Origin of the sequence: Fodinibius halophilus, from assembly GCF_011059105.1 — a bacterium.
Lineage (GTDB): Bacteria > Bacteroidota > Rhodothermia > Balneolales > Balneolaceae > Fodinibius > Fodinibius halophilus.
The window spans coordinates 288,357-346,027 of the sequence record NZ_JAALLS010000001.1 but is presented as its reverse complement, the minus strand read 5'-3'; the positions used below and the strand labels follow the sequence as shown (position 1 = coordinate 346,027).

The following is a 57,671-nucleotide window of genomic DNA, read 5'->3' as shown; positions in this document are numbered from 1 at the left end:
TACATCTCTTTAGCTCTGTCCGGTTTACTGCTTTTTTCAAAAGCTATGCCCGATGTAAACCAGACTTCTGCCTTCAAATTCTCATTCAGATGCTTTAAGACCCTATCCTGTCGCAGAAACTCAAGGTCGGCAATGGCATACATAAGCCGATTGAAGAAGCCCGGCAACTCCACATTATTAAATGCGCGAATCATACGCACCTTGATATTTTGAGGCTGCAGATCGACCGCTTTATCCATTAGTGCACAGCCCTCCTTTACAAGATCCATTTTATCCCACCGTTTTCGAGCATATTTACCCTTTAGGGTGATTAAACTACCCAAATAGGCCATTGTCAGTGCATGGGTCTTATTTTGTGATAGTATTTTCCGAAAGTGCTCTTCTGCTTTTCGCATATACTGCTCTTTACCACTGGAAACTGCTGATGAATAATACATTTTTCCCAAGGTGAACCTTGCTTTCGTATCACTCGGCTTATTTTTTAACACCTCTTTTAACGAATCTTTAGTCGTATTGAACTGCTGTTTATCAAAAGTGGTAGATTGTGCTGTTGCAATACTTCCCAAAAAGAAGAAAAGTACAGGAACTAAAATCGTTGGTCGGAATATTCGTCGAATCATCATAACCTTTTAAATTATTCGAATTAAGATTAAGCAGGAACGTGAAAAAGAAACGCCGGTGCTGGTCGTGCGGCTTATGCATTCTATTCAATAAGCCTGCAGCAGCGGCTGGGTTCTGTGACCAACTTATCTATTCTCGCTCCCTCTATCGACTGCTCTGTGACGAATATCAAGGGTTTGTGATCAATAACAAGCTAAAAGGCAAAGCTGTTATTAATGCTGCCCCATTTAGAACTGTTGATCTATGGCATCGCGAATTGTTTCGATATAAGTGCGTGAGACCGGAACATATTCGTTGCAATCATATAGCTGCAATTGCAATCCCTGGGCATTGCCATCGGCGTGGCTAATATGAATTACATTAACAATATAAGATCGGTGACATCGAATAAGATATTTCTCACTTTTTAGCTGCTGCTCGATATTTTTTAATGTACTTCTGAGCAGTTCATTTTCAAGGGTGCCCCGCTTATAGTATACTACTCGAACATAATTCCCCTCTGAACAGATATAACGGAGAGCCTCACCTTTTACAGTAAGCACTTCTCCCTTGTTTTGTCCCTGGAATGAAATCGTTACAGATTGAGGTTCCTGTGAAGCCTCCTGTACATTCGTTTTACTATCGATATCGGTTGCTGAACGCAAATGGCTTTTCAACAGCTGGTTATACCTCCACAAGGTGATAAATCCCACAGGTATTACAGCTATGGCAAGAGTATATAGTTCAAAAAAGAGCCAATCCCGCAACTGAAGGCTATAATCCCCAACTAATATGGCTGTATACAGCAGATTAAAGATACCGATAAAAGCAATAAGAACCAGTTCCCAGACGATATGTTTCCAAACTTTCCAACGATCATCAGTAAAATAAGATGAGAAAAAAGGTATATTGGGGATGACCTTAAGAAAAAAGGTCAGGGTAAGGAATGTTGCTGCCCCATAACCCAATACCATAACATATCCCAGATCTTTGATAATATATTGTAATCCGAACGGCTTGAATACTGCGAGAAAAAGGATAATTCCCCCACTGATACTGATAATCAAAGGCCACAAATATTGACGATCGATGGAAGGATACGGCTGAGAAAGAATATCAGATAACTTGTCTCGCATTTTTTATTATGAGTTCAAATATTACAACGGTCAGCCGAATACTAATAGATGTATAATGTAACCACAAGCAGTAATCACAAATGGTATGCTTGAAAAAGCAACTCTATAGATAATACCTTAAACTTATCCATTCAGATAACAGCTGTACTAGCAATAACCCTTAGATGTAATGACTCTATTTGAACAAGATTTTATAATGAGACAGGTACAGTACCTGACCCAATTACTACAGGAGATCATATTCAAGAAAAGTAAAAACAAAAAACAGGAGGCCATACAAGAAATTAATAATGCACTTGAACGGCTTACCAAAGAACATCCGAAGCAGTTTCATGAGCTCGAGTTGGAAGAAACAGCGAACCTTTTTATTCAAAATGATGCCTATCAGGCCGAACTGGCATTGGCCGTGGCTGATCTGCTTGTTGAAGAAGCTGAAATGTTAAAGGATCAACAGTTCAGTAAATCGAAAAAAGCGTACCAACAGGCTTATATGCTCTATAAAAAGGCTCAACTCGACAAAAATGCCGCTGTCCCGTTGGATATCCATCAAAAAACTACTCAAATAAAACAGGAATTATCGCACAAAAATGCACTTGCAGAGATCGAAAAGCTACTCAATTGAAAACCTTTATTATCTATTTAATACCTATTGATAGTACCTCCTTAATCTTAAAAAATTTAAATTGTAATATCTGCGAAAAGATGGAATATTAAGCACTGCAATTCCATAATAAATCGATGGCACCGTGTCTGACTATAACCAACGTTTAGAAGATCTTCTCGACCATCACCTTATTGATAATGAGGAACTGGAAAAGAAGAAAAAACTTGGCGGAGTAGGATATTTAATCAACGGCAATATGTGCCTTGGTATTTATGAAGATCTGCTGGTAGCCCGCATTGGAGAATCGTTGGCAAAAACCATCACCAGCAAACCCGGCATTGAACCATACCTACCTGATAATGATGATTTCAACGATTTTGTATCGGTAGACAAAAAGATCTATAGCCACTCCAAAGCGTTGACAAAATTTATTGAAGAAAGTATTTCATACACCGGTAAGCTTCCGCCCAAGGAACACGACAGGCCGGATATGGAAATTTAAATCATTGCTTTCCCTATTACTAATACAATCAATTACTCTTCGTGCAGTTCCAAAATACCGTTGTACATGGTAGACAGCTGGTCTCTGGTGGTACAGTATGGGGGCATCAGGTACACAACATTACCCAGGGGACGTATCAGCAACCCTTTATCCACGCACTTCTTCTTAATTCTATTGGCAGCAGGATTGAGATAACCATCAGCATCCTCATTATCAATCTCCATAGCGGCAATAGTACCGGTAACACGATGTTTTTTTAGCTTGGGATGGTCACGAAATTTGTCGAGTTCCTCTCGGTGCCATTGTTCCATTTCGCTGAATACAGGCTCATTTTCATGCATGAGCTCCATCGAGGCCAAACCTGCTGCACAGCCAATAGGATTTGCGGTATAGCTGTGTCCGTGCCAAAACGTTTTAATGGGATCCGAACTGTTGAAAGCCTCAAAAATAGCATCAGAAGCGATTGTCAAAGACAAGGGCAAAAATCCGCCGGTTAATCCCTTGGCAACAGCTATTAAGTCAGGCTCTACCTGTGCCCTTCTGCAGGCAAACCAATCGCCGGTGCGACCAAAACCGGTCATCACTTCATCAAAAATAAGCAGCGTATCAAATTGGCGATTTACCCAGTGCAGTTTCTGCAAAAAGTCTTCGCGACACATGCGCATACCGCCGGCACCCTGGATAAGGGGCTCAATCATAATTCCGGCGTAGGTTTCCAGATTCTCATCCAACATCTCTTCGAGCTGACGAATAATCTTATCTTCACGCTCCGCCACGGTGTCATCGCCCATCCAGGTATCGGGATAGGGTAAAAACTCTACATCGAAGAGCAAATCTTCAAAAACTTCGGTAAATACGGAACGCTCCCCGGCCGACATCGCTCCAAACGTATCTCCGTGATAGGCCCCTTCGAAGCAGATAAACTTTTTCCGCTCTTCGCCCTTGTTTCGCCAGTACTGATAGGCCATTTTCATAGCCACTTCTACAGCCGTTGAACCGTCATCTGAAAAGAACACCCTGTTTAACGTTCCCGGTAATTGCTCAGTTACCTGTTCAGCGAGCTTCTCAGCAGGATCATGAGTAAAATTGGCAAATATTACCTGCTCCAGCTTTTTCGCCTGATCGGCAATAGCTTTTGCCATTTTCGGATGAGCATGCCCATGAATATTAACCCACCAGCTGGAGATACAATCCATAATACGGCGGCCATCTTCGAGCTCAAGCCAAAGCCCATCCCCGCTTTCAATTTTGACGGGAGTTGGAGCTTCTTTTAAAATCGTAAATGGATACCAAATATTAGGATGAAAATCAGGCACAGTGCTGTCAGATTTTGTCTTTAATTTTAAAAAGGAAATGCGTTATAAACAAAATTGCTCGTCAAAGGTTTTCTTTAAAGTGTCGGCATTTAGGGATTCCAGAGTATCAATTTCTGCAATAATATTAATATCACCGTAGTGCTGAATCGCTTCCCGGTTACTCTGATGCTGCGGGCCGTTCAACACCACCCCCAATATGGGGATATCGCGACTGCGAAGAGCTTCGAGCGACAGGAACGTATGATTTAACGTGCCAAGCGTACTTCTAGCTGTCAACAGTACCGGTATGCCCAATCTTTCAATAAGATCGATAATCATCTTATCATCATTAAAGGGTACCAATAATCCCCCGGCTCCTTCTACGATCAAGTGATCGGTCTCATACTCCGGCATCTCAAAATCAGACATCTCAATATATACATCATCAATTTCTGCAGCTCCGTGCGGCGACATCGGGGTCTCTAACCGATATCGTTCGGGGATGATATACTCGTCAGAAAAGTCCGTAGTTCGTTGTACAAATTGGGTATCGGTTTCTTCTTCAAGACCGGCTTGTATCGGTTTCCAGTAACTAGCCTCGAGGCCTTTCGTCAAGATGGCCGAAACCACCGTTTTGCCAATTTCAGTATCAGTGCCCGACACAAATATTTCTGACGGCCATTCGTTTTTATACATATTTAATCTCAACCTACAATTATTCTAGATATATCTTATAACTATTTATAAAACAGACAAAAGCAACCTAACAATTAAGAATCATAATCTCTTTTAACAGCCAAGAATACCAAGTGATAACTAACGGTAATATCTCCATCGGCAGACTCATTCCAGTGGTCAATAAGTAACGATAGCTCTTTGGGAGTCAACGCCCGGCCCTTCTTTTGTGTGGACGCCCCGATATATTTGAACTCCCGAAAAAACTGCTCTGCACTTTCGAACGTCTGGGTAACCGTGTCCTCATAGTAATCGATCTGTGCAGGGCCCAGCGACATCTTCACAACCAGTTCTTCTATATCGGGCAGTTCGTTGCCGGTATAAGGCAGACCTAACTCCTCACACTTCTGCTTCCACTCGGGAAAACTTTCATTGCCGGGGAAAGAGGTTAAAAGCAATCCGCCGGGCTTGATAGCCTCTAACCACTTGCCTAATGTCTGAGCGGGATCCTTAAACCACTGTGCGGTAAACCCGCTGATCGTTAAGGCATACTCCGGCTCTCCTTCGGGGACATTCTCCGCATCCCGAACAGCAAATGTAAGATTATCAAAATCGCTGAGCTGCTCTTGGCAATATTCCACCATCCGTGGTGAAAGATCAGTAGCCACTATTTCTCTGTTGGGATATAACGTCGCCAACCCCTTAGTCACAAAACCTGTACCACATCCCAATTCAATAATGGGTCCTTTCGGCAGAATATCTCTCCAAGGCTTAAGTGAGGCGATAAGCCGTTCAGCGGCCTCTTTTTGAAGCGTAGCCTGCTTATGGTATTCGGGGGCTGCAGATCCAAAATTTACAGCAATCTTCTCTTTTAAATCTTTATCGTTTACTGCTTGTTGATTCATCGGAATTGTAAAACTATACCTTTTCCTTTATAACCTGTTGAATTTCGGGGGTAACAAACTCCAGACACTGCCGGTGATGGGTCTTTGGCAATGCATGCCCGGCATTTTTAAGTTCAAAATACTGGGCATACTGCTGAAGCTGGTTGTATATTTGCCTGCCTTTTTTATACGGTACTATTTGATCTTGCGACCCATGGAGGATACAAACTTTCCCTACCTTTTTCAGTATCTCCGCATCGAGCCTGGAATCCTGCAGGCGCTGTAGATCCTCAAGTAACAATTGCAGGTTTAGCTCCTCATAAGCTATTTCTTCGGCCTCTAAAGGTGAGAAACAGTTATCATAAAATCGCTGCAGTACTTTTTCGGGATTTATTTCGAGCTCATTAACCATTTCCTGCACAATAAGTCGAGACCGACGCTTGTATTGGGCAGCATAGGGATGAAAATACAGAAATCCTCCGGTAATAATTAATAAATCGGCCGCTTCCAGAAGGTTCTTGGTGATCCAGTGCAAACCGAAAGAGTGAGAGATCAAAACGACCGGTCCTCCACTGTTATCAACTTTTATTTCTTGGGGATTATCAAAATACCCCCGGTCGTAGGTCTGGAAGTTACCATATTTGGAAAGTTCTGTTTCCCAGTGGTCCCAAATATGACGATCAAAACCCCATCCATGAAGTGCAATAAATTGGCAATCAGCCATTAGTCCATCGATTTAATGCTGTTAAAAAAAGTTCTATGTGTTCTTCTTTATGTTGCGAAGAGAGCGTAATTCTTATTCGCGCACTTCCGGCTGGTACCGTAGGCGGACGAATGGCCGTTGCTAAAAATCCATTGCTCTTAAGGTATTTTGCTAAAGCTAACGCTTGCTCCTCTGCCCCTACCATTATGGGTATAATTTGCGAGTCTGCAGTACCGGTACTAAAGCCGGCCTCCGTTATACCTGCTTTCATTTTTTCTATGTGTCGGCGTAGTCTTGTGCGTTCTGACTCCATATCGGGAATCAGTCCTAATGCAGCATCAATAGCTCCAACAACCGCCGGTGGCAGCGCCGTAGTATAAATAAAACCGGGACAAAAATTCAGTAGATAATCCCTCATTTCTTTAGTGCACAAAACAAAAGCCCCAAAAGCACCAAAGGCTTTACCACAGGTAGCAAGCACCATATCAATACCATCGATATTATGTGTTAATCCCAGTCCCTGCTCACCCCACACGCCAACAGCATGGGCATCATCTACGAAAAGAAGTGCCCCGTACTCTTTACACAGCTCTGCTGTTTTTTCCAGGTCAGCGCTATCGCCGTCCATACTAAACAGCGATTCGGTGATAACAATAATTCGAGAAAAATCTTCTTTAGCAGCCTCCTTAAGCTGGTCAGCCAAATCAGAAACAGAGTTATGCTTAAAACGACGAAAAGAAGCTCTGCTTGCAAGTGCCCCCTGCAGCAAACTCCGGTGACTCAACTTATCCGCCAGGATAAGAGAATGTCGGTTTGTTAAGGTGCTGATAATTGTGCTATTCGCCTGGAATCCACTGTTAAACAACAATGAAGATTCCCAGCCAAACGTATGCCCAAGCTTTTTTTCGAGCTTCGCATGAATATCATACGTCCCATTTATGAGGCGAGAAGCAGTAGCCCCCGCTCCATATTCATCAGCATATTTTTTTGCTCGTTCTATTACTTCGGGATGCTTGGAAAGCCCCAAATAATCATTACCGCTGAAATTAATGAATTCTTGCTCCCCATCAGATATAGTCACTGCATCTGATGGGGCAAAACTTGTTAACTCACGAAACTGGTGCTGCTTTTTTCGTTTAGCAAGGGCTTTGTGAATAAAATTATACTTGTCAGTTGAAGACACCTGTTAATTCGTTGCCATCGATTTTTGGGAATTAGCCTGCCAAGTTGAATCGCTTTCAAATGTACGCAGCATTGCTCGAAATTGTCGTACAAACTTGCGCTTATCGTATTTGGGAGCAAACTGGGCAAACTCCAGCATAAAAAGGCGACTCGTTTCTTTGTCATAGACCGTAAAATTCACAAAAGGACCGGCCATAGCATCTTCGGTCATCCTCCAAACACCCCGTGTTTCATACACAAAGTTGCCGTTCATACGAAAGGTTTCTGTTTCGTGGGGACGCTTATATGCCGTTGTCACATATGAGTCTCTTCTGTTACTAGAGCCCTCAAACCATTTCTTATTCAAAGAATCTCGTTTTGTATTTATCCAGCTATCATCTACGTGATTGATATTATCCACTTTTTTCCACCACGCCCAGAACCAGCGATCGTTATTGGGCAACGGCCGCCTCATCGTTAAGAAATTAGCTTGATCTCCATTATCCGTATAGGTGGTATCAATGCTCTTTATCCAATCATGCTGTACACGAATCTTCCATCCGTGATTCTGCCACAGACTGTCTTCCAGCGCGAACTGCTCCCCCCGTTCATAGATCTCCGCAGTCCACCGATTGAGCTCTTTATCTATAAGATTATCGACGAGCGTCTTCTGGGAATTTTTAATCTGTGTAGCCAGAGCCGTATCGCTGGGGGCCGAAAGAAGCAACAGCCATTGGTCTCGGTACCACTGATCTTTTAACGGAAAAGCAAAGGCTTCGCCATCTCGCACTTTTCGTTCAACATCATCACTTAGCAAAGCTCGCATAAATTCTGATACATTGGTACTGTCATCAATGGGAGCAGCTATAATGATATTGCGAAACTTCTTTAATCGGTCCAATTGCTCATTACTATCAAAATCACGAAACGACAAATCAAAACGGGGTGGTTTGCCGGGAATCGTCTGGGTCCACCCGCCAAATGTTTGACGCAGGGCTTCTGCTGTATTGCTTTCAAAATCAGCTGAATCCATAACCACAATAACCTGTCCAAAGCTGCCGCTTGCCTTTTGCCGGTAGTCGCCTTCGCACCCAATCCAAATAACCGTTAACAATAATATTGATGCTACTTTGCCTATCTCCTTCATAGATAATTTCATTTATTTAATAATTACTCCGTACCATACTTTAAGCTTCTAACAAATGCAAATACCTGCTCTTTCCATCCTTCTTCCGGGTAATGTTCTCTGATGGTATCGATAAGTGCACTTCCAACAATAAAGCCATCCATATCTGCGGCAATGCGCTGTGCATCTTCATGGGATTTAATACCGAAGCCCACCATCTTGGGATTATTCGTGATATTCGCTTTTACCCGATCAATAAAGCGCTGTACCGATTGTGCTACCTCATCACCCTCCCGGGCCCCGGTAACGCCCGTAACAGAAACACAGTACACAAACCCCTGCGATTGCTGATCAATCTTTTGCATGCGTTCATCAGAAGTATTGGGAGCTACCAGATAAATAATCGGCAACTGATATCTCTGGGCTTCCTCTGTTAAAATTCCCGATTCTTCTATGGGGATATCGGGGATGATCAACCCATCCACGCCTGCCTCAGCTGCATCACGACAAAAATCTTCGGCTCCATATCGCAGTACCGGGTTAATATACCCCATTAAGATGATGGGAATTTCCGATTGTTTGCGAACCTGCTCAACAATATCCAGGATTTTCTTCATGGTAATTCCCTGCTCAATAGCCACATTGCTGGAATATTGGATGGTAGGTCCATCAGCAAGGGGATCACTAAAGGGCATCCCCAGCTCTACCATGTCAACTCCGTTTTCATCAAATCCGAGGATGAGATCCACGCAAGCCTGTAGATCCGGATAGCCGGCCGTGAGAAAGAGACTCATAATTTTAGATGAATCATCATGCTGTTCAAATAGTTGCGTAACTCTGTTTTCAGTAGTAATCATTTTATCTGAAATACTTTTTAGTTTGGCTGAGATTTCAACATTATCTCAGCTCCGAAAAAATCTGATGTTAAAGATTATTGGAAATAGTGGTCATATCTTTATCGCCGCGCCCGGAACAGTTCAGTACCACAATCTCATCTTTTTCCGTATTTGGCATAAGCTCATCCAGGTACGCTATGGCGTGGGCGGTCTCCAGTGCGGGGATAATGCCTTCCGTTTCTGATAGTAACTTTACCCCTTCCATAGCCTGTTCATCCGTTATTGAATGATATTGCACCCGCTTCGTTTCGTGCAGATATGAATGTTCAGGACCGATGCCCGGGTAATCAAGACCGGCACTGATGGAATGCGCCAACTGTATCTGTCCGTCAGCATCATGCAGCAAGTAACTCATAGAACCGTGCAAGACCCCCGGCGTACCGATTGTGAGCGTAGCAGCAGTCTCATCGGTATCGGCGCCCAACCCTGCCGCTTCAAGACCATACATCTTAACCTCCTCATCTTCAATAAAAGGATAAAAGGCCCCTATTGCGTTAGATCCACCGCCTACACAGGCCAATAGGTGATCCGGAACTTCGCGCCCTTCGGCTTCTTTCAGCTGATCTCGAATCTCATCCCCGATCACTTTATGAAAATTACGCACCATCTTGGGATAAGGATGCGGACCAACTACAGACCCAATAATGTAAAATGTATCTTCTACATTGGTCACCCAGTCACGAATTGCCTCATTGGTCGCATCTTTTAAGGTTTGCGAGCCGCTGGTAACAGATCGTACCTCCGTGCCCAACAGGCGCATGCGTTCCACATTCAGTTTCTGGCGTTCCATATCCTCAGCTCCCATGTAGACAATACAATCGACCCCAAACTTTGCACAAGCGGTAGCCGTAGCCACACCATGCTGCCCTGCCCCGGTCTCGGCAATAATACGATCCTTGCCCATTCGTCGGGCTAATAAGATCTGGCCAATGGCATTATTAATTTTGTGTGCCCCGGTATGGCAGAGATCCTCACGCTTCAGGTAGATCTTTGCCTTCCCGTAATGGTCAGTAAGCCGATTGGTATAAGTCAACTTTGTAGGACGCCCTACATATTCGTTCAACAAATGACGGTACTCTGCCTGGAACTCATCATCTTGCCAAGCTTCGTTATACGCCTCCTCCAGCTCTTCGAGAACCGGTATCAGGATTTCAGGGACAAACTTCCCGCCAAAATTGCCAAAATAACCTTCTTTTGTTGGTAAATCGTACGTCATAGCTATTTGTTAAGTGTTAATACAAATTCAAAACTCATATCTAAAAGTCTCACAATCTCACTACCCAGATCTCATAATCTCAAATCTCAATACTCACAGTCTCACATCTCAATACTCAGAATCTCATAATCTCACTACTCAACATCACAACTCCCCCATCTCCTGCTTATCCCAGATATCACGCATCTCTTCCATAAAGGCCTCTACCTTATCAAAATCCTTCACTCCCGGCTCGGCCTCCAACCCACTGGACACATCTACCGCATACGGTTGAACCTGCCTGCAGGCCTCTCGAATGTTTTCTGTATTTAAACCGCCCGCCAAAAAGTACGGCACGCCCTTCGAAACCTCATCCAGTACCGACCAATCAAACGCCTGACCCGTACCGCCCCACTTTCCATCAATTTTAGTATCAAAAAGAAGATGCTCCACGTAGTCTAAATATGGACTAATTCGTTCATTAAGATCTGCTGCCGTATCATTTTCCTCAACATGAATTGCCTTAATCACCGACTTATCAACCATAGAACAATATTCCGGATTTTCGTTACCGTGCAACTGAACATAATCGATTCCAGTTTGTCGACCGATCATATTCACATCATCCAGCGGCTGGTTTACAAAAACGCCCACACACTTTGGGCCGTGCAGCCAGTTTATCATTGCTCCTGCTTCGGCCGGGCTAATACTGCGTGGACTTTCTTCATAAAAGATAAAGCCCATGTAGTGTGCCAATGCCCCGGATACAAAACGGGCATCTTCTAATGACGTAATTCCACAAATTTTAACTTTGGTTCGTTCTTCGGGATCTGCAAACATCTATTTCGTTTCTGTAGTTATTAGATTCTGTAATTCTGATTTCATTGCCGAAACGGCCTCCCCGGGATTCTCCTGACGCATAAAATATTCGCCTATAAGAGCAGCGTCAATATTGCGCTCCAATAGAAACTGTAAATCGGTAGCGCTGCTTAATCCACTTTCTGATACCAACACTGTGTCTTCAGGAGCTTTATGCAACAGCTCTACGCCGCGATGAAGGTCAACATCAAAAGTGCGTAAATCACGGTTGTTGACACCCAGAATATCGACATGCTCAAAGTTAACATATTCAAAATCCTCTTCCGAATAACATTCTACCAATGCTTGCAATTCAAACTCCTTGGCAGCATGTAACAACTCCTGCAGCTGATGTCCGTCAGTGATTGTAGCGATAAGTAATACTGCATCAGCGCCAAAGGCTTTCGCCTCTTTTACTTGGTATGGTTCTACTATAAAATCCTTGCGTAACAAAGGAATAGAGACTTCTTTCGAAGCAGTTTCTAAATATTTGAGACTCCCCTTAAAAGCGGGTTCATCAGTCAAAACAGATATTGCAGACGCCCCGCCTTCCTGGTACTGCGCCGCTATACGCTGGGGATCAAAGTCCTCCCGGATCAACCCTTTCGAGGGAGATGCTTTTTTAATTTCAGCAATTACTGCCACATCATTCTCCAGCTGTAAGGCCTCACCGAAATCACGGGATTCCCTTTCAAAAAGCTCAAGGTCACCCAGGTCACTAAAGCTGCGCTCCTGTTTACGCTTTCTGAGATCAATAACCGTTTGTTCAACAATTTCTTCCAGAATATTAGGCATAGTTACGATTGGTTTGCGACTTCCGTTGTTACTTCTACAAAATTATTCAGTGCCTTCAGCGCCTTCCCTGATCGCAGGCTCTCCTCAGCCAGGGCTTTTGCTTCTGACAGATGATCTGCCTTCCCCGAGGCATGTATGCCGAAGGTGGCATTGAGCAGTATCACATCCTCTTGTGCTTTAGTTGCCTCATTCTTCATAATAGAGCGAATGATATTGGCATTATACTCTGCATCCCCTCCCTGTAGCTCTGAGAGATCGGTCCATTCAAAATCCAGTGACCGCGGATCAAAGGTAGTTGCATCGTTGACCATATTGCCGGTAAGTTCAAATATTTCTGATTGTGCACTCAAACTCACCTCATCAAGTCCGTCATGGGCATTAACAGTATATGCAAAGTCTGTTTGCAGGTTTGCCAATATATGAGCTATCTGCCGAGCCACACCTTTGCTATAGGCCCCTATCATCTGTCGGCTGACACCGGCAGGATTTAAAAGCGGCCCCAGGATATTGAAAAAAGTTCGTATTCCCATCGCCCGTCGTGCCGGCATAACATGCTTCATCGCCGGATGGAAAAAAGGAGCAAACATGAAAACCAGGCCGGTCTCTTCAAAAACCTGCTCCACCTGTTCCTTTTTAAGCATCACAACGCCGCCCAATGCCTCCAACACATCCGCACTTCCACTCTTGCTGGAAACACTTCTGTTCCCATGCTTTAAAACCGGGACTCCTGCTCCAGCTACAACAAACATAGAAGCCGTAGAAATATTGAATGTTCCGGAATTGTCACCGCCGGTGCCGCATAAGTCTACAGCACCTTCTGTTTTGACATCGGGCTTGATAGCCTCCTCGCGCATTACTTTAACAAAAGAAGTAAGTTCCTGGGTTGTTTCACCCTTGGCTCGCATAGCCGTCAAAAAAGCGGCGATCTGCTCATCTGCGATCTCACCATTCACTATTTGACGTAACGCTTGCTGAGCTTCACTCCCACTAAGATCTTGGCCGTGAACAATCTCATCTAACAATGAACTAAATTCTTTAACTTTTTGCATCGCTTGTATTTATAGTTTTTATCTAAAATTAACATCCAGGAACTATTTGCTATGTACTGTTCGTAATTCCAGCCAATTTCTGATGATATTCGGGCCTTCTGTAGTCAATATACTTTCGGGATGGAACTGTATCCCCTCAATCGGATATTCTTTATGGCGAAGCCCCATAATTACCTCGTCATCACTGCGGGCTGTAACCTCGAGCACATCGGGGATCTGTTCCGGATCAAGCACCAAAGAGTGATATCGTGTTGCGGTAAAATGATTCGGAATATCCTCGAAGATCGAATCCCCGTCATGATGTATAGGTGACGTCTTGCCATGCATCAGTTCCGGGGCATGGATAACTTTACCGCCAAACACCTCCCCTATTGCCTGGTGTCCCAGGCAGACACCCAAAATAGGCGTATCTGCGCCCAGCTCCTCAATCACCGGCTTGGTTACTCCCGCATCGGCCGGACGCCCCGGACCGGGTGATATAAGCACCTTATCGGGATCCAGCTCCTTAATCTCCTCCATGCTAAGGGCATCATTACGGATCACTTTGTAATCCTCAGTATGCTGGGCCACAATATGCACCAAGTTATAAGTAAAAGAATCGTAGTTATCTATAATTAAGATCATAGTAAAATTGTCAATCGATTAACTGCGGTAGTCATAGGTTTTAAACAGCCCCGTTGCCTCACGTACCGGTTCCATCACCTTCTCAGCCCGTGTACGAGCTTTTTTACCTCCTTCTTTGAGGATATCCCGAACGGTATCAAGATCTTCAGCCAGCTCCTTACGCCTGGCACGCGCTTCGGCAAAGTACTCTTCAATCATTCCCAAAAGCTCATTTTTAGCATGTCCGTAACCATAGCCGCCTGCACGATACTTTTCGGCAATCTCGTTCTGTTTCTCCTCATCGGCAAAGAGCTTGATCAGTGCAAACACATTACAGCTTTCCGGATCTTTAGGCTCATCCAACGGTGTTGAGTCTGTTTCTATAGACATCACCTTCTTTTTAAGCTCCTTTCCTTCATCAAAAATTCCGATGGTATTTCCATATGACTTACTCATCTTTTGTCCGTCGAGCCCAGGCACTACGGCTACGGATTCCAGGATATGGGGCTCAGGAAGCTTTAAATATTCCTCGCCATAATTATGGTTGAACTTTCCGGCCAGATCACGGCAGATCTCAATATTCTGCTTCTGATCTTTGCCTACCGGAACCAGATCTGCGTTGTACATCAGTATATCCGCGGCCTGCAAAATCGGGTAGGTGAACAAGCCGATATTGGGATTCAGACCCTGGGCTACCTTATCTTTGTACGCAACCCCCTTTTCCATCAGACTAACCGGGCAGAACGTACCCAGAATCCAGGCCAATTCAGCATGTTGGGGCACGTCACTCTGGGCAAAAAAAGTTGCCTTATCAGGATCCAAACCCAGTGCCAGGTAATCAAGAGCTACATCAATCGTATTTTTGTAGATCTCTTCTCCGTCATTAATAGAAGTCAAGGAGTGGTAATTTGCAATAAAATAAAAGGCATCCCCTTCTTCCTGCATCTGAATATGCTGGCGCAAGGCACCAAAATAATTGCCAAGATGCAGTTTCCCCGAGGATTGTATACCAGATAATATTGTTTTCATTAGTACGTACTTTTATTTGTTAATCTTTATAAACTTTCTTGTCATCCTGAACTTGTTTCAGGATCTATTTTAATTACTTTTGTTTGAAGCAGAAGGTGATGGCTAACACAAGTTCAAGCACTCCTTCCGCATTGTATATTTTAATTGGTTATCGATAAAGCCACGCTTAATGCTTCTACCAAAGCGCCGGCCTTATTTTTCGTTTCTACATATTCTTTTTCGGGATCACTGTCAGCTACGATTCCGGCCCCGGCCTGTATATATACCTTTGAATCGGTAACCATCATCGTGCGAATAACAATACAGGTATCCATATTGCCCGAAAAATCAAAATAACCTACCGCCCCCGCATACGGTCCTCTTTTAGTCGGCTCCAGTTCATCAATAATTTCCATAGCACGAATTTTGGGAGCACCGCTAACCGTGCCCGCCGGAAAACATCGCATCAATGCATCCACCGAGGTCTGGTCATCTGCCAACTCGCCTTTCACATCTGAGACGATATGCATTACGTGCGAATAACGCTCTATTACCTGCTCACGGACCGGCTTTACCGTAGCCGGTTTACATACCCGCGACAGATCATTACGTCCCAGGTCTACCAACATCACATGCTCGGCAATCTCTTTGGGATCATTCTTTAAATCTTCTTCCAGCGCTAAATCTTCTTCCGGAGTTTTCCCGCGGGGCCGCGTACCCGCAATAGGAAGCAACTGGGCCGTATCATCCTGCACCCGCACCAACACTTCCGGTGAAGATCCCACCAGTGCAAAATCATCAAAATCTAAAAAGAACAAATAGGGAGAAGGATTTACCATCCGCAGGGCGCGATATAACATAAAGCGATCTCCGGCAAAATCAGTTTCAAACCGCTGCGACAGCACTACCTGGAAAATATCCCCTTCATAGATATACTCCTTAGCCTTTTTGACCATCTGCTCAAATTCGGGCTGACTAACATTGCTTCGCAACTCATCCGGATTTATAGAAAATGAATCGGTTGTCTGCCCCGGTTGGTAGACTAACTCCTCCAGTTCATCAAGTCGTTGTTGGGCCTGTCGGTACTTCTCTGCTGTATCCTGTTCATCTTCCACAAAAACTGTTTTAATAATGATGACTTGCTGCTTAACGTGGTCAAAGGCAAACACCTCATCATAAAAAGCCCATATAGCTTCCGGTACATCGGTATCGTCTTGGGGATGATCTGGCAGCTGCTCGATCTCGCGCACCGTATCATAAGAAGAAAAACCTACGGCCCCACCCGACAAACGAGGCAGTTCGGGCATATCGGGTTCACTGTGGCAGGTAGTAAGTTCCTTCAGAGCCTCAAAGTACGGCTGCTCCAAACGGTTCGTAGTATCATCTTTCTCAAGCACCACCTGCTGTCCGTCATACTTCAGCACCTGGTACGGATCTCGACCTAAAAATGAGTACCGTGCTACCTGCTCTCCCCCCTCTACCGATTCCAGTAAAAAAGGATACTCCCCATTTTCGCGAAGCGAAAGAAACAGAGAAACCGGTGTTAATACATCGGCCATTAGCCGACGGTAAACCGGTATGGCCGTATAGTCTTCTGCTAAATCTTTAAACTCTTCAATATTCATATCTGACAACTCTGCTAATTATATCCAAAATAGTTTCGGATTGAGATCAATAAATAGTTCAAAAATAAAAAAACCCACTCCAGTTTCCTGCAGTGGGTTCGCTAAAAAATGCTTATGTGAATCTAGCTCATAAAAATGCCACTGCCCGTGTATGTTGTTTCACGAGCCACCACCAATTAATATTTTTATGAGCTGATTTTTTCATAACGCTCTGAATATAATAGCCGCCTGCACTAAAATCAACAACTTTATTTACGCTAAATAAAAGCTATATTAGGATCCAAAAATAAACCTGTTTTTCATGCTGCAGTCATCACGTTTTTTTCTCTGCTTCCTAATTCTGCTTGTTGGTATTTCAATATCCGGCTACACTCAAATTGTAGGCCCGGTCTCTTCCCCGGTTAAATCCATAGAAAGTAATTCGGTATCAAACATGGAAGCATTTGGGGATACCTTGTGGATAGGTCCGGGATTAAACCGGAATATTGCCAACAATGCCCAATGGTATTATCCCCAAAATGCGGATTCTGTAGTAGCTGGTCGGGGTAGTGTTTATTCCCTGGCGTTAGCACAAGATACTATTTGGGCCGGATTGGGCTATACTGCTGCTACTGCCGACGGTGATGTACAGGCAGGACTTGGATACCACTATTCCACTGATGGCGGAGATCAATGGCAATTTATTGATAACCCCAATGATGAAAAAGATGACAGCACTTTCGTCTATGGTGGTACTACGTATTCCAAATTACCGGTTACTGCCCAACAGCAGTCTCCCCCTTTTGAGATTGCATTGAGGAAAGAAACCATTTTTTCTGCCAACTGGGCCTTGGGGCTGGTCCGTAGTCAAAATTTCGGGAAGACCTGGAACCGCATCATTTTACCACCACAACAGACCGACACCCTAAAGCCCACAAGTGAATATACCTTTAATGGCAATGGAGCCAACCGGTACGATCCGCGATTTGATCAAAATCTATTGGGCTTTGCAGTACTTATTGATAAGGCGGGCACGGTTTGGTGCGGTACGGCCGGTGGAATCAATATCTCAAATAACGCTTTAACTGCGCCCGCAGACAGTATTCGGTGGCATCATCTACAGGTTGACGAATCTGATGACGGCTTGCTGGGCAACTGGATCATCACCATAAAACAGCACCCCACCACCGGGGATATATGGATGACCAACTGGCCCGGCGGACTCAGTGACAAGGAGACTTATGGCATTGTGCGAACCAGTGATACCGGCCAAACCTTTGATCATTACCTGGAGGGAGAACGCATTAACGATATCGGATTTTTTAACGGCACAATTTATGCAGCAGGTGACAACGGCTTGTTCAGAAGCAGTGACAATGGCGCCAACTGGCAAAAAGTGCCGCAGATACAATCGCCCAATACCTTTATTAAAAAATCAGCTGTATATTACAGCCTCGCCACAACAACCAAACGACTATGGGTCGGAACCAGCGACGGCATTGCCTCCACCCCGAACGATGGTACGAGCTGGCAAATAACGCGGGTAAACTTTCCGCTTAGTGGCAAAAACAGGTACCGCCAAGAGGCTCCTTCCGTTGATGCTTACGCTTATCCGAATCCCTTTTCTCCACGCCGGCATCAGCTGGTGCGAATCAAATATAAAGTAAAGAAAGCCGGGAAAGTTACGATTCGTCTATTTGATTTTGGAATGAACCTCATTAAAAAGCTGGATTCAGGAACCTATTCTCCCGGAACCTACGAGGCCGTTTGGGATGGTACTTCAACAACGGATAAGCAAGTAGCAAACGGGGCTGTTTTCTATCAAATTGATACTCCGGGAAATACCATCAGGGGAAAGATCTTATTGATTGACTAAGTTATGATGATGAAATACATATCAACAAAAACAGTACTCACTTTTTTTATTATAACACTGGGAGCCTTTGCCCTGCAGGCACAACATGCCGGCCGTGCCGGGGCTTTTAGCCGGTTAGGATTTGGCCCCCGGGGTATGGCCATGGGAAATGCCCTTACCGCTGTAACCCAGGAAGGCATCTACGGCTATTATAACCCTGCCTTGGTAGCTCACGCCAAACAGGGCAACCAGGTAGACCTGTCGACAGCGGCTATGAGTTTTGATCGAAGTCTCCATACCCTAAGCAGTACCTTCCAACTCCCCCCAAGCGCTGGAGCCTCCATCTCTGTAATAAATGCAAATGTAAACAATATTGATGGGCGAACTTCAGATGGATATCACACCAATATGCTCTCAACCCATGAATACCAGTTTGCAGCGGCCGCCGGTATCTCTATTAGCAAAAAAATATCGGTGGGCATCGGTGTTAAATACTATCTTTCTGATCTACATAATGAGCTGGATAATGCTACCACTGTAGGGCTTGATCTGGGCTTTCTTTATATCCTATCGGATCAGCTGCAATTGGGAGGCACCGTCAAAGACCTGCTGGCTTCTTACAACTGGGATTCAACACCGCTTTGGGGAGATAACGGTTCATCCCATTCCGATCCATTTCCAACTCAGCTTCGTGTTGGAGTTTCCTATCAGCCCATTACCAAGCTACTCGTCAGTTTCGATAGCGGACAAGAATTCTACGAAAAGGAGTCCACAACTTTTCTACGCCTTGGCAGCACTTATCACTTGCACCAGTATATTACCATACGGGGCGGCTGGCAAATTGAGAATTTATCCTCGTTAAAAACATCAAACCATGGGAGTGCAGGTTTTTCAATATATCTGCCTTTTGATTTTATGACTCCCACTATCGATTATGCTTTTTTACAAGAATCCAATAATATTTCTTATATGCATACCTTTGGTATACAATTGAATTTATAAGGAGTAGTTTTCTGAATTACGGAATTTCAAAAATGAATAGATCATCAACTTATAGTGCCCTTCTAAACAACACCCGGGGTATGTTATTAACTGCAATAACAGGAATCCTAATATTGCTGTCTCCTATCCATTCATCTGCCCAAAATACAGGGCTTGACCTGTTGACTATCGGGCCAAGTGCACGGGCATTATCATTAAATGGAGCTGTTACTGCCGAGCAGCTTGGGGCTTCAAATCTGTATACCAATCCGGCGAATCTCGCCCTGGAAAACAGTTCTTCTCTTAACGCAGCCTATACACTGTGGATTGGAGATCTAAATCACACCCATGCTGCCATAAATTTTAAAAAAGGAAACCGGGGGTTTGCTTTCGGCTTTATCGGGGCACAAGATGATGACATTGTATTGCGAACTAAAGCGGGTCCACCGGAAGGATCTTTTGCCATAAGCCTGCTTTCGCTAAGTGCCGGCTATGCCTATCAGCTGGGGCCTATTGCCATTGGAGGATCTCTACAGTATCTGCGTGAGGAGTATTACATTCATAATGCCTCCGGTTATACAACAAACTTTGGAGCGGCAACACAACTTTGGGATAAGCGCCTTCAGCTTGGAATGAGCCTGCTTAACCTGGGAAAGATGGACGAACTTATCAACCAATCGACCTCTCTGCCCACTAACCTTCAAGCAGGTTTTAATGCCGAACTGTTAACCTTCACTGCCCCGGAAAACAAAAACCTGCCAATTACTGTCAGTTTGAAAAATAACTGGGTTGTTCCTGTTAAAACGACGAACACCTCCTCACAGGGCGAGGCAGAGCGAGAGCCCTACACCAATATTGCAGTAGAGTTCGATATAGCAGAAACTATTTTGTTGCATTCAGGATATAAAACCGGTGATACCGTACGCCACTGGACGGCCGGGGCCGGTGTAAAAGTTGGCTCTATCGTTGCTAATTATGCTCTTATCCCGTTTGAAACAGGTTTCGGAACAGTGCATTCATTAGGAGTCAGTTATCAGTTTTAGACCCTATGGCCTATTCTCTGCCCCCTTTTCTTCCGGAGCGGAGCACCGGAAGGAGTATGTCGAAAGGAATGGCCAAGTTCTGTTTCCGTCGCTCTGCTGCGGAAACAGAACGGGCAACTACTCTCTAATTTTTGTAATAGAGATCAAGCCTTCTGACAATACATAATTCTGTGCTGAAGAATATCGCCAATATTCCGGTTTTGTAACATATCCTCTTTTGACCGGATTATAGTGTATATACTCCATTTTCTGCTGCATCATAGCATCATCCATAATTTGCTTAGGATGATATCCCTCCTGCCAAAATTGGTACTCACAGTCTCTGTGATGGGAAAGCTTATTTTCTTTCAACTTCGATAGATAAAAACCGTGCCCTTCCTTTTTCAGAAAATCGATAATTCGTCGGGCGGTATATGATTTAAAAGTTCGAATATTCTTTTGCAACTGATCTGACTGTGCTATCAGATGCATATGATTTTCCATAATAACATATGCATATAGCGTTAACCCTCTTTTGTTTTGGTGAAAGGCTAAGCTTTCCAAAATTATTTCCGCAGCATCAGTAATAGAAAAGACAGGCAACCAATCAACGATACTGATTGTTATAAAGTATGGGTATTGGGTTTCATAAACCTTATAAGAAGTCCGTGCCATTTTTTATGAGTAAGACCATTCAAAGGGATAAACCTTACAATTTTCTTCCGGAGCAGAGCACCGAAAGGAGGAGGTTGCGAGTAACGACCAAGTACTGTTTCCGTCGCTCTGCTGCGGAAACAGTACGCCCCTGCCCGACTTGCAGTTGCCTGCTCACATCTTTAGCTTGCTGAATTATTGACTTATTCATCTTATTTAATCAACAACCTATGCATCGAATTTTATTATGGACACTTGTTACAGGCCTATTGTGGGGTACGCTGTCAACCTGCAAGAGCCCCAACGGGCCGGATGATGACGATACTGAAATGATAGAAAAAACGATAACCCCAACTGATGGCAGCAGTACCCTGGATAATGCCACCCTGTACAACGCTGATACCGACGAAAAGCTTGGTGTCGGTGAGAAGTCACTCAAACGAGAGAAAGGCACGAAGCTTTCGGTTCGCGCTGAGCAGGACGGCTACCACTCCGAAACGAAGCCGGTCTCCTTTTTAACCAACGGCAGTGTAGAGATTGTGCTGACGGAGGAGAATCCGGATGAGGTAACACTAAACTACCGGATTGCTGATAAGAAGGACGTGTTGATCTCTTCGGCTGAGCTTTTTATTGCGGATACCTTAGCGAAAAGTCAACCGGAAGGAAGTATTACGCTTCCCTACCAAGAAGCTGAGGTAGATATCTGCGGGCGAGCCGAGTACTACGAGGAGTCGTGTAAGACGGTTACTCTTGATGAGAGTCGGGAGTTGAGTCTCCAAAGTGCTCGCAAGACCGTGACGTATACAATTACACCTGAGATCTATGATGCTGACGGTAAGATTGTATCTCAGGAAGAGCGTGAGCAGATCGGCTTTCATTTAGAGGTTGGTGACTCAACTGTCACTGACAGTCTTATCTACTCTGAAGAAATACCTGATTACAGGCTGAATTACCCAATGTCTAATAAAACAGTCATTGTCAGCGGTGATGGTATTTATAATCTTCGCGAAGACCTAAGTACAAAAATGCTATCTCGCGGTAACGCAGAAGTAAGTGCTGCAAACAATCAAGACATAACTCTCAAACTTAAACACGTACCCGCCTGCTCAGACGGAATCGATAATGATGGCGATAGTGACATCGACCGAGAAGACAGCGGCTGTGTAGACAGCGGCGGAAACTACGATCCAGAGGATGACGTGGAGCTAGTAGAGGGCTTAAGAAGAACAGGCTACGCCACCCCTTCTAGCAAAGGGTATGTCTCAAGTAAGGAGGGTAATCGTGAGGTATTTATTGGTGCTCCGGATTACCCTAATTCAATCAAAAAGGCACTTTCTGTTGAGATTTATGTTGAGCATAAATTAGAGGCAGATCAAAGCAATGAAGCCTTTGCATTTAAGTTTGCCTGCGGCCCGGATGAAAACAATCGTGACAACATCAATATGACGAACATCATTTCTGATGACCCTGATGTTGACGGCTGGCATAATCCAGCCATTACCGGTATCACCAAAGACTTCTTCGCCACTGGAACTAACTGCAGCATACGCGCAGTGCATGCCAGCAAGGTCCGTGGCGAAGCTCCTGGTGACGGAGGAGATGACGTTGTGTTCTATCTACCAGATGAAACACGCGAGCTAACCACTGTTTGGTTCTATGAACCAGAGGAAGTCGAGTCGTCAAATTAATACATAAAAAGCCGGATTAGAAAGGGTTAGTGCTACTAAAGGGTGGTGGACTCATAATCTCAAACAAAAAAACCCGAAGGCCTACCATAGGCTTTCGGGTTTCTTTTTTTATATACTAAACTCTTTTAGAACTCCTCAATCGTACGCGGAGAGAAGGCGTCGGTGTTGAGCTGGAAGGTCTCCTCTTGGTTCTTAGGGCCGGTGTCAACACTGCCGGATGGAGCCTCGGAGCGTACGGTAATGGTTGGCGAAAGGCTTTCATCAATCGGTTGCAGCACCTCCATGATTAGGTCGGTGCTTTCATCACCACTGATCGGGTTATCAGCAAAACGGAAGGAGATCTTGCTGTTGCCCTCATCATCCTTTAGGCTATTTGGAATATTCTTTACATAGAGATCCACATCACCGTTGAAGCCGTTCTGGCCGTCGATATTGACCTTCTGGGTAGCGGTTGATCCGGGTACGCCATCGATGGTTAGGCTTGGGTAGGTAAGATCTAGGTCGTACTTGGCTTGATGTGCCCTAACTCCTTCCGGAGCAGAGCACCGGAAGGAGTGGATTGCTGTCCAAGTACTGTTTCCGTCGCTCTGCTGCGGAAACAGTTCTTGTATTGATCGTGCTTACCCTTCGATTCGATCTTCATCCCCAAAAGCCTCTTTCCAGAAGAAATAACCTCCCAAGACAATTCCTTTGCCAATAAAAGCAGAAAAGACGATCATCAATCCAACTTCCTGAAACAACAAAATAAGCACTCCATAGAAAATAAACAGCGAGAGCTTCACCTTGTGTTTTTTTATCGATTTTTTATCGAAGCTTGGGATTTTGTCAAATGGAATGGTGCTGACCATCAAAAAGGAAAGCAACACAATTAATGGTACCACTACGGTATTTAAGCCGTACTCCAATCCCTCAAATATTTCAATTTGATTATAAAAGGTAAGGTAAAAGGCAGCAATCATAATCGCCTGTCCGGGTATGGGTAATCCCTTGAAGAAATCATCACGCCCCTTCTTTTCATCAAGAGAATCGTGCACATCTACATTGTAACGTGCCAGGCGAACAGCCCCACAGAGTGGTGGCAGAGCACTCAAAATAATACCCACAAACGGCATCTCAGCCAAGCCAAAAGCGTAGAGTAAGAAGCCGGGAGCTACCCCAAAAGAGACCACATCGCTGATGGAATCGAGTTCGATACCAAATTGGGAGGTAGCATTTGAAAGACGGGCCATAAAGCCATCCAGCGCATCAAAGAGGCCGGCAAACACAATGAGCCAAGCCCCAAAGAAAAGTCTGCCTTCAGCAATACTAATTATTGCTAAAAATCCACAAAAAAGGTTCATTAGGGTAAAAAAACTGGGGATAACAGTGCGCGGTATCTGTTTCTTGGGGCGTTGTCCCCCATTTTTTTTACGCTTTCTACGACGGCGAAAACGCTTCCACTTCTGTATAGGATATTTCATCTTATGCGTTAATGGTAGCTAAAATTGTTTGACCGGCTACGGCTTTTTCTCCTTCCGATACATTTACTTCAACCTCAGCCGGAACAAGTATATCCATTCTGGAGCCAAACTTCATCATTCCAAAACGTTCTCCGGCTTCCAGATCATCCCCTTCCTGGATATGATAGACGATTCGTCGTGCTAGAAAGCCGGTAATTTGCCTGAAAAATACTTTTGTGCCGGAAGCATGTTTTACCCCAAAATCTGCTCGCTCGTTCAGTTCCGAAGCCCGATGGTCATAAGCTACTAAGAAAATTCCCGGTTCATATTCCAGGTATTCAAGTTTACCTTTAACCGGCACCCTGTTAACATGAACATCAAGCGGAGAAAGAAAAATACTAATCTGTCTGGCAGCTCCTTCAATATATCTGTCTTCCTGAACCTCCTTAATTTGCACGACATTCCCATCCGCCGGTGAAATCACCAGGTTGTCCCCTTTGGTAATCTCCCTGTCCGGATCCCGGAAGAAAAATAGAATAAAAGCCACGAGCAGTGCCATGGCAGTATAGAGAATGTAGGCTGTCCAATGGGGCTCCATGTAGCGAGCAATACCGCTCACGATAACTGCAAATATAATAGTTACGAATATAGTCGTGTATCCGTCGCGTGCAAACATAAATATGTTAGGTTAGCCGAATTGTCTGAGAATATCATTGAAAGTCACAAAAATAAAGAGTGCTATAATAAGCAAAAAGCCAATCTGTTGCAGGGCCATCCGAACTTTGGGTGACGGCTCGCGGCGCGTGATGCCTTCATAAATCAAAAACATCAAATGCCCACCGTCGAGGACAGGGATAGGTAAGATATTCATAATGGCGAGTGTTACGCTCAAGAAAGCCGTAATATTCCAAAAGCCAACAGCGCCTCCGGCATCTGTAGCTTGCTTGGTTACATTGGCAATAGCTACCGGACCACCAAGATTATCTCGTACAGAGATATCTCCGGAAAACATTTTACTGAAACCACCAAAAATTCCTGAAACTGTCTCATTCGTTTTAGTGATACCTACATTTAAAGCTTGTAATGGACCATAACTAAATCGTTCTACATGAAATGCTTCTTTAGTAGGAGCATAAATACCTAGTTTATTATTTTCATTAGGCATCACCGTTACTGAAGTAGTCTCACCTGAGGATCGTTTCACCATTAGGTTTAGAGAATCTTCAGAAGTTGAAATTTTCTCGACAAGTTGTAGCCAGTGCGTAATTTTATCACCATTAACAGCTGTAATAAAATCCCCCTCTTTTAATCCGACCTTATCGGCCGGACTCCCATCTAACACCGATCGAATCTTGCTGGGAAGTGCATTCGGCAAGCCAATAAATCCCCGTTTACCAATGTCATTAAGTAAGCTATCAGGTACCGCAACGGTAACTGTCTCATTGCCTCTTTTAACCGTATAGTTTAACGAAGAAGCCATCATCTTATTCGGTGTAAACAGATCGGAAAAATAGGGTACTTCTTCCCCATTAACCCCAATAAGCTTATCTCCCGTTTGGAATCCAACTTGGGCTGCCAAAGAATTTTGGGCCACGTAAATACTATCTACGCTGTCTAGTTCTACCTTTTCTTCACCGGTACTAAATGCTAACCCACCAAAAATTAATACAGCCAAAATCATATTGAAGATCACCCCGGCAGTGATCACAATAATACGCTGCCAAACAGGCTTACTCCGGTACTCCCAGGGCTTAGGCTCTTCATCCAGGTAATCATCGTCCATAGTCTCATCAATCATACCGGATATTTTCACATAACCGCCAAGTGGTGTTGCTCCAATACAGTAGTCGGTTTCTCCTTTTTTAAAACCAAATATGCGAGGAGGAAAGCCCAAGGAGAAGCGTTCTACACGCATCCCAAAAAGTTTCGCAGCTAAAAAGTGCCCTAACTCATGAAAGAAAACCAGGATAAGTAGAGCAGCAGCAAATATTCCGAGTGTTGATAGTAAACTTAAAATCCATTCCATGTAGCGAGGTAGTACTAATTAAAAAGTTAATGCCAGATCCCTGGCCTGTTGATCAATATTTTTCAGTGATTCTAACGTAATAGTTCCAGAATTATTTAGTGACTCCAGGCAATGATCTATCACTTTGGGTATATCAATATAGGTAATTTCTTCGTTCAAAAATCGTTGTACAGCGACTTCATTTGCCGCATTTAAAATAGCTGGAGCCAAACCGCCCTCCTTAACTGCATCAATTGCTAATTTTAAACAGGGGAAACGATCATAATCTACAGGTTCAAATGTTAAGTCAAAAGCTTTACCCCAGTCCAACTTCGGGGCTTCAAGTTCGAGTCTGTCAGGATAGGTGAAAGCATATAAAATAGGTACCTTCATCGTCGGTGGTCCTAATTGGGCCTTGCTTGAGCCATCAGTAAAGGTCACTACCGAGTGAATAACACTTTGCGGATGAACCACAGCCTCAATCTTCGAAAGCGGCATATCAAACATCCAGTGTGCTTCTATAATTTCCAACCCTTTGTTCATCATGGTTGCAGAATCAATGGTAATTTTAGATCCCATCGACCAATTGGGATGATCCAAAGCATCGCTAACCGTTATGTTCTGCATCTGTTTTTTGGTCCATGTGCGAAATGGCCCACCACTTGCCGTTATAATAAGCTTCTCGATCTTCTCAAGTGGCTCCCCTACTAAACACTGTAACATGGCACTGTGTTCAGAATCAACCGGAATAAGACGGTCTCTATTCTCAGCAATAAGTTCATTGATAAGCCCTCCACCTACCACAAGGGACTCTTTATTGGCAAGCGCCACTTTTTTTCCAGCCTTTAGTGCTTTAACAGTAGGTTCAAAACCGGCGTATCCCACTAGACTATTAAGGATAATATCGGCTTCATTGAGTTGGGATAAGTGCAGAAGATCTTCTTTTCCAACTAAGATCTCAATATCGTCATCATTCAATTGCTCTTTCAGCAAATCGATATACTGCTCATCACCAAGCAGCACATAATCAGGCTTATATTTATTAGCCTGCTCTGCTAGCTTTTTCCAACTGCTATTGCAGCTCAGTGCCAATACATTAAATTGGAAAGGGTGTTCACTAATCACTTCTAAGGCTTGTTCGCCTATTGACCCCGTGGAACCCAGTATGACAATATTTTTAGGTTTCAAACGATTTACTTATTTCTTTTCAAAAGAGCTATGAAGATAGAGAAAAACAGGTAGAAGTCAGAATATGATTACATCTTAAAAAAAGCTCCTCGATTCTCTATTCAAAATCGCTATGGAGCCAGTTCTAAAGCCGTTTCATACATCAATGCATGGGCTTGTACGGTTTCTTGCAAAGTTGGGGCGTACCCACCGGATAATAATAACACCAGCGGAACATCTTCTGCTCTTACTTTTTTTATGACAATACGATCCCGATTTCCCAACCCATTTAACGTTAGGGAAAGCCGCCCGAAATGGTCGGACTCCAGTGGATCTATGCCTCCCAGATAGTACACCAAATCCGGAGAAAACTGGTCAAATATGTCATCCAAAGCATCTCCTAAAGTAGACAAGTATACATCATCCTTCGTTTCATCCGGTAACCCAATATCTAAGGTAGAGGGCGGTTTTTTAAACGGGTAGTTCTTAGCCCCATGCAGCGAAAACGTAAACACCTCTTCATTATCTTTAAATATTTCGGCGGTCCCATTGCCCTGGTGTACGTCACAATCAATGACCAATATTTTCTTTGCCCACATCGATTGGCGCAACACTTTAATAGCTACGGCCACATCATTAAAAACACAAAAGCCTTCGCCATAATCAGGCATCGCATGATGAGTGCCCCCGGCCAGGTTACCGGCAATTCCATCTTGCAGTGCCATCAAAGAAGCATTAATGGTTCCTTGCACCGCCAGTCGTGATCGATGAGCCAGTCTCTTTGACCATGGTAATCCCAATTTTCGCAACTCTTTTTTCTCCAACCCGCCATTCATAATACCGCTGGAGTAGCGATGAGAATGTACCGTTGTAAGATTCGCCATATCAACCAGTGAAGGTTCAATAATATCACTACTGTCTATTAGGTTTTGCTCTAATACATAGCGATACAAACCGGTAAACTTTTTCATGGGGAAAATATGCTCATCAGGAATGGGAGCATAGTATCCCGGGGAATAGGAAACTCGCAATAGCTTAAAAACTGTTTGGGATTCTTATTATTCAGCTATTTGGATAAGAGCCATCATCCGTCCACTCTTCTGCCCTTCTCTTCGGTAAGAGTAAAAACGATCTTCATTCTCAACAGTACACTCTTCTGGCACTTCAATATGATTTCCGGGAATTCCACTTTCTTCCAGCTGATACCGCAAAAATGCCGGCAAATTAACATGGGGTTTCTCAAAGCGCTCATAATCTACAAACTTATCCGGAAACCGTTCGGCCACTTCTATGCCAACTTCAAAATTTTCAAGGCAGATACAGGGACTTACAAAAGCTTTAATATTTTGGGGATCCGCTCCCTGATCAACCATATCTTCAATACCTCTGGGTACGATATCTCCGGCAGCTCCACGCCAACCGGCATGCAGTGCTCCAACAGTTTGTGAATCAGCATCCCACAACAATACAGCAGCACAATCAGCCACCTGAATAGCAAGAGTTAGTCCCGGTACAGAAGTAATTAAACCATCAGTATTCGGATAGGTTCCTCCTTGAATGACTATCCGTACTCTATTGCCATGCACCTGATCGGCAAATGCCACCCAATCAGTATTTACTTCTAAAGCAGATAACAGATTTAGCCTGTTCTGTACAATAACATCCTTTTGTTCTTGGGTATTGAAACCAAGATTTAATCCGGGAATATTATTTTGTGTACCATATTCTTCGTTTTTGAGCGTAAACCAAGCTCGTATTCCCTCCTCGTTTTTCAGATTCCGGGGACGAATAACAGAAAAGTCAGTTTGTAATTTGTTCATGTAACTTGTCTCTTACCTTATTCACAGGGAATGAATGGCCCGTCCACAATTCAAAAGAACGACTTCCCTGTTGGATTAACATCTCTAGCCCATTGATCGTTTTTGCGCCAACTGAATTAGCCTGTTTTAAGAATGTTGTTTGTAATGGATTATACACAATATCGTAACAAATGCAATCCGACAAAACCGTTTTTTCTGTTTCCCGAACCGGAGATTGGTCCACATTGGGATGCATCCCCAAAGGCGTGGCATTAACAATAAGTGCGGCCTCCTCTGCTAATGAAGTCCACTGGTGATATGAGACAACTTCTACCTGTTCATGCTCCGGAAACGAAGTATTACGAGCAGGATTTCTGGAAACCAGGAAAATCTCTTCAATCCCAATATCAACTAATCCTGCCACTATAGCCCGTGAGGCACCTCCGGTGCCAAAAACGATAGCTCTCCCACCTTCAAGCTCCCAACCATAATCTTTCAGAGGAGCGACAAAACCAGCATAATCGGTATTATATCCTACCAACTGATATCCCTCCCTCACTATAGTATTAACCGCTCCAATATGCTTGGCAGAACGATCAATGTAATCCAGGTAATCTATAATAACCTGTTTGTAAGGAACCGTAATATTAGCGCCCTTAAAAAAATCATTATTGAGATAGGAAGCCAAGCTGTTAAGCTCACTATTTAAAAGATCAACTGTATAATACTGTGCCCCAATATCGTAGTGATCAAATGCTAAATTATGCATTAGCGGCGACCAACTGTGCTCTATAGGGTGACCAAAGAGTAGGTAATGAGGATTTTTTGCTTTTTGGCTCTTTCTAAAGGTAGATAAACTCATTCTTGAAAAGTATAAACAAAAAAAATGCGCACCATTAAGTGCGCATTCTTAAAATCAATGAGAGACTTTATTATGCAGCAGCTTCCTCTTCAGCTTCTGCTTCCTCATCTGCCTTTTCAATTGCAGCAAGGGTATCATCCGCATTTTGTTTGAAAGTGCCATCTTCGGCTTCTTCCTTAAAACGCTGCAGATCCTTCTTCATCTGTGCAGAAAGACCCTGGATAAAATTAGCTAATTCTTCCTCTGGCTCACCGTAGAATGTACGGTAATCAAGGCTGAAATCAACCCGGGTACGTTCTCCGTTATCGAGCGGAGTAAATCGAATTGTACCAGTCTGATTCAAATTGCCATTGATAGTAATCCACGCAAAACGTGTATTACGCAAATCATCAATGACGTTTGTTGTCCACTCAAATGCTTTCCCACCAAGGGTAGTTGAGTACTCAAATGTCTGGGAGTTTATCTTATTAACTCGCTCAATTCGCTCAAAGAAGTGAGGGAAATAGGTTGGATCACTTAAGTATTCATAGACTTTGGCTAGGGGCAGATCAACATCAATTCTTTCGTGCGCCATAATTTATATACTTCAGAGTTGGTTAAAATTAGTAGTTGAAACGATGAAAAAGGAGATTTTTCAGTTTCCAATTAGGTTTTACCCACAATGCAATAAAATTAATCATTATTTCGCTAAGCAGCAATTAATTTTGCTCTCGATTTGAGCTTCAATTTCTGCCTTAGTATAAATTAAAGGCCGATTTATAGGCGATTTAAACAAAATAAGACTATTTTAATCCTCCATTCAGAGCATAACCATCAAACGATTAGAGAACTTTTTCTGTTACAGGGGGATGTTTGGAATCAATAATCCTTAAAAAGAATTGTCTACGATCGCCCAGATCTGCTCATGCACCCTCTCGGCAGGTAACGTAGCATCCAGGGTAAATATACGTTCTTCTTGCTCTGCCAGTTTATCAAACCCCCGGATGACGTGGGTATAAAAAAAGTCTCCTGCCTGTTCCATACGATCTCGTTTTTGTGACATCCTCTTTTTAGCCGCTTCAAGAGATAATTTCATATAAATAGTAAGGTCGGGTTCACACTTATGGCTGGCAATGCTGTTCATCTTATGAATCTCCGGCAAAGGTACCGATTGCCGACCATACCCTTGATAGGCAACGGTAGAATCATAAAATCGGTCCAATATTACTACTGCCCCCTCTTCTAAACTTGGTAATACCTTTTCTGCCATTAATTGAGAACGGGCGGCCGAAAAAAGTAATAATTCGGTAACCGGATCTATCTCATAGTTTGGACTTAGCAAAAGCTCTCGCACCTTCTCTGAAACAACCGGTCCACCCGGATCTCGAAAAACCTTTACCTGAATCCCCTTCTGCTCCAGATGTTGTCGTAGTTTTTGAATTTGTGTTGACTTACCACTTCCATCAATCCCTTCAAACGTTATAAACACTTTATTCTATTATTTTAAGCTCAGTTAACGGTCTGAATATAACAATCATCTGCGTCTCAATGAATTACTATATTAATTCTACTCATCAAACTTAATAAAAAAAGCCCCCGTCTGTTGATTCAACGAGGGCAATTCATCTTTAAAATATCGTTCATTTAATAAATAACATTTAGAACTTGAAGTCATCCATCATTTCAGGCGGCTCCTTATCCAGAGCCAAAGCCAAGGCCACGTATACAAAAAAGGATGCTCCGCCCGCTGCAAAGAGTGTTATAATAAATAATAGACGAATAACGGTAGAACTGATACCAAAGTATTTTGCTAATCCCCCACAAACACCCGAGAGTTTTTTATCTGTCCGGGATTTGTATAGCTTTTTTGACTCACTAAAGGCATAGGAATCGAAATCAAAAGTATTGGCAGAAGAGCTTGATTTACTTTTAGTCTTTTGGCCGGAGCCCAAATCATTATTCAACGTAAAGTCCTCTTCTTCGGTACTGCTCCCAAAATCGTAATCAAAATCATACTTTTTGGAAGTACGTTTTTTCTTTTTCTTGGCCTGCTTTTCTTTTTTGCGATCGCCAACCAGAAAGCCAAATCCTACCAGTGTTACCAAGGCCCCTCCAATTAAAGGTAATGCTTCCATAAGTCCACCAAGATCTGGTCCTATACCGATAAGCATGTTTAGAATGAACATGACCCCTACAAAAAACATGGCAATACCTGCAATTGTAGCAAAGTTCCAGATATTGGTATTCGCTTTTTTCTCTTCCTCTAAAAACTCTTGCATGGTATTTTGAAGTTCATGGTCTTCAAAATCCATCAATGAATCGAGGTTATGATGTGTAGACTGTTTTGTTCTTTGTGCCATAATATTACTCCCGTGCCCATAAGTTTTTGCGAACAATATGTATTACGTCAAAAGTAATACTTTGTTACAATAATATAGCAAATTAATCTCGACTAATAATCCGCTCTTCAGTAATTATGTGGTCTAAGGGTATATCAAACTCCTCAACTGGTATTTCGGGAACAATATTTTGCTCAAAGCAAAGTCCTACCTTGGGACAGCTCACTGCATTCAGGAAACGATCATAAAACCCTTCGCCATACCCAATACGATTGGCAGACTCATCACCTCCGACCATCGGTACAACCACCAGTTCAATTGCATCAACAGATACTTTTTTGCCTTCTTCAGGTTCCAGTACGCCCCATTTATTTTTCTTTAGCTGACTAAAAGAATGTAAGCGAATGTGCGACAACGTATGGTCTTTGAAGTTCGTAACAGGAACAACCACATCCTTATCACCTTTAAGCATTTTTTTTATCAGCCTTTGGGTGTCAACCTCTCCCCGGCTGTTCATTGAAACATAGCAGTGAATAACATCAGCTTCCAAGAAAACAGAATGACTTCGCAACTTCTCAACAATTTCTGTTGATCCACCCAAAAAATCTTCATCACTTATTGATTCTCTGGCCTCTAAAAGCGTGCTGCGCAATTTTTCCTTTTTAGATTGGGTATCATCCATTACAGGTAAATCAGTTTGTGATGGTCGAATTGTTCCTTTTCGTCGAGGTTCTCGAGAAGTTTATCCCAAATATCAATTCCGTATTTGTTCATAAAATATATACCTGCTATAACGCGCTCTTGCAGCCCATCCCCCGGAAATGTATTCGCCTTGATTCTTCGAATACGTTTTAACTGTATCTTGTCCTGTTTTTTGACAGACCTGTAAACCTTCCCTTTCAGTTTGTTAAGCTCATTTAAATAGGTAGCAGTTGCTTTTTCAGAGGCCCCTTCAAGCGTTGGGTCGATATCAGCAATCTTTTTGGTTCTATCTTCTGCCAGTGCCTCAACATCATTGTGCCAATCGTTAAAAATGGCCTCAATATCATGCTGTTCAGTGCGATCTACGTAATCAGACTCCAGGTCTTCAATACGATTTCCATATTCATGAAAATCAAAAGGGAGTTCATTAATGATGCGGTCAATAGCCGGCTCAACAATTGTTGCACTAAGTCGAGGAAATATTACAGGCATCTCCATATCAAAACAGCCATACATCTCTTTCATCTGTCCATAATAGGCTGTTTCTCCGGGGCCTGCTACATATCCCAAAGTAGGAAGTAACGCATCTTGTAAAATGGGACGCAGAAAAACATTCGGAGAGAAGTTCTCAGGATTTTCTTCAATCTCCTCAATCAGCTGGTCAGTTTCCCATTCCTGTCCTGAATCTGTTTTCCAACCCTCTCCGTTACGTGCAATCTTTGTTCGACCCGATTGTCCATTCAAATAAAACAGGTTGGAATCATATAGTGTAACCTGGCTGTGGAATTGTTCGCTGATTTGCCCTGACCGACTTTCAAGTTTATTCCGGATATCATCCGCCTTTAAAATAGATTTTTTAAGAAAGCTACCGGTAGCCTCCTTTACCTTAATATCTTTACTGCCGGCTAATACCAAGCCATGTTTAGAAAATAATGAACTTATCCACTGGCCAAAGGCCTCGAAAAAGGTATTACCAGCTTTAAACGAGCTATCTAATAGCTCCCAGAGCTCATCTGAAAAATCGGTATCATACAGAGAATCTTTTAAATCTGCTTTCAATTGCTCAATATCGTCTGGGATCTCAATATCTGCAACCGCAGGCAATGGCTCACTTTGGGAAGGTAACCCATAGCTCTGCACATTATTCCCTTCCAGAACCGAAAGTGATCGCACCTCTTCATAATCATGATCTTCATCAGCCAGCCAAAAGATCGGAATAACCGGTCGATCTAAGGCCTCCTCCATCTGCTTAGCAAGATGAATAGTAGTAATTGTCTTGAGAACGGTATAGAGGGGACCGCCATATATACCCAACTGCTGGCCCGTAACAACGGCTAGTGATTGTTCATCGGCCAAACGCTTTATATTCTCCTGAGCAGCCTCAGCGATATTAAAACACTTATTAAAACCAGAAAGTATTTTTGAGGTTCTCTCGCGATCACCCGAGTAGTTAAACTGATCTGCCCTTTGGGCTATAGCTTCCTCATCAAACGGATTGGTTCCGTAGAAATCACTTAACTCATGATAGTCGGTAATATAAGTTTTAAAAAGATCTGAAAACGGTAGTGCTTCGAAGGAGTAATTTGTGAGTTGCAATACTGCTAGCCTTTTAGCTTTTGAATTTCATCCCGAAGTCGAGCCGCTTTTTCATAATTTTCGGTATCTATTGCGGTCTGAAGCTCATTTTCAAGGCGTTCCAGCTTACTCATCTCGCGCGGTTGGTCTTTCCCTTCGGCCGTGGCTGTTAACTCCTCGCCTTCCTCCCCCTCAGACACAATACCGGCCTCGTCAAGGATTTCGGGAGCAACATAGATAGATGCATCGAAGCGAACAGCGAGCGCAATAGCATCACTGGGACGAGCATCTTGTTCCATCTCCTGCCCATTTTCCTCATAAATTATCTTAGCAAAAAAGGTCCCTTCACTGAGATCATTTATAAATACCTGCTCCACATCTGATCCAAAATTTTGAATCATATTTTTTAGAAGGTCGTGCGTCATCGGGCGCGGAGGTCGAATATGTTCTAGCTCAAGAGCAATCGCTTGTGCCTCAAACGTACCTATAATAATAGGAAGGCGACGATTGCCTTCTACTTCATTTAAAATCAATGCATAGGCTCCACCACTACTTGGGCTTGTTGAAAGCCCTAATATATCCATCTTAATTTTATCCAATGGTCAGAATATTACTTTTGAATAATAATTTTATTTAGAAACAAATTTACTGATTTTTATGGTACCCGTAAACTTTGATAGTACCTTATAATAAACGGATTTTTTGACCTAAATGTTTACTAAAAAGTAAACCAAAATCACCCGTATCATGGCACCTAAAAAAAAATCTCCTAAAATTCATTCCATTGAGTGGGGAAAAGTCACCCTAAGCAACCGCAGAACACATAAAGATGCCAAGCTATTTCCGAGTGGTTCCCGAGAGTGGGATTGGAACGAAACCGGCACCCATCATGTGCCCGGTATCCAGCCTGCTGATGTCGAGGAACTGCTAGAGCGTGGTTCAGAAATCGTTATATTATCGCAGGGCTTTCATGAACGCCTGCAAGTTTGCCAAGAAACTAAAAAGTATCTCAACGAACGCAATATTGACTTCCATATTCTGGAAACCGAACAGGCCAAACAAAAATATAATGACCTCAGAACGAACCTTCCTGTTGGAGCACTTATTCATTCCACATGCTAAAACGCACCTTACCTTGTTCAGGCAGCAGAACACGGTACTAAACCTGCGTGTTTAAACTCATTTTAAATAAGAAAGGTGGGGTAAATTTATATGTTTTGAGTATCAGAAATCCTATATTCCCCACCTTGATTTCATTGACATTACGAGCGATTGCCCCTAATTTCCGACTGATCCAAATAAACTGAAATTGACTGATGTTTTCTAACTATTTACCAATCGTAATTCTTGCCGGAGTCGCTATTGTTTTAGCGGTTCTACTAATGACATTATCAAAAATTCTTGGTCCTTTCCGACCCAACAAAAATAAGTTGGATCCGTATGAAAGCGGCATGGATCCCGTGGGCGAAGCAGCCGACCGTTACTCGATCAGCTTTTACCTGGTGGCAATCGCCTTTATCGTTTTTGATCTCGAAGTTGTATTTATTTATCCCTGGGCAGTTAACTTTTTAGATTACGGACTGGGAACGCTCGTATCGATGATTATATTTATCTTAGAGCTCTATGTTGGTCTTATTTATCTGATCAAAAAAGGAACGCTCGACTGGGATATGAAAAAAGGAATGTTTAACTGATTAATTTAAGCCTATACTTATATGGGTATTGAAAGCTCTCTTGGTGACGGTTACTTCACCACAAAAATTGATACATTAACGAATTGGGCACGATCTAATGCCGCATGGCCTATGCCGATGGGATTGGCCTGCTGTGCTATTGAGATGATGGCTTTTGCCGGCCCTAAATATGATGCGGCTCGATTTGGCTCGGAGGTAATGCGTTTCTCTCCTCGCCAAAGTGATGTTATGATCGTTGCCGGATGGGTCAACTATAAAATGTCTCATGCTATCCGCAGAATATGGGACCAGATGCCCGACCCTAAATGGTGTATCGCTATGGGAGCCTGTGCTTCTACCGGCGGGATGCACCGTTGCTATGGTGTTGTGCAAGGTTGCGACAACTTCTTACCTGTTGATGCCTATATTTCTGGCTGCCCTCCCCGACCTGATGCCCTCTTGCATGCCCTTATGAAGATTCAGGATAAAATTCGTACCGAACACTCTGTAATGCTCGATACCTAATATGGATTTAGAACTATCAGAAAAACTTCAAAACGTAGTCGATGGACTTTCCGAGCAGTTCTCGGACTCCTTCATCGAAGTATACCAATCAAGCGGCGATACCTTTATTCAGGTAAAGTCCGATGCTATTGTTGAGATCTGTACGTATCTGAAAGAAGAACAACACTTTATCTATTTAACAGATCTTTTCGGCATCGATCGTTTCACATCAAACGACCGCTTTGAAATTGCTTACAACCTTATTTCGTTGCGCGACCGGGAACGCTTTTTCTTAAAAACACGCTTGCCGGAAGAAAATCCAGAAATCGCCTCGGTTGCTGATATCTGGAGAGCTGCAAGCTGGCTTGAACGCGAAGTCTATGACATGTTCGGTGTTACTTTTACTGAACACCCCGACTTCCGCCGTATCTTTATGCCCGAAGACTTCGATTACTTTCCAATGCGCAAAGAATTTCCTCTTCTGGGTATTCCCGGCTCTATTGAATTACCAAGTACAACGCCTGACACTGAGTAGCCTTTTTTATGGACACCAAACACATTAAGGATCAAGTAGATCCCAAATTTTTTAAAGAGCATCAGGAAAAGCTTTACCAAGCTCTTGAGGATAAGCATACCACCATCGAAAAGATGGATGACGAAGATCCTCTGGGTACCAAAATGATACTTAACATGGGTCCGCAGCACCCTGCAACGCACGGGGTACTGCGTTTAATCCTTCAACTTAACGGTGAGCTTATTGAAAAAGCCAAGCTCGATATCGGCTATCTTCACCGCGGAGTTGAAAAAATTGCCGAAAATAAAACGTATCAGGAATTCATGCCTTATACCGATCGCATGGATTACCTATCCCCTTACAGCAACAATGTAGCATTGTGTACGGCTGTTGAAAAAATTGCCAATGTTGAAGTACCGGAACGTGCTCATTATATCCGAATGATTGGATGTGAACTGGCACGTATCTCCTCGCATCTACTCTGGTTAGGTACCATGGTAATGGATGCGGGAGCCGTATCATTCTTTATATGGACCTTCCGAGAACGTGAAAAACTATACGACATTTTTGATAATATCGGAGGACACCGATTCACGATTTCGCATGCCCGCATAGGTGGTGTGGCCAATGATCTTACGGATGATGCAATGGCCATGATTAAAGATTTTGTCAATGAGTTCCCTCAAGAACTAAAGGACTTTCACGGGCTGCTGGATCGAAACCGTATCTTCTTTGATCGTAATCGCGAAGTTGGCGTTTTGTCTCCGGAACGAGCCCTTGAGATTGGTGCTACCGGACCTACGCTCAGAGCCTCAGGCTATGCATATGACCTTCGCGATTTTGAACCCTATGCTCGCTATGACGAAGTAGACTTTGAAGTACCCACCCGTCTGGAAGGCGATAACCTGGCACGTTACTACGTGCGGATGGAAGAGATGCACGAAAGTATTCGCATCATTCGTCAATGCCTTGATAAATTACCTAAAGGGCCCGTACGAACGGATAATGCCAAGCAGGCCTATCCTTCTAAAGATGAGGTATATTATTCTATGGAGGGAATGATTCATGATTTTATGATGACCGATACCGGTATTTGTCCTCCGGAAGGCGAAGAAGCCTACCATGCTGTTGAAGGCCCCAAAGGTGAGCTCGGATACTATATTCAAAGTGACGGAACCGGTCACCCTTGGAGACTAAAGATCAACTCCCCATCCTTTAAGAACTTACAAGCACTTGAAGATCTGCTGGATGGCGAGATGGTTGCCGACACCGTTGTAATTATTGGTGGTGTTGATCCGGTAATGGGTGAGGCAGATAAGTAGAAATTACGATTGCAAGCTGGACACCGGCTCAAGCCAATGTCCAATTTCAAAACTTAAGATAAGATAGATTAATGGCTGAACTGTCATTCACAGAAGAAGAACTTAAAGAAATAGAACAACTTAAGGCCAAGTTTCCTACGGCCAAGGCAGCTACACTGCAAGTATTGTGGGTAGCGCAACGCAAATATGGGCACGTGGAACCTGAGGTGCAAAATCTGGTTGCTGAAACACTTGATGTTCCCAAGTCGCACGTCCACGGCGTCGCCAGCTTTTACACACAGTACTATAAAGAGGAGAAAGGAAAATTTGTTCTCGATGTATGTACCTGTCTTAGCTGCCAGCTTTGTGGTGGGTACGATATATTGCACCATCTGGAAGAGAAACTTGGTATAGAGGCCGGTGAAACTACCGATGACGGCATGTTCAGCATTCAATCAGTAGAATGCCTGGGTGCCTGCGGATATGCTCCAATGCTACAAGTGACGAATGGAGTATATGTTAATAACCTCACCAAAGAAAAGGTTGACACTCTTATTGACAATCTGAAAAACGGTAAGATGCCCGAATTTGAATCGATGGCAATGCCGGAATTAGAAAAACGAAATCAAGCTGCTTCTGAATAATGGCTCAAGACTGGAAATCATTCGAACCGCTTCTTATTCCTGACATTCCCAATCTGCAACAGATTGAGGTATATGAGGGAAATGGCGGATACGACGCTCTGAAAAAGATTTTAAATGACCAAAATGAATGGTCGCGAGATAATGTCGTCAATGAAGTAAAACAGGCAAATATTCGTGGTCGCGGCGGTGCCGGTTTCAATGCCGGTTTAAAATGGAGCTTTATGCCCGATCCCGATGGCGGTCCGCGCTATCTGGCCTGTAACGGCGATGAGTCTGAGCCGGGTACATTCAAGGATCGAAAAATATTTGAATTCAACCCGCACCTCTTTATTGAAGGGGCATTAATTGCGGCTTATGCCATGACGATCGACACGATCTACGTCTATATTCGTGGCGAATACATCTCTTGGGTAGAAAAATTCCAAAAAGCCGTGGATGATGCCTATGAAAAAGGATATCTCGGTGAAAACATTATGGGTACGGATATATCCATCGACTTAGAGGTAACCTACGGTGCCGGCGCCTATATCTGCGGCGAAGAAACCTCGATGCTCGAATCTCTTGAAGGAAAGCGAGGCTATCCGCGTGTTAAGCCCCCCTTCCCTGCTCAAAAAGGACTTTGGGGACGCCCCACTACTATTAATAATATCGAAACGCTTGCCAATGTCCCGCTTGTAATCAATAACGGGGCTCAATGGTACAGTGATCTCGGCGCAGAAGAACATCCCGGACCGGTACTATACGGTATCTCGGGACATGTAAACCAGCCCGGGGTGTATGAATATCCCACAGGCGTTCCGGTCTTGGAACTTATTAATGATGTGGCCGGCGGTATTCGCGGCGGAAAAGATTTGAAAGCACTTATTCCCGGAGGATCTTCAACCCCGGTACTTCGTGCCGACCAACTTGAAGGAGTTACCATGAATTCTGACTCTCTTAAAGATGCCGGTTCCATGATGGGAACGGCAGGTATGGTTGTGATGGATGAAGATACCGATATGGTTGATGTATTATGGCGAATTGCCCATTTCTATCACCATGAATCTTGCGGACAGTGTACCCCATGCCGTGAAGGTACCGGTTGGCTTGAAAAAGTATTACTTAAGATCAAGAACGGGGAAGGGGAAATGAAGGATCTTGACCTGCTTCTTGATGTCGGTAATCAGATGGAAGGGCGTACAATTTGTGCCCTCGCTGATGCTGCTGTATGGCCAGTACGCCATACGATTAACCGATTTAGAGACGAATTTGAAGCACGGTGTAAGAAATCTACTCACGCTGTAGCGTGATCCTGTTCTTACATTTTGGTTATTGAAATTTTGATATTACAGTCGCTTGTAAAAGCGTCCAAAAAATAAATAGATAAATCGATGCCTGAAGTATTTATAGACGGTAAACGTTACGAATTTGAAGGAAAGCCAATGTTGCTCCAGTTTATCCTGGATCAGGGATTGGAAGTTCCCTTCTTTTGTTACCACCCAGCCATGTCGATACCGGCTAACTGTCGTCAATGCATGGTTAAGGTAGGTACGCCTGTTAAAGATCGTGAAACAGGTGAATTTGAACACGATGAAAACGGGGACCGCAAAATTCGATGGTTTCCCAATCCACAAACCTCCTGCTCTACTCCTTTACAGGATGGCATGGTGGTGCACACCCAGGAAACTTCGGAAGAAGTGGCCCGGGCTCAAAAGGATAATCTAGAGTTTATTCTTGTTAATCACCCGCTTGACTGCCCTATTTGTGATCAGGCCGGTGAATGTCCATTACAGATTCAAACGTATAAGTATGGACCTGAAGGCAGCCGATTTGAAGTTAAAAAGGTACATAAGCCCAAGCGTGTTGAGCTTGGTCCCCGTGTGACTATGGACGCGGAGCGATGCATCAACTGTACCCGCTGTGTTCGATTTACTGAAGAAATTAGTGAAACCAATCAGCTTACTATTGTCCAGCGTGGTGACGATAATTATCCACAGACCGCAGCCGGAGAAGAGTTTGATGATCCCTACTCCATGAATACGGTAGACATCTGCCCTGTCGGTGCACTCACATCCACCGATTTCCGTTTTAAAGCACGTGTTTGGGAGATGAATCAAACCCCAAGTATCGATATTACCAACGGAAAAGGATGCAATGTTGATCTTTGGACTCGCGATAATGAAGTATTGCGTATTACACCTCGGGAAAATGATGAAGTGAACGATTACTGGATGCCCGATGCCGGACGTGAAGCCTATAAGCTGTTTAATGAAAACCGCGCTGATAGACCTTCTATTAAGCTCGACGGTGACAATCAGTCCAATACTTCATGGAATAATGCCATTGAGACATTTGCCGAAGTGCTGGATGCTCATGAAGCCGATGATATATTAACAGTGGGCAGCCCCCATGCTTCTGTTGAAGAAAACTTTGCTTTCAATAAGTTTTTCAACCTGCTGGGTTCTTCTAATGCCAAGTTTACTCCAGATGTAATTCCCGGTGCCGGTGATGACTTTTTGATAACCGATGACCAGGCACCGAATACAAATGGTTGTCGGGCAATAAACTTAGACGAAGCCGACAGCAATAGCTTACAATCAGCAGTATCAGGGGCAAAGGTTGTTATAATTCTTTCTGATGATCTCGTTGGCAGAGAAGTTCTTTCTGCGGCAGATTTAAATGATTCATATACCATCTCTTTTGCAACCAACGAAAACGATACCACTAATGTATCAGACTTGGTTATTCCTATTACCTGTATAGCCGAACATGCTGCCAGTTACGTAAATGTAGATGGTCGTATTCAACGCTCCTACCCTGCTAAAGAGACCAAGTATACCAATCGACGTCTCAACCTTGAGATGTCTGAAGGACGTCTCGATCGTTACGGAACCAATTTTGACAACTGGGTTAGCGAAGAGAATAAAGTAGACTGCCTACCCGTGTGGCAATTCCTGAATAAACTGGCAGAGCGTATCAATCTTGACTTTAGCTATAATCATTCTCGAGATGTTTTTGCTGATATCAGCGAGCAGTTCGATATGCTCAGTGATATTTCATACGAACGGATGGACGAAGAAAATGGCGTTCAGCTCCCGATCAAACAAGAAGAAGTAAAACAAGCGTAAATAAAATATTTCAATGGAGCCTGTAACTACTACATCATATATAGTTTTAGGAGTAGCACTTTTTATGCTACTTAACTCTGCAGCACTTGCTGTTTATGCCGAACGGCGTGTTTCTGCTTTTATCCAAAATCGCTACGGTCCTAATCGTGTTGGTCCTGCTGGATTACTCCAGCCTATAGCCGACGTGGTTAAGCTTCTTCTTAAAGAGGATGTCACTCCTGCCAAAGGGTTTAAGACGGTACATGCCATTGCCCCGATGATCCCCGTTATTACAGCCCTGATGACAGTCGCGGTGATCCCGTTTGGGGATGGGCTGTATGCCACTGATATTAACGCAGCAGTGCTCTATCTGCTGGCTGTTAACTCCCTAGGAGTTTATGGAGTTACCCTTGGAGGATGGGCCTCTAACAGTAAATATTCCTTGCTTGGTGGATTGCGTGCCGCCGCCCAGATGATCAGTTACGAACTGCCAATGGGAATGGCCGTCGCTTCCTGTATCCTTTTTGCGGGATCTCTTAGCATGATCGATGTTGTAAATTCCCAAGAAACATGGTGGAATATCATCCGCAATCCTATTGGAGCCGTTATCTTTATTGTAGCGGCTTTCGCTGAGGCCAACCGTACTCCTTTCGACCTTGTTGAAGCCGAACAGGAACTTGTTGGTGGTTTTCACACTGAATACAGCGGAATGAAGTTTGGGATGTTCTTCCTTGCCGAATATATGCACGTGATGATCGGCAGTATGCTTATTACCACTTTCTTCTTTGGCGGATACCACCTGCCCTTTGCCGGATATTATGAGTCATTACTTCCTGAGGCCGGCTCAGTAGCAAAAATGATTTTAGATGTCTCGGTCTTCACGCTTAAAACCCTAATTTGGGGCTTTATCTACATCTGGGTACGGTGGACAATTCCACGATTCAAGTATAACCAGGTGATGAAGCTGGGATGGAAACGAATGCTCCCAATAAGCATCTTTAACTTCTTGGGACTCGCTATTATCATTTTCGCCTGCCATCACTACTTCGGATAATATCCATAAAGACTTTAAAAGAGGCTGGAGGCATTAATGTCTACCGGCCTTTTTATTTTTATACTAAACGGTACTAGACGGACAGCCTGATAACGTCGATATTTTTACTGCTATTTTGTATCTTTTGCTGTTCTGATACCACTGCTCGGTACTATTATAATCCACATCAATTTCGAGCTAATTACTGATCGATGAAAAAAGTTGCTTTTAAAACACTCGGCTGCAAGCTTAACTACTCCGAAACCATGGCTATTCAGCGTGATTTCGAAGAAGAAGGCTATGATATTACGAAATTTGAAAATGAAGCCGATATCTACGTCATAAATACCTGCTCAGTAACACAGAGTGCGAATGCAACCTGCCGAAGCACCGTTCGACGAGCCCTGCGTCGTAACAACGACGCTTTTGTTGCCGTCATTGGTTGCTATGCGCAGCTCGAACCCGATGAAATTGCTGATATCGACGGGGTGGATGCCATATTAGGAGCTAAAAACAAATTTAAGCTCCTGGAACTTTTTGATGATTTTGAAAAGCGTACCGATCCAATAGTCTATAACTCTGACGTTAATGAAGCAGTAGATTTTCATAATGCTTTTTCTGCTGATGACCGCACACGCGCTTTTCTGAAAGTACAGGATGGTTGCAGCTATAACTGTTCCTTTTGTACCATCCCAATGGCCCGGGGCGAAAGCAGAAGTCCCGAAATCTCATCGGTTATCAAAAATGCTGAACTTCTTGTTGAAGAAGGATTCAAAGAAGTAGTAGTAACCGGTGTAAATGCAGGTGACTACGGGCGTGGAACTGATGAAAACTTCTTTATGCTGTTACAAGAACTAGATCAGGTTGACGGGCTTGAACGTATCCGTTTTTCTTCTGTTGAACCCAACTTGATGCATGAAGATATTATACATTTCACTGCAGAATCCGATAAAATTCAGCCTCACTTCCATATGCCGCTTCAGAGCGGGAGTGATAAAATGCTGGCGTTGATGCGCCGTCGTTACCAGTCAGGGCTTTATCGTGAACGTGTGGAACTAATAAAAGACCTGATGCCCGATGCTGCCATTGGCGTCGATGTTATAACCGGGCACCCCGGGGAAACCGAGGAACTGTTTCAAGAATCTTTTGACTTTATCGCGGATCTGCCGGTTTCCTATCTGCATGTGTTTACCTATTCCGAACGTCCAAATACCCATGCCCTGGATATTGAACCTAATGTCCAAAACAGCGTCCGGAAAGAACGTACCCATAAATTGCGACGCCTGTCTGAAAAGAAACGTTTTGATTTTGATACCTCTTTCAAAGATGAAGTGCGCCCGGTCCTTTTTGAAGGAGCTGACCACAATGGGGCTATGTTGGGCTGGACTGATAATTATGTTCGGGTTGGCATCCCTTATAATCCCCAATATGAAAACCGGATTTTACCCGTGCGCTTGGGAGCTCGCTCCAAAGATGGGTACCTTATCGGTGAGCTAACCCCGGAAGCAAAAGAAGAACAAAACGTAATTGCAGAACTCGTCGGGTAATCTATGGCTGACTCAACTCCAGAAGAACTTATCGAGAATATCATATCCTTTATAGAACGGGAGCGCGAGGTATATGGAGAATTCTCGCTGGGTATGGACTCCTCAGCCGATAAGAATATTGATACCAAACAGCCGGCTGATACGACTTACGAACAAGAGAAGAAACAAAATACGGCAGAAGAGCCTGAAGCTAGTAATACCGGATCAACAACACAGCCTTCCTCATCAGCAGAGCCAAAGGAGTCAACACAAGAACCTGCTGAGGATGATAAACCCAAGACAGTACAAGACTACATAGACGCTTGTGATTCTTTACAAGAACTAGAAGCCCTTTGTAAAAAAGCTGATATACTTCGCACAGATCTTGAAGGCACCCAGCTCGTATTTGGAGTGGGTAACCCCAATGCCGACCTGATGTTAATTGGTGAAGCGCCCGGGGCTGAAGAGGATCGACTGGGAGAACCGTTTGTTGGTAAAGCAGGACAGTTATTAAATAAAATATTAGCTGCCATAGATTTCGAACGCGAAGATGTATATATCGCTAATATTCTAAAACACCGGCCGCCTAATAATAGGAATCCCAAGCCTGAAGAACGGCAGCGTAGCCTCCCCTTTCTACTAAAACAGATCGACCTTATTGAACCTAAACTCATTTTGTCACTCGGTAAGGTTTCCGCACAAACATTGCTTGACAAAAACTCTTCGCTTTCCAGTATGCGAGGTCGATTTCATAATTTCCGCGAAAACTACGAACTGTTAGCTACCTATCACCCCGCAGCGTTACTGCGACATGCCAAGTGGAAACGCCCTACCTGGGAAGATGTTAAACTTCTGCGGAAGCGATATGACGAACTCGGAGGCCAACCGTAATTTTTACAATTTGATCGCGGTTTTTTCTTCATTCTAACAGACTCATTTCTTACTTTGTAACTTGGAAATTCCTCTTCTCATCGTAATATTCATTGGTGATATAATTTAGGATGGCAGCACAACAAGGATCAAACTATAGTAACAATTCTGATTCAGGTATTATACAACAGGAAGGGCGCGTTCCGCCACAGGCCGTAGAAGTAGAAGAAGCGGTCTTGGGTTCTATGCTTATTGAACATGAGGCGGCAACGGTAGCTCTGCAGATGCTTTCCAAAGAAGATTTTTATAAACCCGCCCACCAACACATTTTCGAAGTCTTACATGACCTTTACGAGCGCGACAACCCGCTCGACTTGCTCACGGTTGAAAACGAGCTTCGGGATAAAGAATTGCTGGATACCTGTGGCGGCGCAGGATATTTATCAGAATTGACTCGCTCGGTGAGTTCTGCTGCAAACATCGATTATCACGCCCAAATTATTGCTGAGAAGGCCACAAAACGAAATTTAATACGTGGCTGTACCGAAATCATTAAAGATGCTTATGATAGTGCTACAGATCCTTACGATGTATTAGATAAGGCAGAACAACGTATTTTTGACCTCGCAAACTCCAAGCAGCGTTCCCAGGCACAAGCAATTGGTGATGTACTTAAAGATACCCTCTCCTACTTAGAAGATATCCGGGGAAAAGAAGCCGGTATTACCGGTGTTCCTACGGGTACGGATGTCGATAAAATGACGGCCGGATGGCAAAAGGGAGATATGATCATTATTGCGGCGAGACCTTCGATGGGTAAAACGGCTTATGTACTTACTACCGCCCGAAATGCTGCAATGCACCAGGATGAAAAGCTACAAACGAAGGTAGCGATCTTTAGTCTTGAGATGTCAAACCAATCGCTGGTACAGCGTTTGCTTACGATGGAAGGCAGAATTAATGCTCAATCTGCACGGTCTGGTCAGCTCGATGATGAAGAGTTCAAAAGACTTATTGATGCTGCAGGACGTCTGTTTACTGCGGATATTTTTGTTGATGATACGCCCGGTCTCAGTATTATGGAGCTGCGAACTAAGGCACGGCGTCTTAAAAGTGAGCACGATATCGGAATGATTGTAGTTGATTATCTGCAGCTGATGACCGCTACCGGAGATTTTGGTACTCGCGAACAAGAAATAGCCGCTATCTCTCGTGGTTTAAAAGCACTGGCCAAAGAGCTTGATGTGCCTGTTGTTGCATTATCTCAGCTGAGTCGTGCGGTGGAACAAAGAGGCGGTGATAAACGACCTCAGCTAAGTGACCTGCGTGAGTCCGGTTCTATTGAGCAGGATGCCGATGTTGTTTGTTTCCTCTATCGCCCTGAATACTATGGCATTAAGACAACTCCGGAGGGACAGTCTACAGCAGGCCTCGCCGAACTTATTATTGGAAAGCAACGTAATGGTCCGGTAGGAAGTGTACCACTTTACTTCGTTAAAGATTATGCCCGCTTTGAAAACCTGACTACTGCTGATACTGGTCCTTTTGGTGAGCCCAATAATGATAATAATGGGAGCAACGGTAGTTCCGACGATGATGGTGGTGGTCCTCCCCCTATGGGACATGATCCCGGTGGTGGCGAAGCACCTTTCTAATTAATTTGTTGAAACTGCTGTAACACCAACTATTACTGCAATAGCGTGGAACAACCTCTTTGCTTACTTTTTAAATGGGTTTGCTATAAATACTTGTGGTACTGTTCTGAGGATTAATTATCCGCCAGAAATCCTCTTTTTAGTATATCTTATTGCAATATCTTGGTAGAAAAGATCCAATTTATTGAGGAGGTACAATATAGTATATCTTTTAAAAAAGGAAGTGTGAATTTACTGCAGTTTCTCGAGTGCCTTTCGGGCTGCTTTCTGTTCAGCCTCTTTTTTACTTTTACCCTTTCCACGGGCAATCGGCTTATTATCTACAAGAACTTCTACGCCAAATGTCTTGTCATGGCCGGGACCTTCTTCAGAAATTACAGTATAGGTAGGAATTTCCATTCGTTCTGCCTGGGCAAACTCTAAAAGTAAACTCTTATAATTGTCCAGCGAGTTAATGATGGTCTTAAAATCCACATATCCCTCAATAACCCTTCGAACAAAATCGGAAGTAGGTTTATAGCCCAAGTCTAGGTAAATAGCCCCAGTAAGAGCTTCAAAAACATCGGCCAGCACACTTTTTGACTGTTCAACTCCCTGCCCTTTCACTCGTTCTCCCAGAAGCATTAAGTTGTTGAGCTCCAGGTTTTGTGCGTACATAGCCAAGCTATCTCCTTTCACAAGTTTGGCCCGCAGTTTAGTAAGAAAACCTTCATTCTTTTCAGGGAAAAGATCAAAAATGATCTCCGTTACGATAAGGTCCAGAACAGCATCTCCTAAAAACTCTAATCGTTCATAAGAATCGGTGCTCGTGAAATTATCATCCTCTAAAGTAGAACGATGCCGAAGTGCTCTAATATAAATAGAGGGGTTATCGATAGTGTTATCGATAATCCCCTCTAAATCTTCAATTCTTTGCTCGTGTTCAGGTGTTAACTCTATATCATTCTTAAAATATGATTTGAGTCTGTCGAACATTAATTATTCTTCAAATTTTTTGAACACGAGTGTAGTATTATGACCACCAAAGCCGAACGCATTGTTCAAGCCATATTTTACATCCCGAACTTCTGATTCATTAAATGTATAATCGAGATCGCAATCAGGATCAGGAGTCTCAAAATTTATAGTTGGTGGAATCATACCATGATAGGTACTAAGTATGGTTGCTAATGCCTCCATTGCACCTGCAGCACCCAAGGCATGTCCTGTCATCGACTTTGTAGAATTATGATTGATCTCATAGGCATGGTCACCAAATACTTTCTTAATGGAATTGGTCTCGGCGATATCACCTAAAGGTGTTGATGTACCATGCATATTAATGTGATCAACCTCTTCTGGTTTGATACCAGCAGAATCAAGTGCTCGATTAAGTGCCAATATCACGCCCTCTCCGTCGGGATCAGGAGCAGTAATATGGTGAGCATCAGCTGAAAAGCCGTATCCTACTATTTCGCCATAAATTTGAGCACCACGCTCTTTAGCATGCTCATATTCCTCTAAAAACAAAATTGCAGACCCTTCACCAAGAACGAATCCGTCTCGGTTTTTATCAAAAGGTCGCGATGCTGTTTTAGGATCATCGTTACGAGTAGACATTGCGCGCATGGCGTTAAAGCCGGCTACCCCGATTCTGGAAACAGGGGCTTCGGAACCGCCTGAAACTGCCATATCGCACTGCCCGTTACGAATTGAATCGTAAGCCAGGGCGATATTATGAGAACCTGTAGCACAAGCAGAAACAGCACAAAAGTTTGGTCCTTTAAAACCATACTTAATTGAAATCTGCCCCGCTACCATATCTGGAATGAGTTTAGGAATAAAGAATGGCGATACCCCACGCGGTCCGTGTTCATGGAAAGATACGGATTGTTCATAGAAGGTAATCATACCTCCAATTCCGGTTCCCACGATTACGGCAACATCATCCTTATTGATACCATCAAGATCTAACCCCGTATCCTGGATAGCTTCTTCAGCAGCAATTAATGCATACTGACAAACCTTATCCAGTCGGCGTGCCTCTTTACGATCGAAGTAATCCTCTGGATCATACCCTTCGATCTGGGCCGCAAACTTGGTTGGGAAGTCTGATGTGTCAAAGTGCTCAATAGGTTGAGCGCCACTCTTTCCTGAAATTAATCCATTCCAGAAATCTGGTGCCGTCTTACCTACAGGGGTAAGGGCACCAATTCCGGTAATGACTACTCTACGTTTCGACATGCTAATTATTTAGCGTGTAAATTTTATACTTTGTCTTGTAGATATTCAACAGCATTACCCACTGTTGCAATATTTTCTGCATCTTCGTCTGGAATGCTGATATCGAAATCTTTCTCAAATTCCATGATCAGCTCAACAGTGTCAAGTGAATCAGCACCTAAATCATTTGTGAAGTTAGCTTCATGAGTAACTTCTGATTCATCAACACCTAATTTGTCAACGATAATTGATTTTACTTTTGCTTCGACGTCTTGTGACATAATTTGTATTTAACTTGTTTTCGAGTTAATTAAAAAATTGTTTCTGCCTACTTTCGTAAAGCATGGGCAGAAAATACAATTTAAATAGATAAAAATACACTTCTCAATTTCTTATTCGTAAAAGAGTAACTTACTCTTTTTACATGGCCATACCACCATCTACGCGAATGGTCTCGCCAGTAATGTACTCACTTAAGTCAGAGGCTAAAAATAAAACTGTCGATGCTACTTCATCAGCATCACCTGCCCTGCCCAGTGGAGTCTCTTCTTTAATAGACTCTAATACTTTTTCATCCAGTTCATCCGTCATTTCGGTGGTAATATAACCGGGTGCCACAACATTAGCTCTAATATTCCGAGAAGCTAATTCTTTTGCATATGATTTCGTAAATCCAATAAGGCCTGCTTTTGAAGCCGCATAATTGCTTTGTCCTGCATTTCCTGAAATCCCAACAACAGAACTGATATTAATTATTGAGCCTCCCCGATTTCGCATCATCGGCTTGGCTACGGCTTTACTGTAGTTAAAAATACTTTTCAAATTAGTATCGATAACTTGATCCCACTGTTCTTCGCTCATCCTCAGGATTAGATTATCTCTTGTAATACCGGCATTATTGACCAGAACATCCAACTTTTCCCAGTCTTCGGTGATTTCAGTAATAACTTCTTGGGCACTGTCAAAGTTTACTGCATCGGCCTGAATTGCTTTGGCTCTTTGGCCTTTCTCTTCGATCAGCTTTTTTACCTCATCAGCAGCATCTACAGAACTTCGGAATGTAATAGCTACATCAGCGCCATTATCAGCTAACATCAATGCAATTGCGCGTCCAATACCACGGCTCCCGCCGGTTACTAATACTGTCTTTCCTTCAAGTGATAAATTCATAATAATAAATGTTAAGATTCTACAGCAGAGTACAAAAGAATTCTACAATAATAATTTTATTTATTGAAGGCCACTTATTTTTACATCATCAAGGGTACGTTTTACCAGTCCCTGCAGCACCTTGCCCGGTCCAACTTCAATAAAAGACTCTGCATCGTTTTTGTGCATATTTTTAAGTGTCTGTGTCCAGCGTACCGGATTCAATAATTGATTCAACAAATTAGAACGAATCTCTTCAGGATCGGTAGTCGGTTCTGCCGTATAATTGCTATAAATGGGACAGTCGGGCTCTGAAATATCCAAGGCTTCCAGACTCTCTTTAAGCCCATCATAGGCCGGCTGCATCAATGATGAGTGGAATGCACCGCTTACTTCAAGTATTTTCGCCAAGCGGCATCCCTCCTCTTTAAGCAAGTCAACTGCTTTTTGTATAGCATCAGCATCACCGGAAATAACCAGCTGCCCGGGACAGTTATAATTAGCAGCAACAACCTCTTTACCGGTTTCTTCGGTTGCCTGCTCACAGATACGTTCTACAATATCATCATCCATACCGATAACGGCCGCCATTGTTCCCGGATTTTCTTCACCGGCTTGCTGCATCAGCTCACCGCGTCGGCGAACGATCTTAAGGGCATCTTCAAAGTCTACAGCCCCACATGCCACCAGTGCTGAGAATTCACCCAGACTGTGGCCGGCAACCATATCGGGATTGGCATCCAGCTTTTTATAGAGAGCTACTGAATGCAGGAAAATAGCAGGTTGCGTATATTCGGTCTGCTTCAATTTCTCTTTAGGCCCTTCAAACATAATCTCTTTGAGATCAAAACCGAGTATCTCATTGGCCCGATCTACATAAGATGCAAATGTTTCGTCCTGTTCGTAATGGGTCTTGCCCATACCAACAGATTGTGCTCCTTGTCCCGGAAAAAGATAAGCTGAACTCATATTATTACATTCCCCACTTTAGATAAATTGCGCCCCAGGTGTATCCACCCCCGAAGGCAGCTAAAATTAAATTATCTCCTTTTTCTAGTTTTGACTTCCAATCATACAGGCAAAGCGGAATAGTAGCTGCCGTAGTATTACCGTACTTATCAATATTGACCATCACTTTCTCGCTGTCTAAGTTCATGCGATTAGCAGTGGCATCAATAATTCTGCGATTTGCCTGATGAGGCACCAAATAATCAACATCATCGGCAGTAAGATTGTTTTTCTTCAAAATCTCAGTAGAAACATCCGCCATTCCAACTGTGGCCTTCTTAAAGACCGTACGTCCGTCTTGTTTGGCGTAATGCAATCGATCGGCAACTGTTTCTTCGGTAGCAGGGTTTAAACTTCCTCCCGCCGGCTGATATAATGCAAGCCCGGTATCACCTTCAGAATGGTTAATATAATCTACAATACCATTTCCATCTTCTGATGCTTCAAGTAATACCGCACCGGCTCCATCCCCAAAAAGGATACAAGTAGAGCGATCGGTATAATCGACGATAGAACTCATTTTATCGGCGCCGATAACCAATACTTTTTCGGCTCTTCCTGACTCAATGAAACTCCCACCGGTAGACAGTGCAAAAAGAAAACCGGAACAAGCTGCAGAAAGATCAAATGCATAGGCATTAGTTGCTCCAATTTCGCTTTGTATCAAGCAAGCTGTTGCCGGGAAAAGATAGTCCGGGGTAACGGTAGCACAAATAATGACATCGATCTCATCAGCCGAGATTCCGCGTTCATCAAGTACTTCTTTAGCGGCCTCTGCTCCCATAAAAGCAGTGGCCTTGTCGTCATCCTTTAAAATCCGACGTTCTTTAATACCAGTTCTTGTTTGAATCCATTCATCATTGGTATCCACCATCTGCTCCAAGTCATGATTAGTCAACTTGTCTTCAGGCAAATAGTGGCCTACTTCTGTAATCGCTGCTCGTTTTACTTCAGCCATGTAAAGGGGTTATTTATTTAAGAGATGCTACAATTTTTTCATTGATATTGTGATCCACGCATTTCGCGGCATTCAATATCATATTTTTTATCGCCAGAGGTGAACTGCTGCCGTGCCCTACCATACTTACACCGTCAACGCCAAGGAATGGTACGCCCCCGATGCGATCAGAGTCAAATTCGGCCAGCGAAGCCTTCAATACTTTTCCAACGAGCTGGGCTTCTTCAGCACCAAGCTCCAATTGTTGTATTCCTTTCTTAACAAAAGTATTGAGTGCATCCGGTATTGATTCACCGAACTTGAGTAAAATATTACCTACTAAGCCATCACAAAGAAAGATATCGGCTTCAGCGGAAAAGATATCGCGCCCTTCTACATTTCCCACAAAATCAGGAAGAGCCTGAAGCTCTTTATAGGCTTCTTTTAACACGCCGGTTCCTTTTTCTTCTTCTTCACCGACATTCAGAAGGCCTACTTGGGGATCTTCGATATCCATTATTTCGCTGACAAATATTTTGCCCATCTGGGCAAACTGTACTAACATTTCAGGACGCACTTCAAGGTTTGCCCCTACATCGAGTAGCAGACGCAGACCTTTTACCGTAGGGTACATTGCTGCAATGGTAGGTCGACTTACGCCTTCAAGCTTTCCAAGCAGAAAAGTTGAAGCTGCAAGTAAAGCACCGGTATTTCCGGCGCTTACAAATGCCTTACATTTGCCGGCCTTATGCATCCCTATTCCAGATACTATAGAAGAGTTTTGTTTGCTCTTTACAGCTTGAGCCGGGGACTCATCCATCTCAATTATATCAGGAGCATGCTGCACCAAGAGGCGCTGCTCATCGTATTCATGCTTTGATAGCTCCTGTTCAATTATATCTTCAGGCCCTAATAAAACAACTGTTAACTCAGCCATCTCGTCAAGAGCTTGAATAGAACCTTTAACCGGATTTTCGGGATAGTAGTCGCCCCCTGCGGCATCTACAGCAATGATCATGAAATAGGAATTTAGCTAAAGTTATTTGTTCACATCAAGAACCTGGCGGCCGCGATAGAAACCGCACTCTTTACAGATATGGTGATAGCGATGCAGGGCACCACAGTTTTCGCATTCAGCTAATGTAGGCTCTCCAATCTTATGGTGAGAGCGACGCTTCCCTTGTCGGGATTTAGAATGTTGTCGTTTAGGATGTGCCATTATGAAATAGTGGTAATATTGCTGTTAATTCTTTAATTCTTTCAACTTTTTCCACCGAGGATCTACAATCTCGGAATCGTCATCATCTTCTTCTGTATCCCCAAAAGATTTTGTCTCAAAATCTTTTGGCTTCCCTTCGTCGTCAATAAACTTGGGATGCAATTTTTTAACAGGAACATTCAGAAAAATAGTATCACGGACTTCGTCTTCAATACTCAGAGAGTTCGAAGAGAAATTAAAGCGCCTTACCGCCCCATTTTCATCTTCCTTTTCCTCTTTCACATCAACCTTGAATACAACTTCATAGTCAGATTCTATGGGTTGAATATATGGTTCTAACGAACGATCACATGTTAGCTCAATATCAGAACTAACGTGGAAGTTAACCCGAATAAAATGAAGCGTACGGTAAAATAGGATCTCTACCTGACCCCCGACAAAAGTATGCGGAGATAAGTCAAGATCTTCATCGGAGAGTGCGACTGTTCGTCGACTTTCTCCTTCAGGTATTTCTACTATGTTAAATTCAAGTTTTGACATATCCGTAATAGCTAGCAAAAATATGAATAATTGGGTTTACCTGCAATCAATTAAACAACCCAAATAGTCGCTGCTCTACCAGGCCAATAATCTGTCCCAGATCTTCTTTATTATTTACAAAATCGAGGTCATCAGTATCAATAATAAGCTTTTCATGTGGATAACGGTCGATCCAATCCTCATATAACTGATTGAGTCGTTCCAGGTATTCGATCCGAATTGTGTTTTCATAGTCCCTGCCCCGCTGTTGAATTTGATCAACCAGAGTTGAAACCTGCGCGCGAATATAGATTAAAAGGCCCGGCGGTTCCAGGTAGTCTGTCATCTCTTCAAAGAGGGCTTCATAGTTTGCAAAGTCCCGATCGCTCATTAATCCCATGTTGTGCAGGTTCTTTGCAAAAATCTCAACATCTTCATAAATCGTTCGATCTTGTACAAAACGCCCCTCCTGTTCCAACATCTGTTTTTGATGACGAAAACGACTGGACAAAAAGTAGATCTGCAAATTAAAGCTCCAGCGACGCATATCCTCGTAAAAATCGGATAAATACGGATTATCATCTACCGATTCATAAAATGCTTTCCATCCAAAGTGCTTGGCCAGCAAGCCGGTTAGCGATGATTTTCCCGCCCCTATATTACCTGCAACGGCAATAAACTGTAGGTCTTCTGAAGGACTGGTTCCTGGCTGCTTTATTTTCTTGTCTATTGACATACCCTGTTATTTTCCCAATAGTTGATACATTTCACTTTTATAATCTTCGACGCCCGGCTGGTTAAATGGATTGACATCCAAACTATAGCAATAGACGGCCGTGAAAAGCTCATAAAGATAAATAAACTCACCGAGATGTTGAGCATTTAATTTCTCTAAATTAACGACCACAGAGGGGACTCCCCCTTTGACGTGGGCTTGAATTGTGCCCTCAAATGCGCCTCTGTTAATTTCGTGCAATCTCATACCGGCAAGATAGTTGAGCCCGTCATTATTTTGATCTGCCTCATCTACTATTAAGGTACCCGTGGTTTCTTCTACTGTAATAAATGTTTCCATTACCGTTCGGGCGCCATCTTGCATAAACTGCCCCAAGCTATGCAGATCCGTTGAATAAGTGGCAACGGTTGGGAACATGCCATTTCCGTCTTTACCTTCACTTTCACCCAGCAATTGCTGGAGCCATCCGCCCAACGATTCAAGCTGTGGCTCAAAAGAGGTAAGCACATCTACCGTTTTCCCCTTTTGGTATAGCGCATGCTTCACCGCAACGTAGTTAAGCAGAGATTGCGGATCTTCTTCTAATTCTTCAAATTTTGAGACTGCCCCATAAAACAGGCTACGAATATCGATACCTGCCACAGCAATGGGTAACAACCCTACCGGTGTGAGTACCGAAAAACGCCCTCCTACATTGTCGGGGATAACAAATTTCTGAAAGCCGTATTCATCAACCAGCTTATTGAGAGCACCGCCTTCGGCACTTGTAGTACAGATTATTCGATCTTGCAACGAATCCGGATACTGATCACTCATCCAGCTTCTGATAAATCGAAAAGAGAGTGCCGTCTCAAGCGTAGTTCCGGACTTCGATATCACATTACAATACACACTCTTAGGCTTGCCATCTGCCTTGGGCTCTGCCAGGTACTCTAATAATTCTTCGAGATACTGTCCGCTCATATGATGACCGGCATAAATAATTTCCGGACCTTTATTTCCGAAAAATGATGACAGTGCATCGATAACTGCGCGCGCACCGAGGTATGAACCACCGATTCCACAAACGATAAAAATATCAGCTTCTTCTCGTATTGCTGTAGCCAAACTATGAAGTTGCTCAAGAATTGCATCATTCGGATCACTTAGCAGATCTCTCCACCCTAACCATTCCGCACCTTCGCCATCTCGCTTTTCTACCGTTTTAAGTGCCTCAGATGCTTTTTTTCGACCTCCGTCGAACTCAGCATTGCTTAAAAACGCTTTAGCTCTACTTATATCAAGCTCAATCATTATCGATTACACTATTTAGAAATTACTATTCAAACTCTATATTAGTAGCTGTTATCAGCTTTCAGAATTGATGGGGTATAAAACCTGAATAATTACTAAATTTCAACTTTTATTTTCGGCCCCAATACCTAAGTGATCCAAAATGCTTCATGATTGACACACAGCTAGAAAAAGCAACTAAGTTTAAACGCAAGCAGAAGAAAACGCTTCGGAATATTACCGCTCCCGTCAAAGGTAATTTATCTGAATTCCGTACTTTCTATAAGAAAGCACTGCGTACTGATGTGTGGGTCTTAGATAAAGTTGTTCAATATCTACTTCGGCAGAAAGGTAAAGAGATCCGCCCTACCCTTGTATTTATGTCGGCTCGCCTATTTGGCGAGGTCAACAAGCGGAGTTATGTGGCGGCTACGATGATTGAGTTACTGCACACTGCTACGCTTATCCATGACGATGTTGTGGATGAGGCGGAAGTACGACGCGGATTCCTGAGCATTAATAAAGTCTGGAACAATAAAGCGGGGGTTTTACTGGGAGATTTCTTGCTTTCCAAGGGCTTGCTTACTGCACTGGATCATGAAGAATATAAACTGTTGAAAGTTCTTTCCGAGGCTGTACGGCAAATGAGCGAAGGGGAACTGCGCCAGTTCAAAGCCGCTCGCCTCTTTAATATGGATGAAGAATACTATTTTAAAGTAATTTCTGAAAAAACTGCCAGTCTCATCGCTTCCTGCTGTGAATGCGGTGCTATCTCCACGACGGACGATCCCCAAATGCATGAAAAAATGCGCAATATCGGCAAATGGACCGGCATTGCATTCCAGATCCGAGATGATATTTTTGATTATGGTGTCAACGATATTGGCAAACCCAAACGAAATGACATTCAGGAACGCAAGGTAACTCTTCCTTTTATTAAGGCTCTCGACAATGCTTCTACCCTGGAAAAAGTAAGGGCGCGATACCTGATGCGTAAACGTCGGAAAAAGAAATCTGATATTGATAAAATTGTTTCTTTTGTACACGATAAAGGAGGCGTAA

62 protein-coding genes (2 of these 62 cut by a window edge) are annotated in these 57,671 nt (G+C 43.4%); 19 read left to right on the top strand and 43 right to left on the bottom strand.

Annotated elements, in window-relative coordinates:
* Positions 1–623, bottom strand: the 5' portion of a protein-coding gene (locus G3569_RS01375) for a tetratricopeptide repeat protein (protein WP_165265307.1). The gene continues 88 nt to the left of window position 1, outside the view; only the first 623 of its 711 coding nucleotides appear in the window; its start codon is at positions 621–623; its stop codon lies off the left edge, out of view.
* A 225-nt stretch (positions 624–848) separates the two neighbouring features.
* Positions 849–1,736 carry a LytR/AlgR family response regulator transcription factor gene (locus G3569_RS01370; protein ID WP_165265305.1) on the bottom strand — a complete coding sequence of 296 codons (888 nt, stop codon included), beginning with the start codon at positions 1,734–1,736 and terminating at the stop codon, positions 849–851.
* 169 nt (positions 1,737–1,905) lie between these two features.
* On the opposite strand from G3569_RS01370, the gene G3569_RS01365 reads away from it, so the two are divergent.
* Both G3569_RS01365 and G3569_RS01360 read left to right on the top strand, forming a co-directional pair.
* A complete protein-coding gene (locus tag G3569_RS01365; protein WP_205719973.1) occupies positions 1,906–2,358 on the top strand; it encodes a hypothetical protein in 453 nt (150 codons plus the stop codon).
* Between the two features lie 124 nt (positions 2,359–2,482).
* On the top strand, positions 2,483–2,842 hold the full coding sequence (locus tag G3569_RS01360; protein WP_165265301.1) for a TfoX/Sxy family protein: 360 nt from the start codon (positions 2,483–2,485) through the stop codon (positions 2,840–2,842).
* A 32-nt stretch (positions 2,843–2,874) separates the two neighbouring features.
* Here G3569_RS01360 and bioA read toward each other — a convergent pair whose 3' ends face one another.
* The 14 genes from bioA to trpE all read right to left on the bottom strand — a co-directional run bounded on the left by bioA (position 2,875) and on the right by trpE (position 16,715).
* Complete coding sequence (bioA, locus tag G3569_RS01355) at positions 2,875–4,158, bottom strand: adenosylmethionine--8-amino-7-oxononanoate transaminase (protein WP_165265299.1); 1,284 nt, start codon at positions 4,156–4,158, stop codon at positions 2,875–2,877.
* A gap of 42 nt (positions 4,159–4,200) precedes the next feature.
* Positions 4,201–4,833 carry a dethiobiotin synthase gene (gene bioD / locus G3569_RS01350; protein WP_165265297.1) on the bottom strand — a complete coding sequence of 211 codons (633 nt, stop codon included), beginning with the start codon at positions 4,831–4,833 and terminating at the stop codon, positions 4,201–4,203.
* Positions 4,834–4,907: 74 nt separating this feature from the next.
* Positions 4,908–5,717, bottom strand: coding sequence for a methyltransferase domain-containing protein (locus G3569_RS01345; protein ID WP_165265295.1), 810 nt, complete (start codon positions 5,715–5,717; stop codon positions 4,908–4,910).
* A gap of 13 nt (positions 5,718–5,730) precedes the next feature.
* Positions 5,731–6,420: an alpha/beta fold hydrolase gene (locus G3569_RS01340; RefSeq protein WP_165265293.1), complete on the bottom strand. Its 690-nt coding sequence runs from the start codon at positions 6,418–6,420 to the stop codon at positions 5,731–5,733.
* Positions 6,413–7,582: an aminotransferase class I/II-fold pyridoxal phosphate-dependent enzyme gene (locus G3569_RS01335; protein ID WP_350356545.1), complete on the bottom strand. Its 1,170-nt coding sequence runs from the start codon at positions 7,580–7,582 to the stop codon at positions 6,413–6,415. Before G3569_RS01335 ends, G3569_RS01340 begins: the two co-directional genes overlap by 8 nt.
* Positions 7,583–7,585: 3 nt before the next feature.
* Positions 7,586–8,707 carry a DUF4837 family protein gene (locus tag G3569_RS01330; RefSeq protein ID WP_165265419.1) on the bottom strand — a complete coding sequence of 374 codons (1,122 nt, stop codon included), beginning with the start codon at positions 8,705–8,707 and terminating at the stop codon, positions 7,586–7,588.
* A gap of 23 nt (positions 8,708–8,730) precedes the next feature.
* Positions 8,731–9,543 carry a tryptophan synthase subunit alpha gene (gene trpA / locus G3569_RS01325; RefSeq protein ID WP_165265291.1) on the bottom strand — a complete coding sequence of 271 codons (813 nt, stop codon included), beginning with the start codon at positions 9,541–9,543 and terminating at the stop codon, positions 8,731–8,733.
* 67 nt (positions 9,544–9,610) lie between these two features.
* Positions 9,611–10,798 (bottom strand): tryptophan synthase subunit beta, encoded by a 1,188-nt coding sequence (gene trpB, locus G3569_RS01320; protein WP_165265289.1) that lies wholly within the window; start codon positions 10,796–10,798, stop codon positions 9,611–9,613.
* A 144-nt stretch (positions 10,799–10,942) separates the two neighbouring features.
* Positions 10,943–11,617 carry a phosphoribosylanthranilate isomerase gene (locus G3569_RS01315; RefSeq protein WP_165265287.1) on the bottom strand — a complete coding sequence of 225 codons (675 nt, stop codon included), beginning with the start codon at positions 11,615–11,617 and terminating at the stop codon, positions 10,943–10,945.
* Positions 11,618–12,430, bottom strand: a complete 813-nt coding sequence (trpC, locus tag G3569_RS01310; protein WP_165265285.1) for an indole-3-glycerol phosphate synthase TrpC — start codon at positions 12,428–12,430, stop codon at positions 11,618–11,620.
* Positions 12,431–12,432: 2 nt separating this feature from the next.
* Positions 12,433–13,479, bottom strand: a complete 1,047-nt coding sequence (gene trpD, locus G3569_RS01305) for an anthranilate phosphoribosyltransferase (RefSeq protein ID WP_165265283.1) — start codon at positions 13,477–13,479, stop codon at positions 12,433–12,435.
* Positions 13,480–13,521: 42 nt separating this feature from the next.
* Positions 13,522–14,103, bottom strand: coding sequence for an anthranilate synthase component II (locus G3569_RS01300; RefSeq protein ID WP_165265281.1), 582 nt, complete (start codon positions 14,101–14,103; stop codon positions 13,522–13,524).
* An 18-nt stretch (positions 14,104–14,121) separates the two neighbouring features.
* Complete coding sequence (trpS, locus tag G3569_RS01295; protein WP_165265279.1) at positions 14,122–15,111, bottom strand: tryptophan--tRNA ligase; 990 nt, start codon at positions 15,109–15,111, stop codon at positions 14,122–14,124.
* A 140-nt stretch (positions 15,112–15,251) separates the two neighbouring features.
* Positions 15,252–16,715 carry an anthranilate synthase component I gene (trpE, locus tag G3569_RS01290; protein ID WP_165265277.1) on the bottom strand — a complete coding sequence of 488 codons (1,464 nt, stop codon included), beginning with the start codon at positions 16,713–16,715 and terminating at the stop codon, positions 15,252–15,254.
* Between the two features lie 301 nt (positions 16,716–17,016).
* On the opposite strand from trpE, the gene G3569_RS01285 reads away from it, so the two are divergent.
* From G3569_RS01285 to G3569_RS01275, 3 genes are read left to right on the top strand one after another with little or no spacing between them, the layout of a single operon-like run.
* Complete coding sequence (locus tag G3569_RS01285) at positions 17,017–18,570, top strand: FlgD immunoglobulin-like domain containing protein (protein ID WP_165265275.1); 1,554 nt, start codon at positions 17,017–17,019, stop codon at positions 18,568–18,570.
* 3 nt (positions 18,571–18,573) lie between these two features.
* Positions 18,574–19,551, top strand: a complete 978-nt coding sequence (locus G3569_RS01280; protein ID WP_165265273.1) for a PorV/PorQ family protein — start codon at positions 18,574–18,576, stop codon at positions 19,549–19,551.
* Between the two features lie 32 nt (positions 19,552–19,583).
* A complete protein-coding gene (locus G3569_RS01275; RefSeq protein WP_205719972.1) occupies positions 19,584–20,573 on the top strand; it encodes a PorV/PorQ family protein in 990 nt (329 codons plus the stop codon).
* Between the two features lie 117 nt (positions 20,574–20,690).
* On the opposite strand, the gene G3569_RS01270 is transcribed toward G3569_RS01275, so the two are convergent.
* Both G3569_RS01270 and G3569_RS01265 read right to left on the bottom strand, forming a co-directional pair.
* On the bottom strand, positions 20,691–21,227 hold the full coding sequence (locus tag G3569_RS01270; RefSeq protein ID WP_165265269.1) for an REP-associated tyrosine transposase: 537 nt from the start codon (positions 21,225–21,227) through the stop codon (positions 20,691–20,693).
* A 34-nt stretch (positions 21,228–21,261) separates the two neighbouring features.
* A complete protein-coding gene (locus tag G3569_RS01265) occupies positions 21,262–21,417 on the bottom strand; it encodes a hypothetical protein (protein WP_165265267.1) in 156 nt (51 codons plus the stop codon).
* 19 nt (positions 21,418–21,436) lie between these two features.
* On the opposite strand from G3569_RS01265, the gene G3569_RS01260 reads away from it, so the two are divergent.
* Positions 21,437–22,894 (top strand): hypothetical protein, encoded by a 1,458-nt coding sequence (locus tag G3569_RS01260; protein ID WP_165265265.1) that lies wholly within the window; start codon positions 21,437–21,439, stop codon positions 22,892–22,894.
* Between the two features lie 125 nt (positions 22,895–23,019).
* Here the strand turns inward: G3569_RS01260 and G3569_RS01255 are convergent, their stop codons facing one another.
* From G3569_RS01255 to G3569_RS01190, 14 genes are all read right to left on the bottom strand, one after another.
* On the bottom strand, positions 23,020–23,295 hold the full coding sequence (locus tag G3569_RS01255; protein WP_165265263.1) for a hypothetical protein: 276 nt from the start codon (positions 23,293–23,295) through the stop codon (positions 23,020–23,022).
* A gap of 219 nt (positions 23,296–23,514) precedes the next feature.
* Positions 23,515–24,354 (bottom strand): CDP-diacylglycerol--serine O-phosphatidyltransferase, encoded by an 840-nt coding sequence (pssA, locus tag G3569_RS01250; RefSeq protein WP_165265261.1) that lies wholly within the window; start codon positions 24,352–24,354, stop codon positions 23,515–23,517.
* Between the two features lies 1 nt (position 24,355).
* On the bottom strand, positions 24,356–25,009 hold the full coding sequence (locus G3569_RS01245) for a phosphatidylserine decarboxylase family protein (protein ID WP_165265259.1): 654 nt from the start codon (positions 25,007–25,009) through the stop codon (positions 24,356–24,358).
* 12 nt (positions 25,010–25,021) lie between these two features.
* Positions 25,022–26,359, bottom strand: a complete 1,338-nt coding sequence (rseP, locus tag G3569_RS01240) for an RIP metalloprotease RseP (protein WP_165265257.1) — start codon at positions 26,357–26,359, stop codon at positions 25,022–25,024.
* Between the two features lie 18 nt (positions 26,360–26,377).
* Entirely contained in the window at positions 26,378–27,526 is a 1,149-nt protein-coding gene (locus tag G3569_RS01235; protein WP_165265255.1) for a 1-deoxy-D-xylulose-5-phosphate reductoisomerase, read from the bottom strand.
* A 110-nt stretch (positions 27,527–27,636) separates the two neighbouring features.
* The gene (locus tag G3569_RS01230; protein WP_165265253.1) at positions 27,637–28,536 is read right to left on the bottom strand and encodes a histone deacetylase family protein; all 900 of its coding nucleotides are present in this window, start codon (positions 28,534–28,536) and stop codon (positions 27,637–27,639) included.
* Between the two features lie 27 nt (positions 28,537–28,563).
* Positions 28,564–29,325: a peptidoglycan editing factor PgeF gene (gene pgeF / locus G3569_RS01225; RefSeq protein ID WP_165265251.1), complete on the bottom strand. Its 762-nt coding sequence runs from the start codon at positions 29,323–29,325 to the stop codon at positions 28,564–28,566.
* Complete coding sequence (aroE, locus tag G3569_RS01220) at positions 29,306–30,166, bottom strand: shikimate dehydrogenase (protein ID WP_165265249.1); 861 nt, start codon at positions 30,164–30,166, stop codon at positions 29,306–29,308. Before aroE ends, pgeF begins: the two co-directional genes overlap by 20 nt.
* A gap of 70 nt (positions 30,167–30,236) precedes the next feature.
* Positions 30,237–30,740: an SRPBCC family protein gene (locus tag G3569_RS01215; protein ID WP_165265247.1), complete on the bottom strand. Its 504-nt coding sequence runs from the start codon at positions 30,738–30,740 to the stop codon at positions 30,237–30,239.
* A gap of 294 nt (positions 30,741–31,034) precedes the next feature.
* Entirely contained in the window at positions 31,035–31,634 is a 600-nt protein-coding gene (gene tmk / locus G3569_RS01210; protein ID WP_165265245.1) for a dTMP kinase, read from the bottom strand.
* 169 nt (positions 31,635–31,803) lie between these two features.
* Positions 31,804–32,505 (bottom strand): PspC domain-containing protein, encoded by a 702-nt coding sequence (locus tag G3569_RS18675; protein WP_165265243.1) that lies wholly within the window; start codon positions 32,503–32,505, stop codon positions 31,804–31,806.
* A gap of 82 nt (positions 32,506–32,587) precedes the next feature.
* Complete coding sequence (locus G3569_RS01200) at positions 32,588–33,166, bottom strand: 5-formyltetrahydrofolate cyclo-ligase (RefSeq protein WP_165265241.1); 579 nt, start codon at positions 33,164–33,166, stop codon at positions 32,588–32,590.
* A complete protein-coding gene (gene bshC / locus G3569_RS01195) occupies positions 33,166–34,782 on the bottom strand; it encodes a bacillithiol biosynthesis cysteine-adding enzyme BshC (protein ID WP_165265239.1) in 1,617 nt (538 codons plus the stop codon). Before bshC ends, G3569_RS01200 begins: the two co-directional genes overlap by 1 nt.
* Positions 34,783–34,787: 5 nt before the next feature.
* Positions 34,788–35,360, bottom strand: a complete 573-nt coding sequence (locus G3569_RS01190) for a bifunctional nuclease family protein (protein ID WP_165265237.1) — start codon at positions 35,358–35,360, stop codon at positions 34,788–34,790.
* 148 nt (positions 35,361–35,508) lie between these two features.
* Here G3569_RS01190 and G3569_RS01185 point away from each other — a divergent pair, with 148 nt between their 5' ends.
* The 12 genes from G3569_RS01185 (at position 35,509) to dnaB (ending at position 47,567) form a co-directional block, all read left to right on the top strand.
* Positions 35,509–35,883, top strand: a complete 375-nt coding sequence (locus G3569_RS01185) for an Mth938-like domain-containing protein (RefSeq protein WP_165265235.1) — start codon at positions 35,509–35,511, stop codon at positions 35,881–35,883.
* Positions 35,884–36,077: 194 nt separating this feature from the next.
* Positions 36,078–36,455, top strand: a complete 378-nt coding sequence (locus tag G3569_RS01180) for an NADH-quinone oxidoreductase subunit A (protein ID WP_165265233.1) — start codon at positions 36,078–36,080, stop codon at positions 36,453–36,455.
* Between the two features lie 21 nt (positions 36,456–36,476).
* Complete coding sequence (locus tag G3569_RS01175; protein WP_138429480.1) at positions 36,477–36,959, top strand: NADH-quinone oxidoreductase subunit B; 483 nt, start codon at positions 36,477–36,479, stop codon at positions 36,957–36,959.
* 1 nt (position 36,960) lies between these two features.
* Positions 36,961–37,473 carry an NADH-quinone oxidoreductase subunit C gene (locus tag G3569_RS01170; protein ID WP_165265231.1) on the top strand — a complete coding sequence of 171 codons (513 nt, stop codon included), beginning with the start codon at positions 36,961–36,963 and terminating at the stop codon, positions 37,471–37,473.
* Between the two features lie 8 nt (positions 37,474–37,481).
* Positions 37,482–38,774: an NADH dehydrogenase (quinone) subunit D gene (gene nuoD / locus G3569_RS01165; protein WP_165265229.1), complete on the top strand. Its 1,293-nt coding sequence runs from the start codon at positions 37,482–37,484 to the stop codon at positions 38,772–38,774.
* 71 nt (positions 38,775–38,845) lie between these two features.
* On the top strand, positions 38,846–39,397 hold the full coding sequence (locus G3569_RS01160) for an NADH-quinone oxidoreductase subunit NuoE family protein (RefSeq protein ID WP_165265227.1): 552 nt from the start codon (positions 38,846–38,848) through the stop codon (positions 39,395–39,397).
* On the top strand, positions 39,397–40,686 hold the full coding sequence (nuoF, locus tag G3569_RS01155; protein ID WP_165265225.1) for an NADH-quinone oxidoreductase subunit NuoF: 1,290 nt from the start codon (positions 39,397–39,399) through the stop codon (positions 40,684–40,686). The genes G3569_RS01160 and nuoF overlap by 1 nt, the downstream gene beginning before the upstream one ends.
* 81 nt (positions 40,687–40,767) lie before the next feature.
* The gene (locus G3569_RS01150) at positions 40,768–42,504 is read left to right on the top strand and encodes an NADH-quinone oxidoreductase subunit G (protein WP_165265223.1); all 1,737 of its coding nucleotides are present in this window, start codon (positions 40,768–40,770) and stop codon (positions 42,502–42,504) included.
* Between the two features lie 13 nt (positions 42,505–42,517).
* The gene (gene nuoH, locus G3569_RS01145; protein WP_165265221.1) at positions 42,518–43,537 is read left to right on the top strand and encodes an NADH-quinone oxidoreductase subunit NuoH; all 1,020 of its coding nucleotides are present in this window, start codon (positions 42,518–42,520) and stop codon (positions 43,535–43,537) included.
* A 191-nt stretch (positions 43,538–43,728) separates the two neighbouring features.
* The gene (gene mtaB / locus G3569_RS01140) at positions 43,729–45,063 is read left to right on the top strand and encodes a tRNA (N(6)-L-threonylcarbamoyladenosine(37)-C(2))-methylthiotransferase MtaB (protein ID WP_165265219.1); all 1,335 of its coding nucleotides are present in this window, start codon (positions 43,729–43,731) and stop codon (positions 45,061–45,063) included.
* A 3-nt stretch (positions 45,064–45,066) separates the two neighbouring features.
* Positions 45,067–45,933: a uracil-DNA glycosylase gene (locus tag G3569_RS01135; RefSeq protein WP_165265217.1), complete on the top strand. Its 867-nt coding sequence runs from the start codon at positions 45,067–45,069 to the stop codon at positions 45,931–45,933.
* A gap of 110 nt (positions 45,934–46,043) precedes the next feature.
* The gene (dnaB, locus tag G3569_RS01130; RefSeq protein ID WP_165265215.1) at positions 46,044–47,567 is read left to right on the top strand and encodes a replicative DNA helicase; all 1,524 of its coding nucleotides are present in this window, start codon (positions 46,044–46,046) and stop codon (positions 47,565–47,567) included.
* A gap of 231 nt (positions 47,568–47,798) precedes the next feature.
* On the opposite strand, the gene rnc is transcribed toward dnaB, so the two are convergent.
* From rnc to G3569_RS01075, 11 genes are all read right to left on the bottom strand, one after another.
* Positions 47,799–48,542 carry a ribonuclease III gene (rnc, locus tag G3569_RS01125; RefSeq protein WP_165265213.1) on the bottom strand — a complete coding sequence of 248 codons (744 nt, stop codon included), beginning with the start codon at positions 48,540–48,542 and terminating at the stop codon, positions 47,799–47,801.
* A gap of 3 nt (positions 48,543–48,545) precedes the next feature.
* Positions 48,546–49,790 (bottom strand): beta-ketoacyl-ACP synthase II, encoded by a 1,245-nt coding sequence (gene fabF / locus G3569_RS01120; protein ID WP_205719971.1) that lies wholly within the window; start codon positions 49,788–49,790, stop codon positions 48,546–48,548.
* A gap of 23 nt (positions 49,791–49,813) precedes the next feature.
* A complete protein-coding gene (locus G3569_RS01115) occupies positions 49,814–50,050 on the bottom strand; it encodes an acyl carrier protein (RefSeq protein ID WP_165265211.1) in 237 nt (78 codons plus the stop codon).
* A gap of 139 nt (positions 50,051–50,189) precedes the next feature.
* Positions 50,190–50,939, bottom strand: coding sequence for a 3-oxoacyl-[acyl-carrier-protein] reductase (gene fabG, locus G3569_RS01110; RefSeq protein WP_165265209.1), 750 nt, complete (start codon positions 50,937–50,939; stop codon positions 50,190–50,192).
* A 60-nt stretch (positions 50,940–50,999) separates the two neighbouring features.
* The gene (fabD, locus tag G3569_RS01105; protein WP_165265207.1) at positions 51,000–51,887 is read right to left on the bottom strand and encodes an ACP S-malonyltransferase; all 888 of its coding nucleotides are present in this window, start codon (positions 51,885–51,887) and stop codon (positions 51,000–51,002) included.
* Between the two features lie 4 nt (positions 51,888–51,891).
* Positions 51,892–52,884, bottom strand: coding sequence for a beta-ketoacyl-ACP synthase III (locus G3569_RS01100; RefSeq protein WP_165265205.1), 993 nt, complete (start codon positions 52,882–52,884; stop codon positions 51,892–51,894).
* Between the two features lie 13 nt (positions 52,885–52,897).
* Positions 52,898–53,881 (bottom strand): phosphate acyltransferase PlsX, encoded by a 984-nt coding sequence (gene plsX / locus G3569_RS01095; protein WP_165265203.1) that lies wholly within the window; start codon positions 53,879–53,881, stop codon positions 52,898–52,900.
* Positions 53,882–53,902: 21 nt separating this feature from the next.
* The gene (gene rpmF, locus G3569_RS01090) at positions 53,903–54,082 is read right to left on the bottom strand and encodes a 50S ribosomal protein L32 (protein WP_165265201.1); all 180 of its coding nucleotides are present in this window, start codon (positions 54,080–54,082) and stop codon (positions 53,903–53,905) included.
* A 24-nt stretch (positions 54,083–54,106) separates the two neighbouring features.
* Positions 54,107–54,622, bottom strand: coding sequence for a YceD family protein (locus G3569_RS01085; RefSeq protein WP_165265199.1), 516 nt, complete (start codon positions 54,620–54,622; stop codon positions 54,107–54,109).
* A 46-nt stretch (positions 54,623–54,668) separates the two neighbouring features.
* Positions 54,669–55,337, bottom strand: a complete 669-nt coding sequence (locus tag G3569_RS01080) for a deoxynucleoside kinase (RefSeq protein WP_165265197.1) — start codon at positions 55,335–55,337, stop codon at positions 54,669–54,671.
* A 6-nt stretch (positions 55,338–55,343) separates the two neighbouring features.
* Positions 55,344–56,630, bottom strand: a complete 1,287-nt coding sequence (locus G3569_RS01075) for a glucose-6-phosphate isomerase (RefSeq protein WP_165265195.1) — start codon at positions 56,628–56,630, stop codon at positions 55,344–55,346.
* 149 nt (positions 56,631–56,779) lie between these two features.
* Between G3569_RS01075 and G3569_RS01070 the strand changes: the two genes are divergently transcribed.
* Positions 56,780–57,671, top strand: partial view of a polyprenyl synthetase family protein gene (locus tag G3569_RS01070; protein WP_165265193.1) — the 5' portion only. It continues 128 nt past the right edge of the window; the window shows 892 of its 1,020 coding nt (coding positions 1–892); it begins with the start codon at positions 56,780–56,782; the stop codon falls past the right edge of the window.

Bases quoted from the DNA above. Each gene is read 5' to 3' on its own strand.
- rseP (WP_165265257.1), bottom strand. From the start codon at position 26,359: ATGGAATGGATTTTAAGTTTACTATCAACACTCGGAATATTTGCTGCT.
- G3569_RS01330 (WP_165265419.1), bottom strand. From the start codon at position 8,707: ATGAAGGAGATAGGCAAAGTAGCATCAATATTATTGTTAACGGTTATT.
- G3569_RS01085 (WP_165265199.1), bottom strand. From the start codon at position 54,622: ATGTCAAAACTTGAATTTAACATAGTAGAAATACCTGAAGGAGAAAGT.
- trpB (WP_165265289.1), bottom strand. From the start codon at position 10,798: ATGACGTACGATTTACCAACAAAAGAAGGTTATTTTGGCAATTTTGGC.
- G3569_RS01080 (WP_165265197.1), bottom strand. From the start codon at position 55,337: ATGTCAATAGACAAGAAAATAAAGCAGCCAGGAACCAGTCCTTCAGAA.
- rnc (WP_165265213.1), bottom strand. From the start codon at position 48,542: ATGTTCGACAGACTCAAATCATATTTTAAGAATGATATAGAGTTAACA.
- fabD (WP_165265207.1), bottom strand. From the start codon at position 51,887: ATGAGTTCAGCTTATCTTTTTCCGGGACAAGGAGCACAATCTGTTGGT.
- G3569_RS18675 (WP_165265243.1), bottom strand. From the start codon at position 32,505: ATGGCACAAAGAACAAAACAGTCTACACATCATAACCTCGATTCATTG.
- pgeF (WP_165265251.1), bottom strand. From the start codon at position 29,325: ATGAACAAATTACAAACTGACTTTTCTGTTATTCGTCCCCGGAATCTG.
- G3569_RS01300 (WP_165265281.1), bottom strand. From the start codon at position 14,103: ATGATCTTAATTATAGATAACTACGATTCTTTTACTTATAACTTGGTG.
- nuoD (WP_165265229.1), top strand. From the start codon at position 37,482: ATGGACACCAAACACATTAAGGATCAAGTAGATCCCAAATTTTTTAAA.
- pssA (WP_165265261.1), bottom strand. From the start codon at position 24,354: ATGAAATATCCTATACAGAAGTGGAAGCGTTTTCGCCGTCGTAGAAAG.
- G3569_RS01180 (WP_165265233.1), top strand. From the start codon at position 36,078: ATGTTTTCTAACTATTTACCAATCGTAATTCTTGCCGGAGTCGCTATT.
- trpA (WP_165265291.1), bottom strand. From the start codon at position 9,543: ATGATTACTACTGAAAACAGAGTTACGCAACTATTTGAACAGCATGAT.
- trpD (WP_165265283.1), bottom strand. From the start codon at position 13,479: ATGCAAAAAGTTAAAGAATTTAGTTCATTGTTAGATGAGATTGTTCAC.
- G3569_RS01275 (WP_205719972.1), top strand. From the start codon at position 19,584: ATGAATAGATCATCAACTTATAGTGCCCTTCTAAACAACACCCGGGGT.
- trpS (WP_165265279.1), bottom strand. From the start codon at position 15,111: ATGAAAACAATATTATCTGGTATACAATCCTCGGGGAAACTGCATCTT.
- G3569_RS01260 (WP_165265265.1), top strand. From the start codon at position 21,437: ATGCATCGAATTTTATTATGGACACTTGTTACAGGCCTATTGTGGGGT.
- G3569_RS01185 (WP_165265235.1), top strand. From the start codon at position 35,509: ATGGCACCTAAAAAAAAATCTCCTAAAATTCATTCCATTGAGTGGGGA.
- fabG (WP_165265209.1), bottom strand. From the start codon at position 50,939: ATGAATTTATCACTTGAAGGAAAGACAGTATTAGTAACCGGCGGGAGC.
- dnaB (WP_165265215.1), top strand. From the start codon at position 46,044: ATGGCAGCACAACAAGGATCAAACTATAGTAACAATTCTGATTCAGGT.
- G3569_RS01175 (WP_138429480.1), top strand. From the start codon at position 36,477: ATGGGTATTGAAAGCTCTCTTGGTGACGGTTACTTCACCACAAAAATT.
- G3569_RS01160 (WP_165265227.1), top strand. From the start codon at position 38,846: ATGGCTGAACTGTCATTCACAGAAGAAGAACTTAAAGAAATAGAACAA.
- G3569_RS01200 (WP_165265241.1), bottom strand. From the start codon at position 33,166: ATGGATGATACCCAATCTAAAAAGGAAAAATTGCGCAGCACGCTTTTA.
- plsX (WP_165265203.1), bottom strand. From the start codon at position 53,881: ATGATCATTGCTGTAGATGCCGCAGGGGGCGACTACTATCCCGAAAAT.
- rpmF (WP_165265201.1), bottom strand. From the start codon at position 54,082: ATGGCACATCCTAAACGACAACATTCTAAATCCCGACAAGGGAAGCGT.
- G3569_RS01075 (WP_165265195.1), bottom strand. From the start codon at position 56,630: ATGATTGAGCTTGATATAAGTAGAGCTAAAGCGTTTTTAAGCAATGCT.
- G3569_RS01100 (WP_165265205.1), bottom strand. From the start codon at position 52,884: ATGGCTGAAGTAAAACGAGCAGCGATTACAGAAGTAGGCCACTATTTG.
- G3569_RS01285 (WP_165265275.1), top strand. From the start codon at position 17,017: ATGCTGCAGTCATCACGTTTTTTTCTCTGCTTCCTAATTCTGCTTGTT.
- G3569_RS01135 (WP_165265217.1), top strand. From the start codon at position 45,067: ATGGCTGACTCAACTCCAGAAGAACTTATCGAGAATATCATATCCTTT.
- mtaB (WP_165265219.1), top strand. From the start codon at position 43,729: ATGAAAAAAGTTGCTTTTAAAACACTCGGCTGCAAGCTTAACTACTCC.
- G3569_RS01345 (WP_165265295.1), bottom strand. From the start codon at position 5,717: ATGAATCAACAAGCAGTAAACGATAAAGATTTAAAAGAGAAGATTGCT.
- G3569_RS01150 (WP_165265223.1), top strand. From the start codon at position 40,768: ATGCCTGAAGTATTTATAGACGGTAAACGTTACGAATTTGAAGGAAAG.
- G3569_RS01245 (WP_165265259.1), bottom strand. From the start codon at position 25,009: ATGTTTGCACGCGACGGATACACGACTATATTCGTAACTATTATATTT.
- fabF (WP_205719971.1), bottom strand. From the start codon at position 49,790: ATGTCGAAACGTAGAGTAGTCATTACCGGAATTGGTGCCCTTACCCCT.
- bioD (WP_165265297.1), bottom strand. From the start codon at position 4,833: ATGTATAAAAACGAATGGCCGTCAGAAATATTTGTGTCGGGCACTGAT.
- G3569_RS01340 (WP_165265293.1), bottom strand. From the start codon at position 6,420: ATGGCTGATTGCCAATTTATTGCACTTCATGGATGGGGTTTTGATCGT.
- nuoF (WP_165265225.1), top strand. From the start codon at position 39,397: ATGGCTCAAGACTGGAAATCATTCGAACCGCTTCTTATTCCTGACATT.
- trpE (WP_165265277.1), bottom strand. From the start codon at position 16,715: ATGAATATTGAAGAGTTTAAAGATTTAGCAGAAGACTATACGGCCATA.
- G3569_RS01280 (WP_165265273.1), top strand. From the start codon at position 18,574: ATGATGATGAAATACATATCAACAAAAACAGTACTCACTTTTTTTATT.
- G3569_RS01170 (WP_165265231.1), top strand. From the start codon at position 36,961: ATGGATTTAGAACTATCAGAAAAACTTCAAAACGTAGTCGATGGACTT.
- G3569_RS01315 (WP_165265287.1), bottom strand. From the start codon at position 11,617: ATGTTTGCAGATCCCGAAGAACGAACCAAAGTTAAAATTTGTGGAATT.
- G3569_RS01215 (WP_165265247.1), bottom strand. From the start codon at position 30,740: ATGGCGCACGAAAGAATTGATGTTGATCTGCCCCTAGCCAAAGTCTAT.
- aroE (WP_165265249.1), bottom strand. From the start codon at position 30,166: ATGAGTTTATCTACCTTTAGAAAGAGCCAAAAAGCAAAAAATCCTCAT.
- G3569_RS01370 (WP_165265305.1), bottom strand. From the start codon at position 1,736: ATGCGAGACAAGTTATCTGATATTCTTTCTCAGCCGTATCCTTCCATC.
- G3569_RS01365 (WP_205719973.1), top strand. From the start codon at position 1,906: ATGACTCTATTTGAACAAGATTTTATAATGAGACAGGTACAGTACCTG.
- nuoH (WP_165265221.1), top strand. From the start codon at position 42,518: ATGGAGCCTGTAACTACTACATCATATATAGTTTTAGGAGTAGCACTT.
- trpC (WP_165265285.1), bottom strand. From the start codon at position 12,430: ATGCCTAATATTCTGGAAGAAATTGTTGAACAAACGGTTATTGATCTC.
- G3569_RS01115 (WP_165265211.1), bottom strand. From the start codon at position 50,050: ATGTCACAAGACGTCGAAGCAAAAGTAAAATCAATTATCGTTGACAAA.
- G3569_RS01270 (WP_165265269.1), bottom strand. From the start codon at position 21,227: ATGGCACGGACTTCTTATAAGGTTTATGAAACCCAATACCCATACTTT.
- G3569_RS01265 (WP_165265267.1), bottom strand. From the start codon at position 21,417: ATGAATAAGTCAATAATTCAGCAAGCTAAAGATGTGAGCAGGCAACTG.